At 67.0% G+C, this 55275-nt stretch carries 57 protein-coding genes and 1 riboswitch (2 of these 58 cut by a window edge); of the genes, 31 read left to right on the forward strand and 26 right to left on the reverse strand.

Annotated elements, in window-relative coordinates; genetic code table 11:
• Positions 1-709, reverse strand: partial view of a hypothetical protein gene (locus tag ACIA12_RS24115; RefSeq protein WP_396369292.1) — the 5' portion only. The gene continues 356 nt to the left of window position 1, outside the view; the window shows 709 of its 1065 coding nt (coding positions 1-709); its start codon is at positions 707-709; its stop codon lies beyond the left edge, outside the window.
• A 114-nt stretch (positions 710-823) separates the two neighbouring features.
• Between ACIA12_RS24115 and ACIA12_RS24120 the strand changes: the two genes are divergently transcribed.
• On the forward strand, positions 824-2305 hold the full coding sequence (locus ACIA12_RS24120) for a serine/threonine-protein kinase (RefSeq protein ID WP_396369293.1): 1482 nt from the start codon (positions 824-826) through the stop codon (positions 2303-2305).
• A gap of 2 nt (positions 2306-2307) precedes the next feature.
• Here ACIA12_RS24120 and ACIA12_RS24125 read toward each other — a convergent pair whose 3' ends face one another.
• Entirely contained in the window at positions 2308-2916 is a 609-nt protein-coding gene (locus ACIA12_RS24125) for a hypothetical protein (protein WP_396369294.1), read from the reverse strand.
• Between the two features lie 140 nt (positions 2917-3056).
• Positions 3057-3248: a hypothetical protein gene (locus tag ACIA12_RS24130; RefSeq protein WP_396369295.1), complete on the reverse strand. Its 192-nt coding sequence runs from the start codon at positions 3246-3248 to the stop codon at positions 3057-3059.
• Between the two features lie 82 nt (positions 3249-3330).
• Here ACIA12_RS24130 and ACIA12_RS24135 point away from each other — a divergent pair, with 82 nt between their 5' ends.
• The 4 genes from ACIA12_RS24135 to ACIA12_RS24150 are packed head-to-tail and all read left to right on the forward strand — an operon-like array spanning position 3331 to position 7502.
• Entirely contained in the window at positions 3331-4656 is a 1326-nt protein-coding gene (locus ACIA12_RS24135) for a dipeptidase (RefSeq protein ID WP_396369296.1), read from the forward strand.
• A gap of 52 nt (positions 4657-4708) precedes the next feature.
• The gene (locus tag ACIA12_RS24140) at positions 4709-5833 is read left to right on the forward strand and encodes an NAD(P) transhydrogenase subunit alpha (protein ID WP_344844291.1); all 1125 of its coding nucleotides are present in this window, start codon (positions 4709-4711) and stop codon (positions 5831-5833) included.
• On the forward strand, positions 5830-6135 hold the full coding sequence (locus tag ACIA12_RS24145) for an NAD(P) transhydrogenase subunit alpha (RefSeq protein ID WP_343970834.1): 306 nt from the start codon (positions 5830-5832) through the stop codon (positions 6133-6135). Before ACIA12_RS24140 ends, ACIA12_RS24145 begins: the two co-directional genes overlap by 4 nt.
• Positions 6132-7502, forward strand: a complete 1371-nt coding sequence (locus tag ACIA12_RS24150; protein ID WP_396369297.1) for an NAD(P)(+) transhydrogenase (Re/Si-specific) subunit beta — start codon at positions 6132-6134, stop codon at positions 7500-7502. Before ACIA12_RS24145 ends, ACIA12_RS24150 begins: the two co-directional genes overlap by 4 nt.
• Before the next feature lie 362 nt (positions 7503-7864).
• Here ACIA12_RS24150 and ACIA12_RS24155 read toward each other — a convergent pair whose 3' ends face one another.
• Positions 7865-8848 (reverse strand): LuxR C-terminal-related transcriptional regulator, encoded by a 984-nt coding sequence (locus tag ACIA12_RS24155; RefSeq protein ID WP_396369298.1) that lies wholly within the window; start codon positions 8846-8848, stop codon positions 7865-7867.
• Between the two features lie 277 nt (positions 8849-9125).
• Between ACIA12_RS24155 and purF the strand changes: the two genes are divergently transcribed.
• Complete coding sequence (gene purF, locus ACIA12_RS24160) at positions 9126-10688, forward strand: amidophosphoribosyltransferase (RefSeq protein ID WP_396369299.1); 1563 nt, start codon at positions 9126-9128, stop codon at positions 10686-10688.
• Between the two features lie 40 nt (positions 10689-10728).
• The gene (purM, locus tag ACIA12_RS24165; RefSeq protein WP_396369395.1) at positions 10729-11808 is read left to right on the forward strand and encodes a phosphoribosylformylglycinamidine cyclo-ligase; all 1080 of its coding nucleotides are present in this window, start codon (positions 10729-10731) and stop codon (positions 11806-11808) included.
• Between the two features lie 192 nt (positions 11809-12000).
• Here purM and ACIA12_RS24170 read toward each other — a convergent pair whose 3' ends face one another.
• The 3 genes from ACIA12_RS24170 to ACIA12_RS24180 form a co-directional block, all read right to left on the reverse strand.
• Positions 12001-12189, reverse strand: a complete 189-nt coding sequence (locus ACIA12_RS24170) for a DUF3073 domain-containing protein (protein WP_020389018.1) — start codon at positions 12187-12189, stop codon at positions 12001-12003.
• Positions 12190-12403: 214 nt separating this feature from the next.
• Entirely contained in the window at positions 12404-13219 is an 816-nt protein-coding gene (locus tag ACIA12_RS24175; RefSeq protein WP_396369300.1) for an ABC transporter permease, read from the reverse strand.
• Positions 13220-13251: 32 nt separating this feature from the next.
• The gene (locus tag ACIA12_RS24180) at positions 13252-14139 is read right to left on the reverse strand and encodes an ABC transporter ATP-binding protein (protein WP_396369301.1); all 888 of its coding nucleotides are present in this window, start codon (positions 14137-14139) and stop codon (positions 13252-13254) included.
• Between the two features lie 166 nt (positions 14140-14305).
• On the opposite strand from ACIA12_RS24180, the gene ACIA12_RS24185 reads away from it, so the two are divergent.
• Both ACIA12_RS24185 and ACIA12_RS24190 read left to right on the forward strand, forming a co-directional pair.
• Positions 14306-15469 carry a sensor histidine kinase gene (locus ACIA12_RS24185; RefSeq protein ID WP_396369302.1) on the forward strand — a complete coding sequence of 388 codons (1164 nt, stop codon included), beginning with the start codon at positions 14306-14308 and terminating at the stop codon, positions 15467-15469.
• Positions 15466-16122, forward strand: a complete 657-nt coding sequence (locus ACIA12_RS24190; RefSeq protein WP_396369303.1) for a response regulator — start codon at positions 15466-15468, stop codon at positions 16120-16122. The genes ACIA12_RS24185 and ACIA12_RS24190 overlap by 4 nt, the downstream gene beginning before the upstream one ends.
• 111 nt (positions 16123-16233) lie before the next feature.
• Here ACIA12_RS24190 and ACIA12_RS24195 read toward each other — a convergent pair whose 3' ends face one another.
• On the reverse strand, positions 16234-17091 hold the full coding sequence (locus tag ACIA12_RS24195; protein WP_396369304.1) for an NlpC/P60 family protein: 858 nt from the start codon (positions 17089-17091) through the stop codon (positions 16234-16236).
• A riboswitch (cyclic di-AMP (ydaO/yuaA leader) is annotated at positions 17091-17284 on the reverse strand. Its footprint overlaps the gene before it by 1 nt.
• A gap of 260 nt (positions 17285-17544) precedes the next feature.
• Positions 17545-18507 (reverse strand): threo-3-hydroxy-L-aspartate ammonia-lyase, encoded by a 963-nt coding sequence (locus ACIA12_RS24200; protein WP_396369305.1) that lies wholly within the window; start codon positions 18505-18507, stop codon positions 17545-17547.
• 87 nt (positions 18508-18594) lie between these two features.
• Between ACIA12_RS24200 and ACIA12_RS24205 the strand changes: the two genes are divergently transcribed.
• A complete protein-coding gene (locus tag ACIA12_RS24205) occupies positions 18595-18957 on the forward strand; it encodes a YciI family protein (RefSeq protein WP_396369306.1) in 363 nt (120 codons plus the stop codon).
• Positions 18958-19027: 70 nt separating this feature from the next.
• Here ACIA12_RS24205 and ACIA12_RS24210 read toward each other — a convergent pair whose 3' ends face one another.
• Both ACIA12_RS24210 and ACIA12_RS24215 read right to left on the reverse strand, forming a co-directional pair.
• Positions 19028-19210, reverse strand: a complete 183-nt coding sequence (locus ACIA12_RS24210) for a YegP family protein (protein WP_396369307.1) — start codon at positions 19208-19210, stop codon at positions 19028-19030.
• Positions 19211-19301: 91 nt separating this feature from the next.
• The gene (locus tag ACIA12_RS24215) at positions 19302-19982 is read right to left on the reverse strand and encodes a TetR/AcrR family transcriptional regulator (RefSeq protein ID WP_396369308.1); all 681 of its coding nucleotides are present in this window, start codon (positions 19980-19982) and stop codon (positions 19302-19304) included.
• A gap of 90 nt (positions 19983-20072) precedes the next feature.
• Between ACIA12_RS24215 and ACIA12_RS24220 the strand changes: the two genes are divergently transcribed.
• Positions 20073-21500, forward strand: a complete 1428-nt coding sequence (locus tag ACIA12_RS24220; RefSeq protein WP_396369309.1) for an MFS transporter — start codon at positions 20073-20075, stop codon at positions 21498-21500.
• A 47-nt stretch (positions 21501-21547) separates the two neighbouring features.
• On the opposite strand, the gene ACIA12_RS24225 is transcribed toward ACIA12_RS24220, so the two are convergent.
• Positions 21548-22291 (reverse strand): phytanoyl-CoA dioxygenase family protein, encoded by a 744-nt coding sequence (locus ACIA12_RS24225; protein WP_396369310.1) that lies wholly within the window; start codon positions 22289-22291, stop codon positions 21548-21550.
• Between the two features lie 70 nt (positions 22292-22361).
• On the opposite strand from ACIA12_RS24225, the gene ACIA12_RS24230 reads away from it, so the two are divergent.
• The gene (locus ACIA12_RS24230; RefSeq protein WP_396369311.1) at positions 22362-23207 is read left to right on the forward strand and encodes an AraC family transcriptional regulator; all 846 of its coding nucleotides are present in this window, start codon (positions 22362-22364) and stop codon (positions 23205-23207) included.
• On the opposite strand, the gene ACIA12_RS24235 is transcribed toward ACIA12_RS24230, so the two are convergent.
• A complete protein-coding gene (locus ACIA12_RS24235; RefSeq protein ID WP_396369312.1) occupies positions 23200-24045 on the reverse strand; it encodes a TolB family protein in 846 nt (281 codons plus the stop codon). The two genes, ACIA12_RS24230 and ACIA12_RS24235, sit on opposite strands and share 8 nt — an antisense overlap.
• Before the next feature lie 146 nt (positions 24046-24191).
• Here ACIA12_RS24235 and ACIA12_RS24240 point away from each other — a divergent pair, with 146 nt between their 5' ends.
• Entirely contained in the window at positions 24192-24677 is a 486-nt protein-coding gene (locus ACIA12_RS24240) for a GNAT family N-acetyltransferase (protein WP_396369313.1), read from the forward strand.
• Here the strand turns inward: ACIA12_RS24240 and ACIA12_RS24245 are convergent.
• Together ACIA12_RS24245 and ACIA12_RS24250 are read right to left on the reverse strand one after the other, a co-directional pair.
• A complete protein-coding gene (locus ACIA12_RS24245) occupies positions 24608-25840 on the reverse strand; it encodes a hypothetical protein (RefSeq protein ID WP_396369314.1) in 1233 nt (410 codons plus the stop codon). The two genes, ACIA12_RS24240 and ACIA12_RS24245, sit on opposite strands and share 70 nt — an antisense overlap.
• Positions 25837-26922, reverse strand: coding sequence for a hypothetical protein (locus ACIA12_RS24250; protein WP_396369315.1), 1086 nt, complete (start codon positions 26920-26922; stop codon positions 25837-25839). The genes ACIA12_RS24245 and ACIA12_RS24250 overlap by 4 nt, the downstream gene beginning before the upstream one ends.
• 392 nt (positions 26923-27314) lie before the next feature.
• On the opposite strand from ACIA12_RS24250, the gene ACIA12_RS24255 reads away from it, so the two are divergent.
• Complete coding sequence (locus ACIA12_RS24255; protein WP_396369316.1) at positions 27315-28121, forward strand: hypothetical protein; 807 nt, start codon at positions 27315-27317, stop codon at positions 28119-28121.
• A 125-nt stretch (positions 28122-28246) separates the two neighbouring features.
• Positions 28247-29683, forward strand: a complete 1437-nt coding sequence (locus ACIA12_RS24260; RefSeq protein ID WP_396369317.1) for a hypothetical protein — start codon at positions 28247-28249, stop codon at positions 29681-29683.
• 500 nt (positions 29684-30183) lie between these two features.
• Here ACIA12_RS24260 and ACIA12_RS24265 read toward each other — a convergent pair whose 3' ends face one another.
• Positions 30184-30795 carry an NUDIX domain-containing protein gene (locus tag ACIA12_RS24265; RefSeq protein WP_396369318.1) on the reverse strand — a complete coding sequence of 204 codons (612 nt, stop codon included), beginning with the start codon at positions 30793-30795 and terminating at the stop codon, positions 30184-30186.
• A gap of 176 nt (positions 30796-30971) precedes the next feature.
• On the opposite strand from ACIA12_RS24265, the gene ACIA12_RS24270 reads away from it, so the two are divergent.
• Positions 30972-32168 (forward strand): serine hydrolase domain-containing protein, encoded by a 1197-nt coding sequence (locus tag ACIA12_RS24270; protein WP_396369319.1) that lies wholly within the window; start codon positions 30972-30974, stop codon positions 32166-32168.
• Here the strand turns inward: ACIA12_RS24270 and ACIA12_RS24275 are convergent.
• The 3 genes from ACIA12_RS24275 to ACIA12_RS24285 all read right to left on the reverse strand — a co-directional run bounded on the left by ACIA12_RS24275 (position 32143) and on the right by ACIA12_RS24285 (position 34707).
• Positions 32143-32889, reverse strand: coding sequence for a hypothetical protein (locus tag ACIA12_RS24275; RefSeq protein WP_396369321.1), 747 nt, complete (start codon positions 32887-32889; stop codon positions 32143-32145). The genes ACIA12_RS24270 and ACIA12_RS24275 overlap by 26 nt on opposite strands.
• A complete protein-coding gene (locus tag ACIA12_RS24280) occupies positions 32886-33488 on the reverse strand; it encodes a dihydrofolate reductase family protein (protein WP_396369322.1) in 603 nt (200 codons plus the stop codon). The genes ACIA12_RS24275 and ACIA12_RS24280 overlap by 4 nt, the downstream gene beginning before the upstream one ends.
• 382 nt (positions 33489-33870) lie before the next feature.
• A complete protein-coding gene (locus tag ACIA12_RS24285) occupies positions 33871-34707 on the reverse strand; it encodes a carbon-nitrogen hydrolase family protein (protein ID WP_396369323.1) in 837 nt (278 codons plus the stop codon).
• Between the two features lie 312 nt (positions 34708-35019).
• Between ACIA12_RS24285 and ACIA12_RS24290 the strand changes: the two genes are divergently transcribed.
• Positions 35020-35607: a GNAT family N-acetyltransferase gene (locus ACIA12_RS24290; protein ID WP_396369324.1), complete on the forward strand. Its 588-nt coding sequence runs from the start codon at positions 35020-35022 to the stop codon at positions 35605-35607.
• 4 nt (positions 35608-35611) lie between these two features.
• Here ACIA12_RS24290 and ACIA12_RS24295 read toward each other — a convergent pair whose 3' ends face one another.
• The 3 genes from ACIA12_RS24295 to ACIA12_RS24305 form a co-directional block, all read right to left on the reverse strand.
• On the reverse strand, positions 35612-36091 hold the full coding sequence (locus ACIA12_RS24295; protein WP_396369325.1) for a hypothetical protein: 480 nt from the start codon (positions 36089-36091) through the stop codon (positions 35612-35614).
• Positions 36092-36179: 88 nt separating this feature from the next.
• Entirely contained in the window at positions 36180-36767 is a 588-nt protein-coding gene (locus ACIA12_RS24300; protein ID WP_396369326.1) for a DinB family protein, read from the reverse strand.
• Positions 36768-36818: 51 nt separating this feature from the next.
• Positions 36819-38492 (reverse strand): esterase-like activity of phytase family protein, encoded by a 1674-nt coding sequence (locus ACIA12_RS24305; RefSeq protein ID WP_396369327.1) that lies wholly within the window; start codon positions 38490-38492, stop codon positions 36819-36821.
• 184 nt (positions 38493-38676) lie between these two features.
• Between ACIA12_RS24305 and ACIA12_RS24310 the strand changes: the two genes are divergently transcribed.
• A complete protein-coding gene (locus ACIA12_RS24310; RefSeq protein WP_396369328.1) occupies positions 38677-40278 on the forward strand; it encodes an alpha/beta fold hydrolase in 1602 nt (533 codons plus the stop codon).
• Positions 40279-40590: 312 nt separating this feature from the next.
• Here ACIA12_RS24310 and ACIA12_RS24315 read toward each other — a convergent pair whose 3' ends face one another.
• Positions 40591-41256, reverse strand: coding sequence for a hypothetical protein (locus tag ACIA12_RS24315; protein ID WP_396369329.1), 666 nt, complete (start codon positions 41254-41256; stop codon positions 40591-40593).
• Between the two features lie 116 nt (positions 41257-41372).
• Entirely contained in the window at positions 41373-41870 is a 498-nt protein-coding gene (locus ACIA12_RS24320) for an SAM-dependent methyltransferase (protein WP_396369330.1), read from the reverse strand.
• Between the two features lie 174 nt (positions 41871-42044).
• Between ACIA12_RS24320 and ACIA12_RS24325 the strand changes: the two genes are divergently transcribed.
• The 7 genes from ACIA12_RS24325 to ACIA12_RS24355 all read left to right on the forward strand — a co-directional run bounded on the left by ACIA12_RS24325 (position 42045) and on the right by ACIA12_RS24355 (position 48843).
• Positions 42045-42863, forward strand: a complete 819-nt coding sequence (locus ACIA12_RS24325; protein ID WP_396369331.1) for a phosphotransferase family protein — start codon at positions 42045-42047, stop codon at positions 42861-42863.
• A gap of 100 nt (positions 42864-42963) precedes the next feature.
• Complete coding sequence (locus ACIA12_RS24330) at positions 42964-43938, forward strand: hypothetical protein (protein ID WP_396369332.1); 975 nt, start codon at positions 42964-42966, stop codon at positions 43936-43938.
• A 570-nt stretch (positions 43939-44508) separates the two neighbouring features.
• Positions 44509-45312: a methyltransferase domain-containing protein gene (locus ACIA12_RS24335; RefSeq protein ID WP_396369333.1), complete on the forward strand. Its 804-nt coding sequence runs from the start codon at positions 44509-44511 to the stop codon at positions 45310-45312.
• Positions 45272-45418, forward strand: coding sequence for a hypothetical protein (locus ACIA12_RS24340; RefSeq protein WP_396369334.1), 147 nt, complete (start codon positions 45272-45274; stop codon positions 45416-45418). Before ACIA12_RS24335 ends, ACIA12_RS24340 begins: the two co-directional genes overlap by 41 nt.
• A 469-nt stretch (positions 45419-45887) precedes the next feature.
• A complete protein-coding gene (locus ACIA12_RS24345) occupies positions 45888-46829 on the forward strand; it encodes a DUF4393 domain-containing protein (RefSeq protein WP_396369335.1) in 942 nt (313 codons plus the stop codon).
• Between the two features lie 132 nt (positions 46830-46961).
• Positions 46962-47315 (forward strand): hypothetical protein, encoded by a 354-nt coding sequence (locus ACIA12_RS24350; RefSeq protein WP_396369336.1) that lies wholly within the window; start codon positions 46962-46964, stop codon positions 47313-47315.
• A 607-nt stretch (positions 47316-47922) separates the two neighbouring features.
• Positions 47923-48843 carry a DUF4238 domain-containing protein gene (locus ACIA12_RS24355; RefSeq protein ID WP_396369337.1) on the forward strand — a complete coding sequence of 307 codons (921 nt, stop codon included), beginning with the start codon at positions 47923-47925 and terminating at the stop codon, positions 48841-48843.
• A 37-nt stretch (positions 48844-48880) separates the two neighbouring features.
• Here ACIA12_RS24355 and ACIA12_RS24360 read toward each other — a convergent pair whose 3' ends face one another.
• A complete protein-coding gene (locus ACIA12_RS24360) occupies positions 48881-49558 on the reverse strand; it encodes an HAD family hydrolase (RefSeq protein WP_396369338.1) in 678 nt (225 codons plus the stop codon).
• The gene (locus ACIA12_RS24365; protein WP_396369339.1) at positions 49555-50406 is read right to left on the reverse strand and encodes a GntR family transcriptional regulator; all 852 of its coding nucleotides are present in this window, start codon (positions 50404-50406) and stop codon (positions 49555-49557) included. Before ACIA12_RS24365 ends, ACIA12_RS24360 begins: the two co-directional genes overlap by 4 nt.
• 207 nt (positions 50407-50613) lie before the next feature.
• Here ACIA12_RS24365 and ACIA12_RS24370 point away from each other — a divergent pair, with 207 nt between their 5' ends.
• From ACIA12_RS24370 to ACIA12_RS24395, 6 genes are all read left to right on the forward strand, one after another.
• On the forward strand, positions 50614-50862 hold the full coding sequence (locus ACIA12_RS24370) for a DUF6284 family protein (protein ID WP_396369340.1): 249 nt from the start codon (positions 50614-50616) through the stop codon (positions 50860-50862).
• Complete coding sequence (locus ACIA12_RS24375; RefSeq protein WP_396369341.1) at positions 50859-51476, forward strand: Pycsar system effector family protein; 618 nt, start codon at positions 50859-50861, stop codon at positions 51474-51476. The genes ACIA12_RS24370 and ACIA12_RS24375 overlap by 4 nt, the downstream gene beginning before the upstream one ends.
• Complete coding sequence (locus ACIA12_RS24380; protein WP_396369342.1) at positions 51473-51712, forward strand: hypothetical protein; 240 nt, start codon at positions 51473-51475, stop codon at positions 51710-51712. Before ACIA12_RS24375 ends, ACIA12_RS24380 begins: the two co-directional genes overlap by 4 nt.
• On the forward strand, positions 51709-52551 hold the full coding sequence (locus ACIA12_RS24385; RefSeq protein WP_396369344.1) for an ABC transporter permease: 843 nt from the start codon (positions 51709-51711) through the stop codon (positions 52549-52551). Before ACIA12_RS24380 ends, ACIA12_RS24385 begins: the two co-directional genes overlap by 4 nt.
• A gap of 1 nt (position 52552) precedes the next feature.
• Positions 52553-54757 (forward strand): cell division protein FtsK, encoded by a 2205-nt coding sequence (locus tag ACIA12_RS24390; protein WP_396369345.1) that lies wholly within the window; start codon positions 52553-52555, stop codon positions 54755-54757.
• A 197-nt stretch (positions 54758-54954) separates the two neighbouring features.
• A protein-coding gene (locus tag ACIA12_RS24395) for a hypothetical protein (protein ID WP_396369347.1) crosses the window boundary here: on the forward strand, positions 54955-55275 show its 5' portion. The gene runs 39 nt beyond the window's last position; only the first 321 of its 360 coding nucleotides appear in the window; the start codon lies at positions 54955-54957; the stop codon falls past the right edge of the window.

Below are 55275 nucleotides of genomic sequence, written 5' to 3' on the forward strand. Positions count from 1 at the left end.
TGCCGCTGTCGTTCTGCGAGGCCAGTCCGGCGACCAGGGTGCCGTCGCCGGAGACCGCGATCGGGGACCGGACGGTGCTGATCCGGATGGGCGTCGGCTGGTCCACCTGCCAGCGGTAGAAGTTCCAGGGCCCGGTCAGGTCGTCGCTGGACCGGAAGTAGACGGTGTCGTTGGTCACAGCGAGGACGCGGACGTCGTGCACACGAGGTTGGGCGAGCCGCTTGACCGGCCCGGTGGCAGAGCGGCGGTAGTAGACCGTGCCGCCGACGTGCTCCTCCGGGGCGTACCGGCCGCCGGAGGCATAGGCGGCGGCCTGGCCGTCGGTGCTGGTGACGACCGAGTCGACGCCGGGGACCTGCTCGATTTGCTTGCCAGAGGCATCGAGTATGACCAGGGCCGGGTCCCGGACGGTCTTCAGTTGGACGGTCAGGACGGCATCGTGGAGGCGGCCGACCGCGTCGATCTCGAGACGCCCGGGCACGCGTACCGGCGTACCGGCGCCGCCGTAGACGGTCCGGTCACGCAGGTAGGTGGGGTGGGGAGCCGCGCCGACGGGCAGCTTGCGCGCGTCGATCGGGACGACCGCGGGCCCGGTGAACCTCACCGGCGAAGGAGTCTGCACCGGGGCGACCAGCGGCGCCGCTGCGCCGAGCTGCGACTCCGGCGTACGCCGGGACGCGACGAACCCTCCGGCCACAACCGCCGCCACCGCGACAACCGTGACCATCAACACCCGGACGTTTCGCACTCCTTAGGCCCCGTTTCGGTCTCGAACCACCGCTCCGGCGACCAAGTCGCAGGAAGGATCGAGCATAATGCGGGGATGGACCAGCCCCAGCGGATCGGCCGGTACTCCCTGGTCCGCCGGGTGGGTGCCGGGGGTTTCGCGACCGTCTGGCTGGCCAGGGACGAAGAGCTCGACGCGGACGTCGCCGTCAAGATCCTGTCCGACAACTGGATCGACGAAGACGACGTCCGGCGCCGGTTCCTGGCCGAGGGCCGGTTCCTGCGCCGGGTCGACTCGCCGCACGTGGTCGGCGTGCACGACGTCGGCGAGACCGAGGACGGCCGGCCCTATCTCGTCCTGACCTATGCCGACGGCGGATCGCTCGCCGACCGGATCAAGGCCGGGCCGATGGAGATCGCCGACGTCGTCGACGTGATCGCCCAGGTCGGCAGCGGACTCAAGCAGTTGCATGCGCGCGGCGTGCTGCATCGGGACGTGAAGCCGGCCAACGTGCTGTTCCGCCTCGACGAGGACGGCGACCGCGCGATGCTCGGCGACCTCGGCCTGGGCAAGTCGCTGGAAACCGTGTCCCAGTTGACGATGCCGGGCGGTACGCCGGCCTACGTCGCGCCCGAGCAGGTGATGGGCGACCGGCTCGACCACCGCGCCGACCTCTACTCGCTCGGCGCCGTCGCGTACGCGGCCTTCACCGGCCAGGCGCCGCACGGGGTGATCAGCCTCGGCGCGGTGATGCGGATCGAGTCCCCGCCGCCGTCGATGAGCACCTTGCGCGACGACGTGCCCGACGCGATCGACGCCGTCGTACGCCGCGCCCTCGAGCCGGACCGCGACAAGCGCTGGCCGGACCTCGACAGCTTCCTCGACGCCCTCCAAGAGGCCCATAAGACAGGCAAGATTCCCGCCGGCCTGGTTCCCGCCGAGGCCCTCCCCGGACCGACCGGCCCGGCCGGAGTCGACCAGGAAACAGCCCTGTCAGCCGCCAACGCGCCCACAGTCGGTTCAGCTCCCGCGGTAGACGCCACGACCGCGCCCGCTGCTCTGCTGGCGACACCAGCGAAGGCTACGAAGCGCTCAGCCCGCGCATGGGTGATCACTGTCGTCCTCGCCCTCATCCTGGCCGCAGGCGGCGGCTACGGCGGCTACCGCCTCGTGATGAGCCGCCCGGTCACCGTCGAGCAGGACAACATGTCGGTGAAGGTGCCGCGTTCCTGGGATCAGAAGTCGACGGAGGACAAGACCAAGCTGCTGGTCAGCCCGGACACCGCGAACTGGGTGACCAACAGCACGGTGCCGGGCGTCTATCTGGAGAAGCTGACCGGTGAACTGCCCAAGATCGGCAAGGTGCCCGTTGGCTGTACCTCAACCGGCCCTGCCGTCCCGGGCAACAACATGGTGACCTTCTACTACCAGTGCCAGGACCCTGCGACGAAGGTGACCAGCACTGTCGGCGAGCGCTACCAGACGGCCATCGCCGGGACGGTGCTACGGACCCAGGCCCGTGACACCGACAACGCAGAGGTCCAGCGCGTCCTCGACTCGGCGACCCTGATCCCGTAGCTCTACCCGACCAGGGAGGTCAGGGACGACACCGTGGCTTTGTGCATGCGGGGGATGACGTTGAGGGTGGCTGAGTCGCCGCTGTAGAGGTACGAGCCTGACTCGTAGACCAGGTACGCCGTGCCGTTGTACTCCGTGATGCCCTCGGTCATGCTCGGCGCCCGGAAGCAGCTCAGCGCGGCCGCGTCCAGGTCCTTCTGGCCCCGGCGTACGACGTACAGGTTGCTGCGGTTGTCCCGCCCGTACGACGTGCTGTAGACGAAGTGGTTGGCGGTGACCATCAGGCCCTGCGTCTTGGTCGGTACCTCCCAGGCGCCGGCCAGCGTGGTGAGCGTGCCGTCGTCGGCGATCTTGTACTCGTACATGATGCCGCGGCCGGTCTCGTTGAAGGTGCCGGAGAAGATGGAGTCGCCGTAGCTGGTCAGGAACGAGGAGCCGGCTACATCTCGCGCAGTACCGACCTGGGCGAGGTACGGCGTACCGGCCGCCTTCAGCGCGTCGCGGAGCTCAGTGAGCCGGTACTTCCGGATGGAGCTGCCTGCACCGGCCACGAAGGCCCAACCCTTGCTGGTGGTGATCCCACCGACGTGTGACTCGGCAATGGCGACCACACCGACCGTGGAGCCGGTAGCGGGGTCGATGCCGTAGATCTGCGAGTCGGCGCCCGCACGGTACGAGGCGACCAGCAGCAGGTTCTTGCCGGAGCCGTCCCAGTTGTACCAAGTCCCAGCCCCCTGCGGGGTATGCGTGCTCAGGTTGGGGATGCTCGCGTGTTGCTGAACCGGGCGTCGTACTTGTTGGAGGCCGACGGCCCGTCGTAGAAGGTGCTGCCACCGGTGGTCGCGGTGTCGCAGGAGATCGCGGCACTGGCCGGCGCGCTGAAGGCGGTCAGCGCAGTGGCGGTCGTGATGAAGGCGGTCAGAATGGCGAAGCGACGCGTCATGATGTCCTCTGGGGTTTGGGCGATAACCTTCGAGATGTTCTCGGTAGACGGTAAGTGATTGACCCGCAGTACGGTAGGGCGCATGACCGACCTGCGTGCGGCGATCGACCGCGTTCTGCCCTCTGTTCGTGCCGACCTCGAGGACCTCATCCGGATTCCCTCGGTCAGCGCGGACCCGGCCCGTGCGGCCGATGTCCAGCGATCGGCGGAAGCGACCGCTGCTCTGTTCGAGGCCGAGGGCTTCGAGATCCAGATCGTCCGGGCAGGCTCCGGCGCGCCCGCGGTGATCGCGAAGAAGCCGGCGCCGGAGGGCAAGCCGACCGTACTGCTCTACGCGCACCACGACGTCCAGCCGACCGGCAACGTCGAGGAGTGGACGTCGGAGCCGTTCGAGCCGACCGAGCGGGACGGCCGGCTCTTCGCGCGCGGCGCCGCCGACGACAAGGCCGGGATCGCGGCGCACCTGGCCGCCGTACGGGCCTTCGGCAACGACCTGCCGGTGGGCGTGACTGTCTTCGTCGAGGGCGAGGAGGAGATCGGTTCGCCGACCCTGCTGCAGCTGCTCGACGAGTACGCCGACGAGCTCACCGCCGACGCGATCGTGATCGCCGACTCGGGAAACTGGGCGATCGGCCAGCCCGCCCTGACCGTCTCGCTGCGCGGCCTGGTCGACTGCTTCGTCGAGGTCCGGACGCTGAAGCACGCCGTCCACTCGGGACTGTTCGGCGGCGCCGTACCGGATGCGCTGTCGGCCCTGTGCCGGCTGCTCGCCACCTTGCACACCGACAACGGCGACGTCGCCGTCGACGGACTGCACGCGACACGCGCGGCGGAGCTGGACTATCCCGAGGACCGCTTCCGGTCCGAGTCGAGCGTGCTGGACTCGGTGAAGCTGATCGGCTCGGGCACCCTGGTCGACCGGCTGTGGACCCGTCCGGCGATCGCAGTACTGGCCATCGACGCGCCGCGGGTGGCCGACGCGAGCAACACTCTCGTACCGGTCGCGCGGGCCAAGGTCAGCCTGCGGGTCGCTCCCGGTGACGACGCGGTGAAGGCGATGGAAGCCCTGCGCAACCACCTCGAGCAGAACGCGCCGTGGGGTGCCCAGGTCACTGTGACAGAAGGCGATCTCGGCCAGCCGTGCTCGATCAACGCGCGCGGTACGGCGTACGACGCGGCCCGTTCCGCCTTCGCCACGGCGTGGGGTGTCGAGCCCGTCGACACCGGGATGGGTGGGTCGATCCCGTTCATCGCGGAGTTCCAGCAGGCCTTCCCGAACGCGGCCGTCCTGGTCACCGGCGTGGAGGATCCGGACACCCGGGCCCACGGCATCGACGAAGGCCTGCACCTGGAGGAGTTCACCAAGGTCTGTCTGGCCGAGGCACAGCTTCTTCAGAACTTGGCCTGATTGGCGGGACCGGGCTTTCCGGGCACCGTGTGTTTGGCATAGGTTTCGGCGAGTGAAGATCGCAGTAGTGCGAGAGACCAGACCGGCCGAGCGCCGGGTGGCCCTGGTGCCGGAGCAAATCGTCAAACTCGTCCAGCTCGGCTACGAGGTCGCGGTCGAACCCGCGGCCGGCGAGCGCGCCCTGTACTCCGACGACGCCTATCGCGACGCCGGGGCGGAGGTGGCCTGGGGAGCCGACCATGCGGCGACGGTGGTGGTGTCGGTGCAGCCGCTCGAACGCGAGCGACTGCAGCGGCTGCACGCCGGTACGGCGCTGATGTCGTTCCTGCCGACGAACCCGCCGGACGTGATCCGGGCCGCGACCCGGGCCAAGCTGACCGCGTTCGCGATGGAGATGATCCCGCGGATCTCCCGGGCGCAGTCGATGGACGCGCTCTCCTCGCAGGCGCTGGTGGCCGGCTACCGCGCGGCCATCGTCGCGGCGGAACGCCTGCCCCGGTTCTTCCCGCTGAACATGACAGCAGCCGGTACGGTGCCGCCGGCCCAGGTTCTCGTCCTGGGCGCCGGTGTCGCCGGGCTGCAGGCGATCGCGACCGCTAAGCGCCTCGGTGCGGTCGTCAAGGCGTACGACGTCCGGACTGCCGCGGCCGAGGAGATCGCCTCGATGGGCGCGCAGCCGATCGAGCTCGAGCTCGGCACGCTGGACGGGCCGGGCGGCTATGCCCGCGAGATGACCGAGGAGCGCGCGCAGTTGCAGCGTGACCTGCTCGCGCCGTACATCGCGGGCGCCGACGCGCTGATCACGACCGCCGCGGTACCGGGGCGGACCGCTCCGATGCTGGTGTCGCGGTCGATGGTCGAGCAGATGAAGCCCGGCTCGGTCGTGGTCGACCTGGCCTCGGAGTCCGGCGGCAACGTCGAGGGCTCGGTGGCCGGTACCGAACTGATGATCGGCAACGCGCTGGTCTGGGGCGGCGCGAACGTGCCCAGCCAGATGGCCGGACCGGCCAGCCGGCTCTACGGCCAGAACATCGCCAACCTGATCGCGCTGATGACCCGGGACGCGGAGTTCAACCCGGACTTCGACGACGAGATCGTCGCCGGCTGCTGCCTCACCCACGACGGCACGGTCCTGCACGAGCCGACCCGCGAGCTTCTGGAAGGACCGACGGCATGACCGAGACCATCGCTCTGTTGACCATCTTCGTGCTCGCGGCGTTCGTCGGCGTCGAGGTGATCAGCAAGGTCTCCTCGACCCTGCACACCCCGCTGATGTCCGGCGCGAACGCGATCCACGGCGTCATCCTGGTCGGCGCCATCATCGTCACCGGCCAGGCCGACTCCACCCTGGTGGTGATCGTCGGGCTGCTGGCCGTCGTACTGGCCACGGTGAACATGGTCGGCGGGTTCGTCGTCACCGACCGGATGCTGGAGATGTTCCGCGGTCCGGCGGCGCGCAAGAAGGAGCTGCAGAAGTGATCGACACCTGGGCCCAGATCGGGTACCTGATCTCGGCGGTCTGCTTCATCGTCGCGCTGAAGGCTCTCTCGTCGCCGAAGTCGGCGCGCCGCGGCAACCTGCTCGGCGCCGCGGGCGCGGTGCTCGCGGTGATCATCACCTTCGTCGCGTACAAGCCGGACCACCTGGCCGCGATCCTGGTCGCGCTGGTGATCGGCACGATCGCCGGTGTGGTCGGCTCGCGCCGGGTACAGATGACACACATGCCCCAGCTGGTGGCGCTGTTCAACGGCGTCGGCGGTGGCGCGGCCGCGCTCGTCGCGCTGATGGAACTGGGTGAGGTCCGGGACGGCGAGACGATCGCCGCGATCGCGACCGCCTTCACCATCGTGGTCGGGGCGATCAGCTTCTCCGGTTCGGTGGTGACGTTCGCCAAGCTGCAGGAGCTGATGACGAGCCGGCCGGTGACCTTCCCGGGTCTGCCGGTGCTGTTCGTGGCCGGCACCCTCGGCGGGGTCGCGCTGTCGGTCTGGCTGGTCACGGATCCGCGGGTCTGGGTCGGCGTGCTGCTCTGCCTGGTCGGGCTGGCGCTCGGCGTGATGCTGGTACTGCCGGTGGGCGGTGCCGACGTGCCGATCGTCATCTCGCTGCTGAACGCCTTCACCGGCCTGACCGTGGCTGCGGGTGGATACGTGCTCGGCAACGCGCTGCTGCTGATCGCGGGAACGCTGGTCGGTGCGGCCGGTACGTTGCTGACCAAGCTGATGGCCGACGCGATGGGTCGCTCGGTCTTCAACATCCTGTTCGGCGCGGTCAAGGGCGGCTCGACGCTGGGTGGTGGCGTCGCGTCCGAACGGCCGGTCATCTCCGGTACGGCGACGGACGTGGCGATCCTGCTCGGGTACGCGCAACGTGTCGTCATCGTGCCCGGGTATGGGCTGGCCGTGGCCCAGGCCCAGCACACCCTGCGCGATCTGGTCGAGGAGTTGCAGGGCCGCGGGGTCAAGGTCGACTACGCCATCCACCCGGTGGCCGGCCGGATGCCCGGCCACATGAACGTGCTGCTCGCCGAGGCCCAGGTCCCGTACGAGCAGCTGCGCGAGATGGACGAGATCAACGGCGACTTCAAGTCCACGGACGTCGTCCTGGTCGTCGGCGCCAACGACGTCGTCAACCCGGCCGCCCGCAACACCCCCAGCGCCCCCATCTACGGCATGCCCATCCTCAACGCCGACGAGGCCCAGCGAGTCATCTTCCTGAAGCGCTCGATGCGCCCAGGCTTCGCCGGCATCGAGAACGAGCTCCTGTACGACCCCAAGACCACCCTCCTCTTCGGCGACGCCCGGGAATCCCTCACCAAACTCCTGGCCGCCGTCAAGAACATCTGACCCACGCCTAATTCCGCCGAACGTATGGTGTATTCAAATGCTTCGGTCAATCCTCGATTGGTCTAGCCCAAAACTCACCGAACCGAGCCCCACCGAGCCATCCGAAAGCCGCCCCGAAGCCCCGGCCTGCTCCCCAAGCTTCGCCGCCCGCCGCCGGGCGGTCCGCAGGACGGTCACCAGCGTCCACACCGCCTGATCGTCGGCAGTTTCAGGACGCCGCCATCGAACAACAGCATTTCCAGCCGCCGTCCGCAGGCGAATCATCCGGAAATCCGAACCCGCCTTTTAGAAGGCGGTTGGATGAATTGTCTCCGGCGGCTGGTGGAATAGCGTTCCATTCGGCGCCGGCGACTCGAACAATGTCAGACCCAGCCGCGTTTGGCGGCGGCTACTCCCAGTTCGAAGCGGGAAGTGGCGTCGAGGCGTTCGGAGAGATTCGCGGTGATGCGGCGGGCGGTACGCAGCGAGATGCCGAGGAGGCGGGCCACCTGCTCGTCCTTGGCGCCGCCGGCCAGCAGGCGTAGTACCTCGGCCTCGTGCGGGGTGAGCGGGTTGTTGTCGTCGCGGTCTTCGGGGGAGAAGATCTCGTCGGCCCGGGCCCAGTAGGCGTCGAAGAGCGCGAGGGCGACCGCGACCACGGCAGGACTGCGGTGGATGACCGCACCGGCTGCCGGGTTGTCCGGGTCCATCGCCATGATGGCGATCTCCTGGTCGAAGATGAGCAGCCGCATCGGCAGGGTCGGAGTCACCCGCACCTCGCCGCCGAGGCGGTGCAGGGTGGCGGCGTAGTCCATCCCCGGCTTGGAGACCGTCATGCTCTGCAGGTAGATGCTGCGCATCTTCAGGCCACGCTCGAGCAGCGGCATGTCCGGCGAGTCCGAGATCGGCTGGATCTCGTCGTCCAGGTGGGCCGGAATCATTCCCCAGAGGGTCTCCCGTGCCTTCAGGCCGAGCTCCTCGATCCGCTGGGACGCGTTCGCGCGGCCTTTGAGCACCTCGACGTCCCCGCTGCTGCGGGCGGTGAGGAGTTCGTTGTACTGCTCGGCGATCACCTCGGCCGACGACTCGGCCTGGTTGAGCTCGTTGAGCATCCGGTTCAGCTCGCCCCGGCGGCGCTCCGCCAGGCTGGACAGCCCGACCCGGGGATGGACCGCGTGCTCGGCCTTCGGATCGGCCCAGGTGGGGACCAGGAGCTCGAGCTTGCGGAGCAGCTCCATGGTGTTCAGCACCTGCGCCAGCGGCTGGTTCGCCAGCACCGCGATCTGCTCCGGTGTGCTGTCCGGATGGCTTAACAGGGCGTGGTAGACCGCGAAGGTGGCATCATCCACACCCAGCGGTTCCAACACAGCTGTTCACTCCTTCAGCGCCTGTTCGGAACCGACCATATACAGAATGCGTCGACAATGAGCGCTTGTTTGGTTGACGCACATTATTTCGAGGGGACGAGCTGTGATCAAGAAGTGTCTTACTGTAGTCGCTTCCGGCCTGCTACTCGCGGCGGTCGCCGGTATTTCGGGTGGGCTGAGCGGTAGCTCACAACCGCAGCCGGTCGAGGCGGGCGCCAGCCCCGCGTGCCCGTCGGCCAATGCTTGCTGGTGATCCAGGTCCCGTACACTGGGCCGCGTGGCTCGTGGCGATGGTCGGCTCACTCATGATCTTGACCCGCAGGACCTAGGACCGCAGGACGCTTGTGGCGTCTTCGGGGTCTGGGCTCCGGGGGAAGAGGTTGCCAAACTCACCTATTTCGGGCTCTACGCTCTGCAGCACCGGGGGCAGGAGTCGGCTGGCATCGCGGTCAGCAACGGCAGTCAGATCCTGGTCTACAAGGACATGGGGCTGGTCAGCCAGGCCTTCGACGAGGCGACTCTCGCCTCGCTGAAGGGATATATAGCAGTCGGGCACTGCCGGTACTCGACGACCGGATCGAGCGTCTGGGCGAACGCCCAGCCGACGTTCCGGTCGACCGCGACCGGCTCGATCGCGCTCGGGCACAACGGCAACCTCACCAACACCGGTGAGCTGGCCGCGACGCTCGGCGGCCGCGACGACCTCGACCTGGGCCTGGACCTGGACGTCGAGCACGCCAAGGCCAACGCCAAGCACGGCGCCTCCTCGGACACCGACATCCTGACCTCGATGCTGGCCGGCTACCCGGACCTGACCATCGAGCAGGCGGCCGCCAAGGTGCTGCCGAAGGTCAAGGGCGCCTACAGCCTGATCTTCATGGACGAGTCCACCCTGTACGCCGCCCGCGACCCGCAGGGCATCCGCCCGCTGGTGCTGGGCCGGCTGGAGCGGGGCTGGGTGATCGCCAGCGAGACCGCGGCGCTCGACATCGTCGGCGCGAGCTTCATCCGCGAGGTCGAGCCGGGCGAGATCGTCGCGATCGACGAGGACGGCCTGCGCTCCACCCGGTTCGCCGAGCCGGAGCCGAAGGGCTGCCTGTTCGAGTTCGTCTACCTGGCCCGCCCGGACACCCAGATCTCCGGCCAGCGGATCCACACCACCCGGGTCGAGGTCGGCCGTCAGCTGGCCCGTGAGCACCCGGTCGAGGCCGATCTGGTGATCGCCACCCCGGAGTCCGGTACGCCGGGCGCCATCGGGTACGCCGAGGAGTCGGGCATCCCCTACGGCTCCGGGCTGGTCAAGAACGCCTACGTCGGCCGGACCTTCATCCAGCCGAGCCAGACCATTCGCCAGCTGGGCATCCGGCTGAAGCTGAACCCGCTGCGCGAGGTGATCGAGGGCAAGCGCCTCGTCGTCGTCGACGACTCGATCGTCCGCGGCAACACCCAGCGCGCGGTGATCAAGATGCTGCGCGAGTCCGGCGCCAAGGAGATCCACGTCCGGATCTCGTCGCCGCCGGTGAAGTGGCCGTGTTTCTACGGCATCGACTTCGCCAGCCGGGCCGAGCTGATCGCCAACGGGCTGAACACCGAGGAGATCTGCCGTTCGATCGGCGCCGACTCACTCGGCTACGTCAGCCTCGACGGCTTGATCGAGGCCACCTCGGTGCCGAAGGACAAGCTCTGCCGGGCCTGCTTCGACGGGATCTACCCGGTCGCGCTGCCGGAGCCGGAGCACCTCGGCAAGCACCTGCTCGAAGTACCGGTGAGCACCGACATCGACGGCCTGGCCACGGTGTCCGGTGGCGCGGGCGCCGCCGACGCGCTGTCCCGGCCCTGACCACCAGGCCCGCAAGCCCCCTGAGAAAGTGAGAACCACAGTGAGCGAGGGCGCGAGCTACGCGGCCGCCGGCGTCGACATCGAGGCCGGTGACCGGGCTGTCGAGCTGATGAAGGAATGGGTGGCCAAGGCGACCCGGCCGGAGGTGGTCGGCGGGCTCGGCGGCTTCGCCGGGCTGTTCGACGCGAGTGCGCTGACGGCGTACCGGCGGCCGTTGCTGGCGACCTCGACCGACGGCGTCGGCACCAAGGTCGCGATCGCGCAGAAGATGGACCGGCACGACACGATCGGGTTCGACCTGGTCGGCATGGTCGTCGACGACCTGGTCGTCTGCGGCGCCGAGCCGCTGTTCATGACCGACTACATCTGCACCGGCAAGGTGGTCCCGGAGACGATCGCGCAGATCGTCAAGGGCATCGCCGAGGCCTGCGTCGAAGCCGGTACTGCGCTCGTCGGCGGCGAGACCGCCGAGCACCCGGGACTGCTGGAGGCCGACGAGTACGACGTCGCCGGCGCCGCGACCGGAGTGGTCGAGGCCGACGAGGTGATCGGCGCCGACCGGGTCCGGGCGGGTGACGTGGTGGTCGCGATGGCGTCCTCCGGCTTGCACTCGAACGGTTACAGCCTGGTCCGGCACGTGTTCTTCGACCGGGCCGGCTGGCAGCTCGACCGGGAGGTGCCCGAGCTGGGCGGCACGCTCGGTGACACCCTGCTGATCCCGACGCGGGTGTACGCGAAGCACTGCCTCGAGCTGATCCAGGAGCTCAACGCTGGTGACGAGAAGCCGTTGCACGCGATGTCGCACATCACCGGCGGTGGCTTCGCGGCGAACCTGGCGCGGGTCATCCCCGACGACCTCGCGGTACGAATCGACCGGTCGAGCTGGAGCCCGGCACCGATCTTCGGCCTGGTCGGCCAGCTCGGCGGCGTCCCGCAGCTCGAGCTGGAGAAGACGCTGAACATGGGTGTCGGCATGGTTGCGGTACTGGGCGCTGCCGCGGCGGACCGCGCGATCGCGGCACTGGCCGAGCGCGACATCGACGCCTGGGTGTGCGGCGAGGTCAGCTCGGCCACCGACGCGAAGACAGGCGTCGAGCTGCAGGGTGACTACACGAACTGAGGTACATGCCGGGACGCTTCACCGGTGCCCACAAAGCTTTCTGGGCACCGGAGAAACGCCCCGGACCTCAACGTGTCGAAAGGGCAGGCTCGAAGGACCTGTCCTGCCGTGTGGTGGAACTACGTCGGCCAAGCACAGTCGACCTGTCCGAGCGCCCTGAGGCGCTGGACAGGTCAGAGTGCTGCTGCGGCTTTACCGACGGGGGTGGTAGTCGTCGGCGTCATCGCCGACGTCTGTGTCGTTGTTGCCGTTCGCAGAGGTACCACCCTCGTCCCCGCCGGACAGCTCTTTCTTGAGCTGGTCCAAGTCGGTGTCCCAGGTGCGGTACTTCAGGTCGCGTGCGACCTTCGTCTGCTTGGCCTTTGCACGGCCGCGCCCCATAGCGTCGACCCCCTCGCACAAGTCAACCGGGTACGCAGCGTGGCGCCCACGGATCAGTCGTCAGTAATCGTGGTTACAGGTTACCCGGAGCCGGTGTCCGACACACGCACCGCCCCCTGACTGGACCCCCGAAGAGGTCCGATCACGGGCCGGGAGGCCTGTCCGGTCCCCTCAAACCGGCCAGGCCTCCCGCGTTTCGGACCCCTGAGAGGGGTTACTTCACCTCGCGACGTGAGCTTGCCCACAGTCCGACGATGGTCGGCAGCACCACCCAGACCGCGATCGCGGTGAGCGTCTCGGGCAGCATCCCGTTCAGGTCGCGCTCGGCGATCCGGCCGAAGGCGCCGAACACATCCAGCCAGTTCGCGTTGTCCTTGAACAGGGCAGGCCCGGCCAGGCCCCAGGCGGTCGGGGCGACGAAGAAGACCAGGATGGCGACGGCGGTCTGCGCGATCACCGCGCCGAAGGCGGCACCCATCACGACGTTGAGCGCGGTCGACAGGTAGGCCCCGGCCAGCGCGCCGCCGATTCCGGCGTACGACGCTCCGCCGCCGTCGATGGCGCCGCCGATCGCGGTGGCGGCCAGCGCCATCACCGCGGTGACGCTCAGCAGGACGACGCTCAGCACGATCGCCGAGGCGAACTTGGCGAACTGGACCCGGATCCGGCGCGGCGACAGCGTGAAGGTGGTCAGCGCGGTCCGCTGGGTCCACTCACTCGTCATCGCCATCACGCCGATCACCGGCAGGATCAGCAGCACGCCGGTCGACGCCGCGGCCAGGTAGCCGTCGAAGCGCTGTACGCCGTCGTCCAGGTGCGTGAGCTGCCAGGTCAGCGCGGCGACCGCCAGGGCCAGGATGCCCAGGATCAGGTACCGGCCGCTGCGGGTGTTGACGGACTTGCGCAGCTCGATCGTGACGAGCTTGAGGAAGGACTGGCCGCGCGCGGGCGGCAGAGAGGTGGCGACGGCAGCCCGGTGCTTGCCCGGAACGGCCGAGACAGCCGGTGAGGTGATTTCGGTGACAGCCATGATGTTTGTACTCCTAGAAAGTGTGTGGCGGGTCAGGCAGCAGCTGCGGCGGGCGTGGTGAGCTGGAAGAACAGCTCTTCCAGGCCGGCGCCGTCGCTCTCGCGCAGTTCGATCAGGACCTGGCCGGCGGCGGCCGCGGCGCGGCCGACCTGCTCGGCGGTGGCGTCGACGCGCAGCGCGCCGTCGTACAGGGGCTCGAGGTTGAGGCCGGCCGCGGTCAGTGCCTCGTTCAGGCCGATCGGGTCGAGGCCGCGGACGAGCGTGCCGCTACCGGCGAGCAGCTCCTCCAGCGAGCCGTTCGCGACGATCTTGCCGCCGCCGATGACGACCAGCCGATCGACTGTCGCCTGCACCTCGCCCAGCAGGTGGCTGGACAGGATCACCGTGCCGCCGCGGGACGCGAAGTCCTGCAGCAGTCCACGCATCCAGCGGATGCCCTCAGGGTCCATACCGTTGGCCGGCTCGTCCAGGATGAGCGCGGCCGGGTCGCCCAGCAGCGCTGCCGCGATGCCGAGCCGCTGCCGCATCCCCAGCGAGTACTGGCCGACGCGACGCTTCGCGGCCGAGGAGAGCCCGACTGCCTCCAGCATCTCGTCCGCCCGGCTGTTCGGTACGCCGAGCAGCGACGCGTTGAGCAGCAGCGTCTCGCGACCGGTCCGGCCCGGGTGCTGGGCCGCCGCGTCGAGCATGACCCCGACGACGCGCCCGGGGTTCGGCAGGTCGGAGTACTTCTTGCCGGCGATCGTCGCGCGGCCCGAGCTGGGCGGGGTGAGTCCCGTCAGCATGCGCAGGGTGGTCGACTTGCCGGCGCCGTTCGGGCCGAGGAAGCCGGTGATGCTGCCCGGCTCGACCGTGAAGGAGACGTCGCTGACCGCCGCGTGGTGGCCGTAGCGCTTGCTGAGGTTCTCGACTGTGATCATGCCCCTTACTCAACCGGTCACGACCCCCTCGCCACATCGACCGACCGTCTGGAGTCACCCCCTACTTAAGTCGCCGGGAACGCGACCGGCCCCCACCCGATGGGGGACACCAGGCATCAACGGAAGAGGGACGTAAGTCCTGACGTGCCGCGACTACGCTGACTCAATGCAACGGTTGCGGCGCTGGTATGCCTGGTTCGTCCGGCGCGCCCCGCGCATCCGCGACCTGATGTACATCGGCTTCAGCCTGCTCACGATCGTCGCGCAGGCCGCCTCGGGCAAGCCTGGCTGGCACACAGGCGACTGGATGGTGCTCGGCGTCGGCATCGTCGCGTCGCTGGCCCTGTGGTGGCGCCGGAAGTACCCGGTCGTCGTCACGGTCATCGCCGTCGTAGCGCTCGGCTCGGTCGGCATCTTCATGCCGGTCGGGCTCGCCCTGCTCACGCTGGCGATCCGCCGGCGAGACCTGGCAATGGGAGTGCTGACCTTCGCGGCGTACGTCGCGTACGTGCTCCAGAATCGGCCGCCCGATGGCGATCTCTGGGTTCCCATCTTCAGCGGCCCCTTCCTGATCGGCGCCTGGGTGGCGGTCGGCGCCTACATCGGTGCCCGGCGGGACCTGATGGCGTCGCTGCGGGATCGCGCCGAGCGCGCCGAGGCGGAGCGGGAGCTGAGAGCCGAGCAGGCCCGGCTGGGCGAGCGGGCCCGGATCGCGCAGGAGATGCACGACGTACTGGCCCACAAGGTCTCCCTGATCGCGCTGCACGCCGGCGGGCTCGAGGTGAACCCAGCCGTCGGTGCGGACAAGGTCGAGAGCTCGGCCGGGCTGATCCGCGAGACCGCCCGGCAGGCGATGGAGGACCTGCGCGAGGTTCTGGGTGTACTGCGGACCGACCTGAGTCAGGCCGGCGCCGACCTTGCTCCGGTACCACGTGCCGCCGATCTGGAGCGGTTGGTGGAGGCGTCGCGCGCGGCCGGCGTCCAGGTGACGAGCTCGCTGATGCTGCCGGACGACGTACCGGCTCTGGTCGGGCGGACGGTTTATCGGGTCGTCCAGGAGGCGCTGACCAATGTGCACAAGCATGCGCGCGGGGTCCATACCGAGGTACTGGTCGAAGGCGCGCCCGGGACCGGGGTCAATGTCCGGGTGACCAACGTCCGGCCGGTGGCGGCTGATTCACTGTTGCCCGGCTCCGGCGCGGGGCTCGTCGGGCTGCGCGAGCGCGTGACGCTGTCCGGTGGGCGTCTCGACGCCGGACCTACTCAGGACGGCGGGTGGCGAGTGGAAGCTTGGCTGCCCTGGTCCGATGGCAAAGAGGGAGAGCGATGACGCGGCTGTTGATCGTGGACGACGAGGCGCTGGTGCGGGCCGGGCTGAAGATGATCCTGGAGTCGGCCGACGATCTCGAGGTGGTCGCGGAGGCTGATGACGGCGCCGACGCGGCCGCGATGGTCCGCCAGCACCGGCCGGACGTCGTCTTGATGGACATCCGGATGCCGCGGCTGGACGGGCTCGCCGCGACCCGGGAGGTCCAGGCGTTGCCGGATCCGCCGAAGGTCGTCGTACTGACCACGTTCGACCTGGACGACTACGTGTTCCGGGCGCTGCAGGCCGGGGCGAGTGGGTTCCTGCTCAAGGACACCCCGCCGCGGGAGCTGGTCCAGGCGGTTCGGGTGGTGGCGGCCGGCGACGCGATGCTCTCGCCGGCCGTGACGAAGCGGCTGATCGGGCACTTCGCGGCCGATCCCCGGACGGACCGGCAGCGGACCGCGCGGGAACGGCTGACGGCGCTCACCGATCGGGAGCGCGAAGTACTGGCGGCGGTCGCGCGCGGGCTGTCCAACGCGGACATCGGCCGGCAGCTGTTCATGAGCGAGGCGACCGTGAAGGCGCACGTCTCCCGGGTGCTGGTGAAGCTGGACGCCACCAACCGGGTCCAGGTCGCGATCCTGGCGCACGACGCGGGTCTGCTCGATCTGTAGACATGGACAACCGGCCGGGCGTCGTCGGGAGGGGTGGGGGGTGACGACGCCACGACCGGTTGTCAGGTCAGCGGCCGGTGGGGGGAGTCAGACCGCTGACGGGTTGGATCCTCAGACGCGGCCGAAGGCCACGCTGCTGGTCCAGATCTTCGCCTTGCCGATCGGCTTACCCGGCTTGGAGGCGTGCCACAGCATGTTCGACCCGGCGTAGATGCCGACGTGGTACACGCCGCCACCACCGCTGCGGAAGAACACCAGGTCGCCCGGCTTCGCGGCCGTCCGGCTGATGTGCTTCGTCGCGCTGTACTGCTGACGCGACGTACGGGGCAGCTTCTTGCCGGCCTTCTTGTACACGTAGCCGGTGTAGCCGGAGCAGTCGAAGCCACGGGTCGTCGTGCCGCCGTAGCGGTACGGGGTGCCCTTGAGCTTCGCGGCCTCACGCAGCACCTTGGCGCGGAAGGTCGTGGTGGTCGTCGTACCGACCTTGCCGTAGAGCACGCCGTGGTTGGCGGCCCAGGTCAGCCGGCCCCAGGTGGGCTTGTTCATGTAGCCGGTCGCGCTGAGGCCCCAGGAGCGCTGGAACTTCTTCAGCGCGCCGACGGTGCCGTTGCCGAACCAGCCGTCCTGACGCAGGCGCAGCGTCTTCTGAACGTACTTGACGGTTTTGCCCGAGTCGCGGAAGCGAATCAGGGGGCGACTGGCGATGCTCGCGTTGCCGCGGATCTGGCCGGCGGTGAGCTTCGCGGTGGTTGCTGCCGAGGCGGTCTGCGGAGCGGTGACCACGCTGATCGCGGCTCCACCACCGACGGCGAGGCCGACCGAGAGGACGGCCGCCGCGGCGCGAGGGGCGGCCGCGGACTTGCTGGACTTGCGGTGCTTCGCCAACCCGCGGCCGGTGGGCCGGGTACTGGCATCGCTGGACTGACTGACGGCGCCATGAAGCGCTGTCCGTCGGGCAGTGACGGGCATGGTTGTCTCCCGACGCCTGTGAAGTTAGCTGTCGGGTTCGGGCTGAGAGTCAATAGCCCGGTCCGCTCCCGCGGACTTCACCCCAGGGACCCGACCACTCACGGTCGGGACCCAACTTCCTGGGTCCCCCACTCCTGCCATGTGGTGTTCGAGGGGAGCGGGTGTGCCTGGCAGGACTCGGCGTTGACACACTCGCAGTTCGGCGCATTTGTCGAACCGCCGACGACTGTATAACAGAACGATCACGACGCAAACCCTCAGATCCACAGAGACCCTCCGGAAAGGGCCTGAACGGCTCTCTGACGGCTCAACGATCCAGGGTGAACACCAGGTGTCCTGAGCGCGTCTGAGCGTGTCTCAGGCGGCCGCACAGCGAATTGCTGTGACCCCGGTCACATCCGGAAGTCGCTTTCTGTGACAACGGGCACAGTGCGTACTCAGGCTCCCCTTGGCTCAGCGCTTTCCGAGCAGCTCCAACCACCGCTCCAGGCCCACGTTCCCGCCGGAAATCACCACTCCGACGCGCTCGGGCAGGTTCTGGATCCGGCCGGCCAGCAAAGCCGCCAGCGCGCAGGCGCCACTCGGCTCGACGACCACCTTCAGCCGCTCGAAGACGAACGTCATCGCGGCCCGGATCTCGTCGTCGCTGACGAGCTCGACGCCGTCCACCAGCCGCTGGACGACCGGGAAGGTCAGTTCGCCCGGCGTGGAGATGGCCTGTCCGTCGGCGATCGTCCGCGGTACTTCGATCTCGACCCGCTCGCCCGCTGCCAGCGACCGGGCGGTGTCGTCACCCGCCGCCGGCTCGACACCGATCACCCGGATGCCCGGCGACAACTCGGTCGCTGCCGTCGCGCACCCCGCGATCAGGCCGCCGCCCCCGATCGGTACCAGCAGGGCGCCGAGTGGGCCGACCTCCTCGATCAACTCCAGCGCGACTGTGCCCTGGCCGGCCATCACGTCGTAGTGGTCGTACGGCGGAATCAGGGTCAGCCCGCGCTCCTCGGACAACTGCCTGGCCAGGGCTGCCCGGTCCTGCCCGTACCTGTCATACGTCACCACCTCGGCGCCGTACCCGCGGGTGGCCGCGACCTTGGTGGGCGGCGCATCCTTCGGCATCAGGATGACGGCCGTCGTCCCGGCCAGGCGCGCGGCCAGTGCGACGGCCTGCGCGTGGTTGCCCGACGAGTACGCCGCGACGCCGCTGGCGAGCTGCTCCGGCGAGAGCCGGCTGATCGCGTTGAACGCGCCACGGAACTTGAACGCCCCGATCCGCTGGAAGTTCTCCGCCTTGAGGAACACCTCCGCGCCCACCCGCTCGTTCAGCGTGCGCGAGGTCAGTACCGGCGTCCGGTGCGCGAACCCCTTGATCCGTCCGGCCGCCGCCTGCACGTCCGTGAAAGTCAGCTCAGTCATGACCAGAAGCTATGTCAAAGTGGCGGAGCCCGCTCCGTACTGATCACGAGAGGTTCCCAGCGGGGAGCCGATGGCAAAGGAGAGATCGTGAAATATCTCGTTGTGCTGAACATCAACCCGGACGTGCTGAACGCGCTGAGCGAGGCCGAGCAGCAGGCGATCTTCAGCGGGCACGAGAAGTTCCTGCAGGTCGTCCAGGAGTCCGGCGAGTTCCACAGCACGGTCGCGCTGGCCGAGCCGGCCAAGACGTCGGTGGTCAAGGTGCGCGACGGGGTGCCGGCCGTGACGGACGGCCCGTTCCTGGAGGCGAAGGAGTTCCTCGCCGGGTACTACCTGCTCGACTGCGCCACGCCGGAACGCGCCCAGGAGCTGGCCGCGATGATTCCGGACGCCGCGATCGAGGGGCTCGGCGTCGAGGTGCGTGAGGTCGTCCACGAGCTGGGGCTCTGACTCGTCCCCGGAACGACACAACGGCAGGAGCTCCGCTTCGGGGAGTTCCTGCCGTTGTGTTCGTGCGCGTTCAGGCGGTCTGGTCGTCCACGTTCGCGTCGCCGGCGTTCTTCTTCACGGACTCGATCCCGTTCAGGGCGCCGTCCTTGGTCTTGTAGCTCTCGCTGACGGCGATCACCTCGCCGTTGCCGGCCTTGAGGCGGAACCGGAACCCGCCCGACTTGTCTTCGTACAGCTCGAACTTGCCCGCCATGAGAAACCCTCCGTGTAATGGTCTGACTCCGTTTCGGAGCGTAGACCCCGCGACTGACTTGTGGCGGGAGGCCGGAAGGTGTGTGTCGGGCTCAGCCGTGCAGATCCGCCCGCACGCCGCGGATCCCGGCGACGACGAGGTCGACGCCGAGGTTGTAGTACTCGTCGTGTGAGGTCGGGCAGATCAAGGTGTCCGCCGCCGCGGTGATCAGCGGATAGCGGTGCGGGGAGAGAGCGGCGAGTGAGGCGCGCTTGGCACGCAGGCCGTCTTCGCGGGCGACCGGGTCGGTGTCCTCGGTCGCGCCGGGCTCCGCCGTCACCAGCGTGATCAGCGAGCAGACCGACTGCCGCCCCACCTCCGCCGCGTAGTCGGTGGAGAAGCCGCCCTGGACCAGCAGCTCCATCGTCCGCTCGGCGAGCGCGAGCCCGTCCAGCGAGACGAGGATCCGGTACAACGTCAGGCCCGCCGCCTTGGGATGCGGCCGGAGCGCCTTCACCAGGGCGGCCAGTACCGCGCGCAGTTGGATGTCCCACGGCTCCTCGGTCGGCTCGGGCAGCGCGATGTCGGCCAGGATCCGGTCGCCGACCGCCGCGAGCAGGTCGTCCTTGTCGCTGAAGTGCCGGTAGAGCGCCATCGGCGTCACGTCGTGCAGCTGGGCGAGCCGGCGGATGGTGAGCGCGTCCAGCCCTTCGGCGTCGGCGATCTCCAGCGCGCTGGTCGCGAGGGTGTGCGGGTCTAGCCGCTTGGCGGTCGGGCTGCTGGTCGGGGGCACGTTGACAAGTTTACAACGTAGACCTACGGTTTACGAAGTACGCATACAACGTATACATACAACGTAGACACTCTCCCTGTGAGGTAAGCAATGCGACGCAGTCCCTGGTCGACGCTGGCGGTCCTGGCGCTGGCGCAGTTCATCGTGGTGCTCGACGTGACGATCGTGAACGTCGCGCTGCCCGACATCCAGGCGGACCTGAAGTTCTCCGCCGACTCACTGCAATGGGTGATCAACGCCTACACGCTGCTGTTCGGCGGCTTCCTGCTGCTCGGCGGCCGGATGGCGGACATCCTCGGCCCGCGTCGGGTCTTCGTCGGCGGCCTGGTGCTCTTCGGCGCCGCCTCGCTGGTGGCAGGGCTGTCCAACTCGCCCGAGTTCCTGATCGGCGCCCGCGCCGTCCAGGGTCTGGGCGGCGCGTTGCTGTCACCGGCGGCGCTCGCGATCCTGACCGTCACCTTCGCGCACGGCCGGGATCGGAACATCGCGATGGGCGTCTGGGGTGGGCTGGCCGGCCTCGGCGGCACGCTCGGCGTGGTGGCCGGAGGCCTGCTGGTCGACTCGCTGAGCTGGCAGTGGGTGTTCTTCGTGAACGTGCCGATCGTGGTCGGCCTGGTCGCGCTGATCCCGGTCTACATCCGCGACACCCGGCACAACGAGAACGGCAACCGCGCCTTCGACACGGCCGGCGCAGTGCTGGGTACCGCGGGTCTGCTTGCTGTCGTCTACGCCGTCGTGCGGTCCGAGCCGAAGGGCTGGGGTTCGGCTGAGGTCGTCACCTTCCTCATCGCTGGCGTCGTGCTGCTGGCCGCCTTCGTGATGGTCGAGCGCCGGTCGAAGGCGCCGCTGGTTCCGCTGCGGCTGTTCCGGTCGCGGGCGCTGAGCGTTTCGAGCGGCGCGCTGGCGCTCAACGGCGCGGGCTTCCTGTCGATGTTCTTCCTGACCGCCATCTACCTGCAGCAGGTTCGTGGCGACTCCGCGCTCGAGGCCGGTCTGCACTTCCTGCCGATGGGTGGCGCGGCGATCGTCGGCGCGGTGCTCGCCTCGCAGCTCGTCCAGAAGGTCGGCACCAGGACTGTGCAGCTGGGTGGCGCGGTGCTCAGTCTGGCCGGGCTGCTGCTGCTCTCGCAGGCCGGCGCTACCGACAGCTACGCCGGGCATCTGCTGCCCGGCTTCATCATCTTCGGCTTCGGCATCCTCGGGGTCGGCGTACCGGGACAGATCACGGCGGTCTCCGAGGTCGAGCACCACGAGGCCGGCGCCGCGTCGGGCGTGGTGAGCGCGATGTACCAGGTCGGTGGCGCCCTGGGCCTGGCGATCGTGACGACGCTGTCCATCACCCGTACCACGGATGCGCTGGCCAGCGGAGTCGCGCAGCAGCAGGCGCTCGTCGAAGGATTCCAGCGTGGCCTGTTGGTGGCCGCCGGGTTCGCGGTCGCCAATGTCCTGCTGACGTTGGCATCGCCGCAACTGCAGCCCACCGCGGAGCAACTGACCGAGGCAGCAGCCGCCGCCTGAGTGTCGTTGCCTTTGGCCCCCATCTTGTGGATGGGGGCCAAGGGCATTCAGTACGGTCGGGGAAACATGTCACCGTCCAGAGCGCTCCCCGGTGCGAGGTTCAAGGGATCGGTCACCGGGTGGGGCGCGCCGTTGTATCGGGTGCCCTCGTCCATGTAGATGGTCACGTGGGCCAGGCGTGCCAGGTCGGTGCGGTTGGGGAGCGCCATGTGGCCGGTGTAGCTGTTGTGGAACGTGCAGTCGCCGGCTCGCAAGGGGACGGTGACGCGAGGGATCCAGCGCAGTGCGGGAGCCACCTGGAAGAGGTCGTCCTCGTCGTGCAGGTTCTGGGGTTGCAGCGTGGTGTGGTGATGACTGCCGGGGAGGAAGGTCATACAGCCCCGCTCGGGCGGTACGTCCACCAAGGCGATCCACGCCGACAGGGAGTGGCTTTCGTTCGCATGCGGCCAGTAGGGCCTGTCCTGATGGAACTCGGTCGCCGCATTGTTGTGCAGCTCCTTCACCAGCAGCTGGTCATGCCACACCCGCACCGGTACGCCGGCCAGCCGCTCCGCCACCCGAGCCACCCCTGGATGCAGCGTGAGCTCCCGTCCGATCTCGTCGTACTGCCACACGTTCACCAGTTGCGCGAACACCCCGCCCTTCTCCAGACTCTCGCTCCGATGCTTGGCCAGGTACGCGGTCGCCGCCTCCCGGAAGCGCTCGACCTCTTCCGGGCCGAGGATTCCCGGAACTCGGACGAACCCGTTCTGCCGGTACTCCGCAACAACCTCATCGCTCAGCTCACTCATGACTCCAGCCTGGCCAGCCGGTACCCGCGACGCCTAGGCGGATCCCGGCCAACGCTCGTACGATCCCGACATGCCCGAGACTCTCCACGAGCACGCGCTGTTCGCCGGCAACTCGGTCCTGGGCGCAGTACACACGTTGAGCGACGCAGTACCGGCCCATACTCACGACTTCGTCGAGCTGGCCGTCATCGGCCCAGGGGAGGGCCGGCATCTCACCAGTAGTGGCGAACGCCCACTCCAGCACGGCGATGTCATCGTGCTCCGCCCTGGCGCTTGGCACGCCTTCACTGGTTGCACTGACCTCACAGTGGCGAACTGCTGCGTCTCCACCCGGGCACTGCACGCCGAATTGGCGGGGCTGCGCGAGTTCCCGGAGTACCGGCGTCTGCTCTGGACAGAGCCGTCTGCGCCCGGCTCGTACGGCGTACATGTCGCTACTGTCGACTCAGTGGCGGCCACTGACGCGATCACCGCAATCGCTGCCCTGGAAGCACATCTGAGGACTGGTACTGCTGCGTGGGGCCGGTTGCTGGGCCACCTGGCCACTGTGCTCGGCATCCTCGCCGACGCACGCACGCCAACGGCAACATTTAAACGCCATCCAGCAGTGGCAACCTGCCTCGCCCTGCTCGAAGCCGACCCGGCTAATGCCTGGCGCTTGGACGACCTGGCCGCTGCCGTCACGCTCGACGCCGCGTACCTCGGCCGGATCTTCCGCAAGTCGACCGGCCTCTCACCGCTCGACTACCTGGCCCGCCTCCGAGCAGAACGCGCAGCAGCCCTGCTCGCCAACTCGGACCTCCCGATCGCCCGCATCGGTGCAGAGGTCGGCTGGCCCGATCCAACCTATTTCGCCCGCCGCTTCCGCACCCTGTCCGGCTTGACGCCAACGGAGTACCGGCAGCGGTCTAGCTGATCGGGTAGGCGACGTAGGCGAAGTACTGGCCGTCCGGTGACCAGCTCGGGACATTCATCGTGCCCTGGCCGCCGAACACCGTTGCCACCTCGCGGATCCGTCCGGTTGTCTCGAGCAACCGCACCCGGACGTCCTCGACGTCGGCGGGATGACCTTCGGTGCCCGGCGGGAAACTCACGTACGCGACCAGCGAACCGTCCGGCGACGGATGCGGGAACCAGTTCACCCGCTCGTCGAAGGTCAACTGCTCGACGACCTCACCCTTGATCCGGAACAACTGCGCCTGTCCGGCCCGCTCGGAGTTGAAGTAGATCCACTCCCCATCAGGCCCGTACTCCGCGCCGTCGTCGGCGAACTCGTCGTCGGTGATCTGCAGATCGGCCCCACCGGCCGCCGGAACCGTGTACACGTTGGTGATCCGCCGCCCGTCCCGGTTCTCCAACCCGATGTAGGCCAGCCGCTCACCATCCGGCGAAATCCCGTGCAGGTAGTGGTGAACGCCATGCTCGTTGCTCACCCGCCGGCCGACTCCGCCGGTGAGCGGTACGGCGTACAGGTGCCCGTCCTCCGCCGATACATAGACCGTCGTTGCATCCGGGCTGACGACATGATCGTTGTTGATCTCCGGTACGCCGCCGAGCTCGATCGGCTCGAGCTCGCCACCACCGGCCGGTACCGCGAACAACCCGCCGTCCCCGTTGACGATCAGCCGATCGCCGGCCCAGTTGGGCGCCTCGAACAACAACGTCGAGGACCTGAACACCAGCCTCGACTCAAATGTCACGACATCCACGACGTAAAGCTCGGCCAGCTGATCAGCACGAAGTTTTCTGGGCACGTTGCCACCCTAGGCCCTGTTAGGGAAACGTCAGATTTGCGTCACGGCTGTTTGACACTCCGCGATCGCGGACACACTCACTGCGGTGCTGTCACAGTTTTGTCATGCGCTGTCGACAGTGCGGAGACGCACGGAGGGGGTCGGCCTTGGAGTTCCAGGTGCTCGCCGCGGACGACTGGCAGCTGTTGCGGGACGTCCGGCTGCAAGCCCTCAAGGACTCGCCCGGGGCCTACATCTCCAACTACGAGACCGAGGCCTCCTGGACCGAGGCGTCCTGGCGGCGTTCCTTCGCCGACGCCCTCTGGGTGGTCCTGCGCAACAGCCGCCGGATCATCGGCCTGGCCCGTTCGTTACGGGTCGACGGCCGTCCACCCGACGAACGCCACCTCGAAGCCGTCTGGGTCGAGCCACGCCACCGGCGTACCGGCGTGATGCGAGCACTCCTGGTCTACCTGACCGAGCTCGAACCGGACGTCCACGACTGGCTCCTGTGGGTCCTCGACCACAACGCCGAGGCCCTGGAGGCCTACGAACGCCTAGGCTTCGAACCCACCGGCGAACGTCAGCAGCTCACCGACGCCTCGGGCAGAACAGAGGTCAGATTCCGGCGGAGCGCGCTGTCCATCCCGTAGCCGTCCTGGCGCCCGTAGCCACAGGAGATCCAGTTCGTCAGCCCGAGCTCGTCGAGCGCGTCGCGCTCGGTGAGAGCGGTCCCGTCGGCGCTCAGTGCGGACTTCCAGCGGACCTCGTCCTCGCGCCAGGCGGCGATGAAGTCGACACAGGTGCCGGGGGAGATCCGGTGCAGCTGCCCCTCGGCGGCATCGAGCGAGTTCAGTGCCTCCGCGATCCGCCAGGTGTCGACGCCAGGGCCCTTGTTCATCAGGGTGTTCAGCCGCTGTCTGGTCTCTTCGATGACGAACCAGCGGCCCTCCTTGACGTGCTCCCAGAACCGCGGACTCGCCGCAACGCGCAGTTGGTCGTTGAAGGTCCAGCCGTGCCGGCTCTCGAACGCGGTGTACATGCCCTCGGCGAGCAGATCGCCGAACTCCTCGCGCTCGGCACGGGCCGGGTCGGCGAACGGTTCGTACTCGTCCTGGCGGACCTCGCCGACCTTGGGCAGCGATCGTTCGGCCGCGGGCCTGGAGAAGAAGAACCAGTCCTCGTTGTAGACGTCGGGGAAGAAGGACATCTCAGGATGCTGGGTGTTGACTCCCAGCACCGCGCCGCTGACGAAGACGTCCTGCCGGAACCCGGCCAGCCGCCGGGCGTGGCAGACCACCGAGTTGTCCGGGAAGTACCGGCTGGCCATCGACGCGACCGGGTGCCGGTCGAGCTGGGCGGCCAGCCGGTCCACCTGCTGCGCCTTGAACGGGAAGATGTCGTCGTCGACGAAGAGGATCTTCTTCCAGCCGCGCATCCGGGCCAGCCGCAGCCCGATGTTCCGCTTGGCACTGAGATCACTCGACCGGCCGGCGCTGGCCTGGTGGAAGTCCGGTGCCGAGGTCAGCGGATGCCAGGACTGCGGGTAGCCGGCCGGTACGTCGATGATCAGGCCGCGGGCGCCGAAGGTGTTCCGCACCCGCTTGGCGACACCTTCGATCTGCGCCTGATGGCTGCACAGGACGACCAGCGGCACCGACAGCGCCGTGGCGAGCGTGATCAGATGCTGTGGCAGCGAGGCGCGTGCGGCGGGAACCACGATCGCGTCGAGACCGCTGCGGGTGAGCGGCTCTGAGGCCCTCGACACGTCGCTGAGCAACGACGCGTGCGACTGCCGGTGTTTGAACTGGCTCATTCCCTCTTCACCTTGTGGTCTGGCTCCCACTGGTAGAGCCGGTTCTCGGAGATTTCCAGGTCGGGCGAGATCGCTTCGCCGTTGACCACCGGCACCTTCAGCAACATCGCGAACAGGCCGTCCGGGAAGTGCTGGGACAGGTAGGCCTCGTTGCGCTCGCGGACGGCGATGTCGGTCAGCGTCCGGACCGCTCCCAGCACGCCGCGGCTGTGGATGCCGTTGCAGATGGTGATCGTGCGATTGCTGTTGAACGGATTGCGCAACCGGGTCAGCAAAGCGACGTCCTCGACCAGTTCCGGTCCGTCGTCGCCGTCCTCGAACACCGGCCGGAACTCCTGACCGCCGGCGCCGCTGGCCTTGAAGATCTCGCCGGTCTTCAGGTCGGAGACCTCGAACTGGGAGATCGGCATCTCCCGCAGCGTCTTCAGCAGCCGCCGCGTCACGTGGTTCCAGCCGATGCCGCCGAGCAGCACGAGGTGGCCGGACATGTCGTCGGCCTTGACCTCCGACGGCAGCCGGTGGGTGATCTGCAGCTCGGGGTTCGAGGCGCGCAGGTGCCCCCACAACTCCATCAAGGCGTCGAGGTCGGCGTAGCGGTACATCCGGGTGTAGTTGGGGTCCTTCTCCTTGGCCAACTCCGGGCGCTCCTCGGTCGGCGCCTCCGGGCAGATGATCGTGATCGGCCCGTGGTCGAAGTCCCAGGTGTAGGACCCGCCGCTCGACGAGCCGGCGGAGGTGCCCTGGAGGCGCGCCGCAGCCTCACGCAGCCCGAGCAGTTCCTCGTGGAGTTCCTCGAACCGCTCCTTCTCGTCCGCCGTCAGCTCGCGCTCGGACACCATCTTCGGCGTACCGTCGGCGTTGGTCCGGTCCGTGCAGAAGAACAACGCGTAGGAGCGCAGCCGCTCGGCGGGCGGCAACTTCGGATTCGTCACCGACTCCCACGAGCTGATCGTGGCGATGGCCACCCGGTTGTCGTGGCTGAGCGCCTTGGCCAGCTGGGACTGGGTCAGCCCGGCGTCATGGGAGTCGCGCAGGCCTCTGAGCCGCCTGGCGAGCCGTACGGCCTCCGCAGAAGGGGCCACTCTCACTCCTGTATGTCCACGCCCGCGGACGTCCTGCGGGCCAGTTGAAACGCGATGCTACACCCATCTACACCTGAAAATACTCGTAGCACTTCCTACTACCTGAAGCCGTGTGTTGCCTTGGCCGGCTGGTCTGGTGGTGAGTTGCCGGGAAAGCGACCGTTTGAAGCAGAACTCCCACCGCGGGTAATGCAACGTAAACATTATGTAAGCAACTCGCCTGATATGGACAGGGCCCCGGTGTAGTTCTACCTTAAGTACAGAGGTTCAGCGTGTCACCACCGAAGCTACTCCGCTAGATAAGTAGAGCGGAGTAGCCAGGGCCACCGATCGCCTGAGGCGAGAGGGTCGGCAGCCCATCCGGCGGGTCGTTTGACGAGAGCAGGTGCGCCATGAGTTCCGCAACCGGCGTGACCGATCCGATTCTCGCGCTCGAGATCGGCGAGTGGCGGACAGCTCAGCGTCTGCTGCGCGACGACCGCCGGTACGACGCGATGCTCGGCGCCGAGTTGCGGACGATCGCCCGGGCGATGGCCTACCGGGCGGCCGGCGAGCATGGCGCGGCCTGGTCCACGCTGGTCGTCACGGCGGCGAACTTCCGTCGCCGGTTCCCCAAGCTCCCCGTTCTGCGGCCCAACGGAATCGATGCCATCCAGCTCGCGCTGCCACCCGAACCCGAGCCGGGCAGCGCCGGCCGGCCGGCGTACGACACGATCCGGCTGATCTGCCGCGAGCAAGGAGAGCTGCGGCAGCTCCGCCGGCAGGCCGGTGAAAGCGCGAGCGGTCTGACCGAGGACCGGCGGATCCTGGTGCTCGCGTTCATCGAGGCTGTCTGCTGGGTGGAGCTCGACCTCGACACCTGGGCGCCGAAGAGCCCGCCGGACGACGAGATCGCAGTACAGGAGCGGCGGATCGCCGAGCTTGCCGACCGCCGGCGCGACGCCTTTCTGCGCAGCGCCTCCAACCTGCGACGGCTGGCCCGTCCGACGGCCGGCGACATGACCAAGTCGGTCTGGGACCGCGCCGATCAGTACTCCGGTCTGCGGTACCTGGCGCTCGGCGAGCTGGCCGGCCGGCCGCGGCCGCCATGGTCGGAGCCGGCCCTGCTGGGCCGGCTGCCGGTCCGGACCTGGGCGCGGAACGCCTGGCAGATGGCGCGAAGGCCGCAGTCCGACGGCCTTTACGGAACAACTGGTTGAGTCTTAACCTTTGACAACGGCCACGTTCCTTCGCGGTGGCAGACTTCGGGCCTTCATCCTCTTCAGGAGCATCCGGCCGGCGACGGTGTACCGCCTCGGTTGGCGCGTGAAAGTGAGGTCGACCTATGTTCGCCTTCGTGACCGCGCCGGAGTGCACGGTGCAGGACGCCTCGCCCGAGATCCAGGTGAGCGCGCCGGATCCCGGCGATCTGTGCTGGCCGACCGATCTCGGGACCGGTATCACCGTCGAGGTCGATCTGGCCCGCCCGCGGCGATGGCACTCGATCTCCATCGCCGAGTGGGAGCGGGCCGATCCCGCCTTGCTGGCTGCTCTGATCGGGCGGGACGCGAGCTGGCGGCTGGCCCGGATGCGCGCCGAGCTGCTCTCGTCGGACCGGCTTTCCCGCGAGGACGAGGTGACCGTCACCCTGGCGCCGACCAGCCCCTGGCTGCGGGTCGCCGTGATCGACGCGCTCGATCGATGGCTGCATCTCGACCTCGACCAGACGCTGGTGAACGCCGAGCGCGCGGTCGCCCGAGGTCGCGCGGCGACGACCTTCAGACCGGGGCCGCTGCGGGATCGCTTCCTCGGTGAGGCTTTGACGGCCGCGCGGTTCGCAGCAAGTGGACTGACCAGCAAGTTGTCCTCGCTCGCCGACTCGGCGGCGCCGTTGCCGATGGAGCTGTACTCCGGCCTGCGGCGGCTCACCAACGGCTACGCGGCGCTCCGCCGGGAAGGCGCCGACGGGCCGGACAAGGAGCTCGCCCGGGTGGCGAGGGCCTGGGCCGGACTCAAGGACAGGGTGCCGATCGCCAAGCGCGGTGCGAGCGACCACGCCTGTAGCGCGGCACAGTACGGCCTGCGGGACGAGGCTGCGACGAGCGGGACGGTCTTCACCAGCACGGTGGATCCACGCCAGCTGCCGGCCCGGGTCGTCGGCGATGGCGCATCGGTCACGGAGATCCGGATGGAGACGGTCTACGAGGACCGGGAGCCGGCGGTTCTCGTCACGGTTCCCGCGTTCTGTTCGCCTTTGCCGTCGGCCGTGGTGACGGATCGGCTCCTGGTGCGACTTGTGGATCGGAGCTCGGGCAAGGTCCATCAGCCTGCTCTGCTGAACCTGGTGACCGGTGACGAGGCCGACCAGTTGGGCGCTGATGCGCCGGTGTTCGCTCGCGTAGTACCGCTGCGTGGCGCGGCTCCGGAGAACGTCCGGGCCGATGTCTTCGTGGCGGACAGCGATCGGGCGCCGGTCAGCGCCGACACCGATGACGACCTGTTGCGTTCGCTGCGGTCGGTGTCGGTGTTGTCCGAGTGGCGATCGATGGCGGCCGAGGCACGGCTCAGCGGGGATCAGTTGGCACGCAAGCGCCGGCTGACGCAGTTGGTCGACGACCTGGCTTCGGCTGGCTCCGGGCAACCGCTGTTCCTCGGGGGGCCGACCCTTTCGGAGCTCGTCGCGCTGACCGAGTCGGCTGCTGCCGGTCCCGAATGGTCAACCACGCAAGGCCCCGCGGACCTCCTCGTCGCGGAACTCGCCGCGGCACACGCGAATCACTGACCAGTCGCCGACCATTCGCTGACCGGGCGATGCCGTCGGGGCATCGTTGTGCAGTGAAGCAGTAAAGATTGACGTGCAATAGGGGGTCAGGGGCAGCGTCTCTCACGAGGAAGGCGTCTGCTCCCTCGACCGAGGAGCGCGCCATGGCCCAACTTGACCTCCTGCCACCGCGACCGATCGTCGCCGTCGACCAGCTGACGCATGAGGCCTTGTCGGACTTCGTCTACGCGAGGCCTCCGCGCGACCGGCGCCGGGTCGCGCTGGCCCGGCGTACGACGGTGGCTTTGTGGTTGCTGCTGGCGGTCGGCATCTTCTGTTGCGTCGAGCTGCTCGCGATCATGGACAGTACTTCGGGATGCGGCGGAGCAGCTTGTTCGGCCGCCACGTTCGGCGGGCATCCCTTGGTCACACTTGTGCTCGCTGCGGTGGGTACCAGCGGGCTGCTCGTGGCGGCCGCCGTCACCCGTGGCTTCACTCGCGTGAGTGGAAACGCCTTCTGGCTAACGGTTCCCGCCGGGTTGACGCTCGCTTCCGTGGCCGGCCTGCTCGCTGTCTTGGTCGCGACGGCGCTGATCCTGATCGTCGCGATCCTCGCGGTGACCGTCTGCTGCGCCTTCTTCGCCGATCACAGCTGACCTGGCCAGCTTCAGCCACCGGGAGACCGGGGCGCCGGCCGGGAGGTCGCTGAGATCGACGGCCACCCATCGAGCCTCGATCAGCTCGGCATTCAGCCGGAACCCGGCCGCGGCCGGCGTCGCTGCGACGATCGTGAGATTGTCGAGCTTTCCTTCGAGCTCGGTCGTCAGGGTTCGCAGTACGGTCGGCGGCTGCTGGATCGTCAGCGCGAGCTCCTCGGCGACTTCGCGGACCGCTGCTTGTGCGGCAGTCTCTCGCTTCGGGTTGTAGCCACCGCCGGGCAGCCCCCAGCGGTCCTGATCCACATACGAATGCCGCACCGCCAAGCACTTTCCGGGATCCTCGGGATGAATCAGCAAAGCCTTGACCCCGTACGTGGTCGGCCGCCGCAGCCGCCACCAGAGCCGCAGCGCGCGATGCCCCCATTGCATCAGGCTGGGGCGAAGCACGGGTTTGGTCGCGGGTCGCGTGGTCACGCCGGTCAGCGTAGTTCCCGAAACATCACGATTCTCGCGCCACACGATCATCGCGCTCGGCGGCCATCGACCCTTGAGAGTCCCTCATCGGTCTGCCGGGGGCGGAGTGGGTGTTCCCCGGATGTGTCCGACGGTCTCCCCGGCGCAGGGTGGTTGCTTGACTGAGGGAGGTCGAGATGAAGCGGACGCTTCGGGTGTTGACGGCTGGGGTGGCGGTCTTGGCGGTGAGTGTGGCGCCGGCTGTCGCCAGTGCAACGGTTGGTGCTGGTGCTGGTGCTGGTGCTGGTGCCGGTGCGGGTGCGGGTGCGGGTGCGGCTGCCGGTGCGGCGGCTAGGGGTGGGGCTGTCGGGGTGGATCGGGGTGGGTTGCAGCGGGGGCTGGATGGGGTGGTGGCTGGTACGGCGGTGGGGGCGTTGGCGGAGGTACGGGATGACGAGGGGGTGTGGCGGGGGGCCAGTGGGGTTGCAGTGATGGGGACTTCGCGGGCGGTACCGGTTGATGGGCTGTTCCGGGTGGGGAGTATCACCAAGACGTTCGTCGCCACCGTGCTGCTGCAGCTGGTCGACGAGGGACGGTTGCGGCTGGATGACTCGGTCGAGCGGTGGTTGCCCGGGGTCGTACCCAACGGGCGGAACATCACCTTGCGGCAGTTGCTCAACCACACCAGCGGTTTGTACGACTACGTCCGGACTCTCGCGATGCCACCTTCGCCGGAGTTCTTCGCCGGCCGTTGGCGGACGTGGACCGCTTCCGAGCAGATCAGCCAGGCACTGGCCCACCCGCCGACGTCGGAGGTGCCGGGTTCGGAGTACGCGTACTCGAATACGGGTTATCTCCTGCTCGGGGAGGTCATCCAGAAGGTGACGGGACGGACGTACGGGCAGGAGATCGGACGTCGGGTGATCCGGCCGCTGGGGTTGCGCGGGACCGTAGTACCGGGGACGTCGCCGTGGATTCCTGGGCCGCATCCGTACGGCTATCTGCCGACGGACCTGAGCCTGACGCGCTACATCGACTACACGGAACTGAACCCGACCCTGTTCGGCGCGGGCGGCGACATGATCTCGACAACCAAGGACCTCAACCGCTTCTTCGCCGCCTTGCTGGGCGGTCGCCTGCTCCCGAAGCACCTGCTGAAGGAGATGAGGACTGCCGGTACACCCACCCGCGACTACGGCCTGGGCCTGTCCTGGAAAACCACTACCTGCGGCATCCGCGTCTACGGCAACGATGGCGATGCCCTTGCCTACAACGCCTGGTCTTTCTCCACCACCGATGGCCGGCACCAGGTCACGATCGCCCTCACTCCGAATTTCCGTGGCGACCCTGACACTGTGGTCAACACCTTTATAAACAAGGCAATCTGCGGCTGAACAGACTTCCGTGATTGTCGATCTGGAGGTTCGAGCCGGTGGCGGCCAGCAGCGACCAGAGCAGTAGCTGGTTTGCCTCCAGGACCAATTGGCCGGTGCGGCGTTCGAGTTCTTCGATCGTTGAGGCGGCGCGGAAGCCGTTGCCGGCGAAGAAGATGGCCTCGGTCGAGGTGTCTACATGGGTGCTGACGTACTCGATCACCTGCTCGGGCAGCACCTGTGCCGGGTCCTTGGGGAGCGAGGTCGCGGTCAGGGTGACGGCGTCGAGTTCCTGATCGTGGAAGTACTCGGCGCCGAGCTCCGTCATCTCGTCCTCGAACCACGGTGGATGGATCAGCGCGACCCGGCGTACGCCGAACGCCTTCAAAGCCTGCGATGCGGCGAGCCCGCTCGTCACAACCGGTACGCCGGCCAGCTCCCGGAGACGTCTGGCCAACTCGACCTCGGCCGCGGACCCGATCGCATAACCGGAGGTGGTCGACGCATAGGCGATGACATCGACCGACGCCTCCACAAGCGCCTCGAGTGCCGGCCGCAGGGCTGAAGGAGTCGCCAGCGTACGAAGATCAGCAGCCGCCGAGGGAGGCGCCGGCCTGGTGGAGTCCTCGAGCTGCGACACGCGAGCGACCACCACGTCGAGACGTGCCGACGCCATCTCGGGGATCTCGACTTCAGGGCCCGGCGCGGCGTGCGGCGTCAGCACCCCGACCGTGAGCCTCACGGCGATACTGGGAAGACGAGGTGGGTGACCCGATCGCCCTGAACGCACGTCGTCGGGTTGCCGAGCACGGCCTCGCCTGAAGCGAGCTGGCCGAAGAAAGGCCGGTTGCCCTCGCCCATCACCACCGGCACCAGGTCGACGGCCACTTCGTCGAGCAACCCCAGGTCCAGGCATTGCCGAGCGATGGTCCCACCCGCCACGGCGACCACCTTGTCACCGGCCAGCTCCTGCGCTCGTACGATCGCCGCCTCCACCCCGTCGGTCACGAAGTCGAACGGCGCGTCGGGGTGAGCCTCGACCCACTCCGTCGGCACCCGGTGCGTCACCACCACGACAGGCACATCCAACGTATGCCGCCCCCGCCACCCCTCAGCCACGTCGAACAACGTCCGCCCGCAAACCAGCGCGCCGAGCGACGACGTCCACTGCCGCAGGTGTTCCGCGCTCTGCGGGGTGAGGTGAATGGCGAAGTCGCCGGCCGGAGTCGGCATCTCCACCTCGCCGTTCTGCAGCCAGTCGAACAACCGCCCGATGCTGTTGTCCTGCTTGGCGACATACCCATCCAACGACATGTTCGCCTGCGCCACTACCTTGCCCATGCTGCCTCCTCCTCAGATCTGCCGCTCTCACTGTCCCGGCATCGACGGTCACCCACCGCCCTCACTCTGTCCGACAGCCGCAACCCAGTCGTCACCAGATCTGATGGTCTTGAGTCCCGGCGGCATATCCCTCAACCACCGCACACCCGCCCCCACGCCACCACCTTGAGCACCGACCAGTCGCCCCTACGCCGATTGCGCGGCTGCCCCGTGCTCAAAGTCAACGATCGGATCCGGGGCAGTCGACTTTGAGCACCCCGCAGTCGCCGGAACGACGTCCTGGCGACTACTCGGTGCTCAAAGTCGACGCCGGTCGGCCGGTCGGTTGGGGTGGGGGCGATGCGCCCCACCCGCAGTGCGCGTGCGGGTGGGGCGGCTAGGCCTAGGAGTTGATGCGGTCCCGGGTTTTGCGGCGGAAGTCGCGGCCTACTTGGATGACCTCGGCTCGGTGCAGGTCGGTGACCGCGATTCCCGGCGTACTGTCCGCAGGGCCCTGGACTGTCCAGTTGCCGGCTGGGTCGGAGATGCCCGAGTTGATGCCCGCGCCCGGGTTGGCGGGGACAGCGAGGCTGACCCAGTAGGTGTTGCTGACGGCGTGCCCGCGAGCCTGGACTCCGATGTGCTCGTTGTGGTCGACGCCTGTGCTCGCGTACGAGACCAGTACGCCGTCAACCTCGAGCCGGTCGTACTCCGTGAACAGTTCGGCGAACAGTACGTCCAGCCCGCAAGCGAGTCCGAACCGGTACCCGTCGACCTCGAAGGTGACCGGCTTGTCCCCAGGCGTGTACATCCAGGTGGCCTTCGTCGTCGACAGCATGCGTTCGTCGTACCGGCTGACGATCTTGCCCTGGTCGGATACGACGTACATGCTGCTGTACGGACGCGCCGGCTCGGGCAACCGGTGTACCGACGGCAGGACCGTCCAGATCCCCAACTCACCCGCCAGCTTGGCGATGCTGTCGAGCTCGGACTGGAGCACGGCCCACTCGGCCTTGCTCCAGTCGGACGGGCCGATCTCGTCGGGGCCTTCGGACATGATCACCTTGTCCGGGAAGCAGAGCGCTCCCTCGGTGAAGTGCACCAGGCGAGCCCCGTTGTGGGCCGCCTCCTTCATCAGGCCGCGTACTTCGGCAGCGCTCGCACGCAGCCCGTCGGCGTCGGTGGGGTCGATCCGGACCGTCGACTGGGCGACGGCGATCCGCAGGGTGGTTTCCGGCATCTTTTCTCCTGGTGGAGTCGGACGGAAGTGCCGGAGGGCAGCCGTGTAGGACTCGCCCGTTTTGGCGGCGCGGGCTCGAACCCGTCGCTTGAAGTTCCTGTGCGCTGTCATCTGGCCTTCCACGCACTCGCACGCGATCCCCCAGCGATCCCGCCCGAGGCGACAGACCAGGACGAGCGGCCCGAGACCAGAGATCCCTTTGCCTTCTCAGCGGACCAGGCTGGGGCCGGTCAACGAAGGTGAGGCGCGGACCGCGCCGACCCACATCCTCGCCGACAGCCGGGCCCCGGGTCAACTGTCCTATGCTGCAACATGGCGAAGATCGCGGTGCAGCTGGACAAGCTCACGACCCGGGCGCTGACGCCCGAGACCTGGCCCGCGTTCGCGGATCTTGCCGAGCGGCACAACGGGGTGTGGGGCGGGTGCTGGTGCACCTTCTTCCACACGATGGAGAGCGAGAAGACGCACGACGCCGAGGACAACCGGGCGCTCAAACAACGCCTTGTCGCGGAGGGGCGGGCCCATGCGGCGCTGGTCTTCGACGGCGCGGAGGCGGTGGGCTGGTGCGAGTACGGGCCGCCGGCGGAGCTGCCGAACATCAACCACCGCAAGGAATACGACGCGAAACTCGTCACGCCACCCGACTACCGGTTGACGTGTTTCTTCGTCGATCGCAGATACCGCAAGCAGGGTGTTGCGGCGGTGGCACTGCGTGGCGCGTTGGAGTTGATCGCCCAAGCCGGCGGCGGAGTCGTCGAGGCGTATCCGCAGGACACCGGCGGCAAGCAGATCACCGCGTCGTTCCTCTACAGCGCGACCCGCAGCATGTTCGCGGACGCCGGGTTCACCTACGTTCGCCCTAAAGGCAAGAACCACTGCGTCATGACGAGAACGATCTAGGCGCTCAGTTCAGCTGGGACGAGCCTGGGCCGGGCTGCGGCTGGCCGGGGTACGGCTGGGTGGGCTCACCGGCGTACGGCTGCGTCTGGTCGTACGGCGACGGCTGTGCGTACGGCTGGGGCTGCGCCGGAGTGTTGGGGTAGGGCTGTTGTGGGGGAACGCCCTGGTACTGCTGGGCGTGGGCGCCCTGGTACGGCTGCGGGGGCGTCTGCTTGGCCATCACCGAGCGGACGAAGTTGACCACCAGCAGCGCAGGCAGGATGAAGGCCTGGAAGAACATCATGTAGCTGCCACCGTCGAAGATGAACCCCAGGTAGATCCCGTACCCGAGGAAGGCGACTCCGGCCAGCACACCCAGCGCGCGCGACCCCGCCGACTGCTCGCCCTTGTTGATCGCCCCGAGCACGACCATCACGATGCCGCTGAGACACAGCAACACGACGTACCACGAAAAGACCGGATCGAGCCCGAAATCAAGATTCACAACAATCCCCACCCTAGTGAAAACCCCACCTCAACGGCCGAACGCTACGTGACGCCGCCCGCCCGCCACCACTCAATTGCAGCTTTTGTCATTCCGCCCCGGCGCCGGCCGCCCTGGCGACCCGTTCGATCTCCAGCCGCCGGCTTTCCCAGAAGGCCGCGTCGGGCTGCGAGTTCGCGCGCCGGGGGATCGTACCGATCGAGCCGTCGAGTTGCTCGCGCAGGATGTCGGCGTGGCCGGCATGACGGCTGGTCTCGCTGAGCATGTGGACCAGGATGTCGAACAGCGTGACGGTCGGCGTCGGCCACCACGGCACCTCGCCGGGAGCATCGATGGCAAGGGCAACGATCGTCGCGTCCGAGTGCTCCCAGACGCGCCGGTACCGCCCGATGATCTCCTCGCGCGTCTCGTCCTCGGTCGCCCACATGTCGGTACCGCGCGCCTCCAGGTCGTCCCACGGGGGCAGCACCTCCGGGAACGGACGGCCGAAGACCTCCCCGAAGTACCGGGACTCGTAGAGCGCCAGGTGCTTGACCAGGCCGAGCAGGTTCGTCCCGGTCGTTGTCAGCGGGCGGCGTACGTCGTACTCCGGCAACCCGTCGAGCTTCCAGACCACCGCCGCCCGGAGGTCGCGCAGCTCACCGTGCAGGAACTCCTTCGCGTGTTCATCGATCATGCGCAAAGGCTGCCATGCCGGGCCTGCGTCGACAGGCCCGGCATGGCGAGGTCAGCGGACGTGGATCGTGACCGTGGCGGTCTTCAGGACGGCTGGGAGCTTGGTGGTGTCGACCTTGAGGATCTCGGCGTTGTCGGCCTTGCCGGTGGGCGGCAGCACCTTCTGGTGGACCGTCCACTTGCCATCCGGGTCAACCACGATCGAGTCGATGCCGAAGTCGTCGTCGTTGGACAGGTACAGCGTCCGGCCGCCGTCCGTCGTCGCGACGCCCTCGACCTTGTCGTGCCCGAAGAACTTGCCGGTCGGGTCGAGTTGGCTCACCAGCGTGCCGACGGCGACGTACGGCTGCTTCAGAGCAACCTGTACGCCGGCACCGGTCAGCGCCGCGAGCGCAGCATTCGTCCCAGCCTGTCCGACGAACGCCTCAGGTGACTTCCCGAGGATCGTCAGCCCGCTGACATCCGTGGCGCCGTTGATGTCGACCGCGTTGAGGCTCTTCAGCGCGAACGGCTCGAAGTTCCCATCCCGCTCGTCGACGAGGAACTTGGTGTTCGTCAGCGCCGTGATCTCGCTGCTCGCGCCACCGGTCGACTTCGGATCGTCGAGCAGGTACAGGTACTGCTTGGTCTTGTACGTCCGCAGGTCGATCGTCACGATCCGACTCGGCGAGACGTTGCCCGGCTTGATCGTGCCCAGGTCCGGCTGCTGCAGCGCGGACTGCATCACGCCCACGAGCGTCGACCCGTCCGGCGTGACCGTCAGCCCCTCCATCCCCTTGTTCTTGGCGCGAAACGCGAGCTCCGCCGGCAGGTACCCGATGATCTTGTGGAACGCGTTGTCCGGGCTGTTCCGGTACGGCGTGAGCCGCCCCAACTCGTAGCCGTCGGCATCGAAGTGCGTGACGTAAGGCCCGTATTCGTCCGAAACCCAGAACGTCCCGTCCGGCAACGCGACCAGGCCCTCCGAGTCATACCCATACGGATCCCTGGCGACCGGTACCGGCGTACCGCCGTTCGCGTTGGTGGCGGCGACGTCATCGATCACCTCGCTGGTGTCATGCGGCGGCCGCCCGCTGTACTTCACCCCGCCAAGGCTTTTCGGCCCCTTCAGGGTGACCACACTCTGCAGCCGTGCCTTGCCGTCGACCAGCTTGAACCTGCCGATCTGCGGCGTGAAGTCGAGCAGCATCTCGGACTTGTTGCCGTCCGGCGCATCCGCGTTGGGTCCGCGGTCGGTCAGCCCGTAGAACGAGCCGGCCTTCCCCGGTACTGCGGTGAGCGCCGACCCATAACCCGCCCCGGAGATCTCCGTCGTCGTCCCACCCGGCCCCGCCACCTCCGCCAGCGGCGGCAACGGCTCCCCGTTCGACTGCGTGCTCTTGAACAACTGGACAGCGTCAGAAGCCGTGTAGGTAAAGGTGTCCACACCCTTGAACCCAGCCTTGGGCACATACGCGAACGTCCCGTCCGCGTCCACCGAAACCGTGCCGTTGGCCGGATCGGTATGCCGCACGACCGCCGTTGCACCGTGGTCGTTCCGCAGCACGTTGCCGTTCACCCGGCCATGCCCGGAGAACCCGTCGCCGACCACCCGGAAGTCATGCGACGGATTGGCCGGCCAGCCAGCGGCCTGGGTCGCGACGGTGCCGGTGCCGACCACGGCAGCGGCGGCACCGATCGCGACGGCGATCCGGGTGCGCCGACGGAGAAAGAGTCGTGAAGTCATACCCCTGAACTTGTCCGGCACCGATGAATTTCGGGCCGACCTTCGATGAACTCTCAGCTGCCGCCTTACGACGCGGTCGCCCCATCCACTAAAAGCAGTCGCGTTGTCACTGTCTGTGCTTGAATTGCCAACACCCTTGCCACTGTCAGTGGTGCGGGTTCAGGATGCGTCGGGGAGGAAACATATGAGAATCCGTCGTTTGGTTGTTGCAGCCACCATTTCGTCCGCACTGGTCGCCGGGGTGGTATCGATCCCCGCCGCGACCGCGGTACCGTCGTCGCCCCCTGCCTCGGCAGGCTATACGCCGCCACCCATCGCGTGGGGCGCATGCACCGTTCCACGCCTGGTGAATGCCGGCGCGCAATGTGGCTTCGTCACCGTACCGCTCGACTACGACCGTCCGAACGGCACGAAGATCCAGCTCGCGGTGTCCCGGGTGAAGCACAAGACGCCCGACGCGCAGGCGCAGGGCCCGATGCTGGTCAACCCGGGTGGTCCGGGCGGCTCCGGCCTGATCTACGCGATCTTCGGCGACTTCGTTCCGGCCGGCGCCGGTGACGCGTACGACTGGATCGGCTTCGACCCCCGCGGCGTCGGCGCGAGCAAGCCCGCGCTGAGCTGCATCCCGGACGTTGCCGGCTACAACCGTCCGTACTACGTGCCGATCACGCCGAAGATCACGCAGACCTGGATCAACCGCTCCAAGGCCTACGCGAAGGCCTGTGACGCCAACCAGCACGCTCTGCTCGGCCACCTCAAGACCATCGACTCGGCGCGCGACATGGAGAGCATCCGCAAGGCGCTCGGCGCACCGCAGATCAACTTCTACGGGTTCTCCTACGGGACGTACCTCGGCCAGGTCTACGGAACGCTCTACCCGTCGCATCTGCGCCGCGCCATCTTCGACGGCGTCGTCGACGCGCGCAAGGTCTGGTACCAGGCGAACCTCGACCAGGACATCGCCTTCAACAAGAGCATCAAGGTGTTCTTCGCGTACGTCGCCGCGCACGACTCGACCTGGCACCTCGGCAAGACCGAGGCCGCCGTCGAGCGCCGCTACTACTCCGAACTGCACAAGCTGATCGGCCACCCGGCCGACGGCAAGATCGGCCCCGACGAGTGGAACGACATCTTCACCCAGGCCGGGTACTACGTGTACGGCTGGGTAGACGTCGCCGACGCCTTCGCAGCCTGGGTCCACGACCGTAACGCCGCACCGCTGGTCGAGCTCTACGGCGGCCCGCCCTTCGACGACAACGGCTACGCCATCTACCTCGGCGTCCAGTGCACCGACACCCAGTGGCCGACCAACGCCAAGAAGGTATGGATCGACAACTGGCGCACCTACGCCCAGGCGCCGTTCCTGACCTGGGGCAACGCCTGGTTCAACGCCCCCTGCGCCTACTGGCCCGCCAAGGCCGGCCGCCCCGTCAAGATCGACGGCAGCAAGGTCAAGAGCCTCCTGCTGATCAACGAAACCCTCGACGCGGCCACCCCGTACTCCGGAGCCCTGCAAACCCGCAAGATCTTCCCCCACTCCTCCCTCATCGAAGGCGTAGGCGGAACCACCCACGCAGGCTCCCTCTCCGGCGTAACCTGCACCGACGACCGAATCGTCGCCTACCTACAAACCGGAGCCCTGCCACCCCGCAAGCCCGGCAACCACTCCGACCTCCAGTGCGACCCGGTCCCAGCCCCCGAACCAGCAGCAGCCCTGGCCCCCACAGCCAAGTCCGCCGCCAACTCAAAGGCCGCCCTTAGGGCATCCCTACCGACCTACCGCTGACGAACGGACGGCGAAGGACGCCCACGCGCCCTTCGCCGTCCGCTCCTTCGTCGCTCCCAGCTCCGGGACGCTCCCACCCACCCCTATTTCCGCTCCTGCGTCGCGCGATGCCGCTCCTGCGTCGCGGTCGTCGCCCGGTGCGTGATGTCCTTAGGGCCGAACCCGTAGCCGTCCGCTCGGCCGGCGAAGCGACTGACCTCAACGAGTCCTCACGGCGTGAGGACGCCGAGCTGGTCCGCCACCTCGATCACTTCACCGAGCAACTCGAGCCATTCGTTGCCCAAGGCGCTGGCCTTCCGGAGCTGGAGTGCCCTAGCTCGGGATGGGCGGCGCCGGTGATCTCCGTCGCGCTGCGCGTAGCACTCCGATGACTGCGCCGATGAGCCACAGCGCGAACACCACGGATGCCATCCCGCCGCTCCAGAAGCCGGTCAGACACAGTACGGCGACGGCATAGGACACCCAGACGGCCCACGACGGCAGGGCGCCTGCCTGCTGGGCGATTCGCGTCGTCACGGCGACCAGCACACCGCAGCCGATCAGCCCGGTGAGCGCGAGGACTTGCCCCGACATACCGAGCGCGCGGACCGTGTCCGGGTCGGCGGTGAACTCGTCCGACCAGGCCGCGAACGCGCTCCCCACATCGAGTGACACACCGGTGATGATCAGCCCGCCGAACATCGCAGCAGCCGGCACGATCGCATGCGCGAGCGGGTCGCCACCGGACAGTCGATCCAGCACCCACCGCAGACCGGTCGCGAACCAGAGCAGCATCGCGACCCCCGCGGCCAGCACAGGCGGCGCGAATCCCGCGGCGGCCTGCCGCGCATCGTCGTTGAGCCTCTCGAGGATGGCCGCATCCGACATACCGGGCTCGTCGACGCCGACCAGATAGCCCAGCACCACCCCCGCGACGAGCAACACAATCGAAGCCGCGCCCGCCCATCCAGCGCGTCGAAGAGCTCGTGACTCACCCATGCCGCCTCCCACGACCCAGCGCCACCCCAAGTCTGCGCGCCCCCCGAACCACCAGCAAGGGGCTGATGTCAGGGCTTCAACAACTCGGCGGCAGTGATGCCGACCTCGAAAAGGATCTAGAGATCGGCGTGCCCTTCCGGCGGCGCGAAGTACTTGGCAAGCATCTCCGTCGGCCAACTGGGCTGGCGGATCGGGCCCCGAGGACCGAAGTCGGCAAACCAGGGCTTGATGTCGAGGACCGGCGTGCCATCAACCGCATCCAGCTCTTCGACATGCAGGTCCAGACCATCGACCTCGAGAAGCCGGCACCGAGACACTCCCAACCAGTTAGGCCGCCGCATGTTGCGATGGGCAAAGATCCCCGCCACCGGCCAGTCCGGGTTGTTGCGGGCCGAGCGTGCGTCGAGAGGAGGGTCCGATTGGTCAGTCACGTGAAAGTGAAAGACCACCTCCAAATGAGAAAACTCCTCAAGCCCCTTCGTCGACTCGGCATCAAGCCGCGGATCATCGATGCGAATGATCGCCCGAGTACCACCCCAGTAATCGTCGGTAGGCTCAACCCGCCCACCAACAACATGAGCAACAGGCTGCAGCGTAATCGACTGCTCAGTCATGGATTCCCTTGCAAGTAAGGCGCCGTCAGCAATCGACCGCGCTGAGGTGAACACCACGATGCCTCTAGGCAACGTGGCTCCCATTCAGACTAGATACCGCGAGCTTCTTGGCTACCGCGGCCTCGCCGAAAATAGGGGGACCGAACAGGATCACAAAGGTAGCCTCACCAGATCATGGAGATCCCTGACGTCACCCGCGCGATCGCCGCCGTGACTTCCCTCGCCACATCGCTCAACCTGCCCACCACCGACGCAACCGTTCTCCACAACTCCAACAAACTGGCCGTGCGGCTAACACCATGCGACGTCCTGGCAAGGGTCGCTCATGTAGGCCAAGAGGTTGCCAAACTCGAAGTAGAGCTCGCTCAACGCCTCATCGAGACCGGAAGCCCAGTAGGCGCCCTCGAGCCCCGAGTAGACCCCCTTGTGTACACCTGCGACGGCTTCGCAATAACCCTGTGGACCTACTACGAGCCCGCAACCCCTCCCGTCACACCAGCCGACTACGCCAAGGCGCTGCAACATCTACACGCAGGCATGCGCAAGCTCGACGTAGCGACCCCACACTTCACAGATCGAATCGCCGGGGCCCAAAAAATCGTCGCCACCCCGGACCTCTCACCCGACCTCCCCGCCGCAGACCGCATATTCCTCAGCGACAAACTGACCACCCTGCGCCGAGCCATCGAGAACCGCAGCGGCCCCGAGCAGCTACTACACGGCGAACCACACCCAGGCAACCTACTCAGCACCAAGCACGGCCCACTTTTCATCGACTTCGAAACCACCTGCCGCGGCCCGATCGAGTTCGACCTGGCCCACGCCCCCGAAGAGGTCTGCAACTACTACCCAGACCTCAACCAAGCCCTGCTAGCCGACTGCCGACAACTCGTCCTCGCCATGGTCGCCGCCTGGCGCTGGGACCACACCGACCAGTTCCCAAACGGCAGACAATCCGGCCAAGAACTCCTCCGCTCACTACGAGAGGCCTAACCCCGGAGCCTTCGCCGCAGCAAGGTTCCAATTGTTGGCGCCGTAGGTTGGGGACAGGCTTGTGCTAGTGCAATGGCAGTGCGTGGGGCATCATCTCCCCATGGTCGACGATGCTGTGCCGGAAGATCTGAAGGACGCCGTAGGGCAGCTCCGAGAAGCTATCCAGAAGCTTGGCAACGATGAAGGTTCCGAAGCGTTTGGAAATCCTACCTACGACAAGTACGGGCGAACCCGCCTGATGGGTGCGGCCAATCGCCTGATCGCGGCACTTCAGGTCGGACTCAGCGGCGATGTCCTGCTAGCGGAGAGATTCGACAAAGGTATTATTCGCGCCTTCGCCAGAGTCGTTGGTGACCTGGCTTTCGGTGACATCTGGAGTGAATCCAAGGCATTCGAAGTTGCGTACGAAATCGAACTGGCAATCAATCAACAAACATCGAAACTCATACGGCCTGATTCGGTATACCGGGAAAACCCAAGTCGATATAAAGAACTCCTTCGTATCGACCATGAAGCCGAATCGGCAGCTACCGGGATCAAGCAGGAGCAGCACCTGCTCAGTCAGGTCGCGCGAGTAGACGAGATCGTCAATGATGTCGAACAGGCCGCTGGCGTTGTCGCCGATAGTGAACTGGCTAAAGCGTTCAGCGATCACGAGCGGGCCGAGGCTGAATCTGCAAACCGTTTCAGAATCGGCGCGATAGCCATCCTGATGGGAATTGTCGCCTTCTCGACCTATACGGCGATAGAAATTCCAGCAACTCTAGGATCATCTCTTGCGCATGTAGGTATCGCCTTCTCGGGCTTAGCTGCGTTCGCCTACCTGTCCCGTGAGTCCGCCCAACATCGCAAGGTCGCGAGATGGTCGGCGATGATGGCGGTGCAACTCAAAACCCTGAGCGCCTTTTCTGCCGGCCTTAGCGAAGGTCAGCGAGAAAACCTTCGATCTCAGTTCGGCCAAAGAGTGTTCTCGGAGATGCCAACTTCCGGCGTCGACACGCCGTCCAACGGCGCTGACTTCAGTCCGACCATCCAGGCGGTGGTGGATATTTTGAAGTCCGCCCGCGCAAATTGAGATCGTTGACCGAGCCAACTGTCAGTCCCCGCGCGAGCTTCCTGCTGCCTTGACCTGCGCGTGGGAACGCCGCGTGTCAGGCCACGCGCGGCTTCTCAGGGGTTCAGATCAGCCTTCCAGGGGCTGTTGGCTCAACAACCCGGCGGCCATGGCGGATGCACGAGTCAAGCCGCATCAACTCGCTGTTGCGGCGCGATGTGGCCTGCAGGCGCCGGCGAATCACCAACGAGCCGAAGATGGTCGGCGACTTCGCGCGGTCGGCCGGCGGCCGGATTGTCACCGGCCATCGCCGCCACCGCTCATCTGTTCCAGGAGTTGGTCGAGGGTGTCGACATCCGCCTGACCATCGTCGCGGGGGAGTTCTTGTCGGGGTGCCTGACGACGTGCGACGGGGAGTGCTTGACCTGCTCCGCGAACTGCGGCTTGCCTTCGCTGCCTTGACTTCAGGGTTGTTCCTGGGCGTGGCTGGATCTTTCTCGAGGCCAATCCCAATGGACAATGGGCCTTCATTCCTGAGCTGCGGGATCGGATCGCTCAGGCGATCGCCGACTTTCTGGAGAGCAGTTGCCGATGAGCGAGCCGACTGCGAGCTTCGATCGCCAGGCAGCACAAGACCTGGACAAGATGGTCAGTGAACTCGTTGCGAGTGGCAACATCACTAATCCGCGTTGGCAGGAGGCCTTTAGGGCAGTGCCGCGCCATCTGTTCGTGCCGCGGTTCTATCGCAGCGATCAGAACGGCAACTCGATCGTCGACTCAGCATCCAGAGACGAGTGGCTTGCGGCTGTTTACTCCGATGTTCATCTGGTCACGACCGAGGATGTCAGGTCGTCGTCGACAGCGCCCAGTTTGATGGCGAGCATGCTCGAAGCGCTTGAGTTGACGGGCGACGAGCGGGTTCTCGAGGTCGGCACCGGGACCGGTTACAACGCGGCGCTCCTTTCGGAGAGGCTGGGAGCCGGCCAGGTGGTGAGCGTCGACATCGATCCAGATTTGATCGCACAGGCACGGGAGCGGCTTGAGGTGGCGGGCTACAGGCCGCTCGTTGCGGTCGCAGATGGAGTGAACGGTTACCCGGACGGCGGGCCTTATGACGCAGTTATCGCGACCTGTCGGCTCGACTACGTTCCACCCGCTTGGCTTCAGCAGCTTCGGCCCGGGGGAGTCATCGTGACTCCGATGGGCGCCGGTGTTGCTGTACTTCGGAATGCCGCAACCGGTTATGGCGGCGGGCCATTTCCTGCCGAACTCGGCCTACTTCATGCCCTTGCGTCACCAGCCGGAGCCGAGCGCTATCGGCGAGCTGATCCAGGTTGCCCTGAACGGGTCGGGGGTGAGCCGGCCCTACCGCTTCGAGACGTCGATCTATCGTGACGACGAGGCGCGGTTCTGGCTGGATCTGACCAATCCTGGCGTCCGTGCGATGGCCGTCGACGGCATCTCGGTGGTCGTCGCTCAGATGGCTCCTAGGCCCGCCTGACCGACGGCAGGGTGGTTCAAGGCGGTCCTGGCATGGTGTGGGACGACGTTGAGGCGGCGCATGGTGATTGGCTGGCCGCTGGACGGGCGTCTCGTGAGCAGTACCGCTTGACGATTACCGGGGCGGACCAAGACGTCTTCCTTGCTGGCGGTTGTGGCCTTCGGCACAGGCTGGGATCGCCGGGCGTCTGACCGGGCCGGGCGGCAGTGGTCATGCGCGACAGCGCCAATGTGCGGCTGCGAGGCGCGCGTGGGAAAGAAGATCCCTCCCCGGTAGGCCGGAGAGGGTGGTGTGGTCAGGGGCGGTCTCGAACCGCCGACCTTCCGCTTTTCCGTTCGACAGCGGCCCTCAGGTCCAGTGAAGACGTCGTAGGACAGCAGCGGTGACGGCGGTGCGCTGTCGATGGCTGGCGCTAGCCGTTGCGGTCTCCGCCCGGCAAACCCTGAGACGTGGGCACTACCCTGAGACGATGACTGGCGGCGAGATCGTGCCTGCTGCGAAGATCGCGGCGGCCGTAGCGAAGAAAGCCCTTAGCGACGCCGACGACCAGGCGATGCTTCAGGAGTTGGCGGCAGAATCCCCGAGGATGAGGGCAGCTGCGGAGAGTTACGCGCGCAGGACCGCAGTCAAGCAGGCTGTCCTACTGAGGCTCTACCAGCCGCTGGCAAGGTTCCTGGGCGTCTCGCGGACCTACTTCGACACCGACTTCCACTCGGATATGGCCGAAAAGCTGGCCTGCATACCGGACGAACACCTATCTACGCCCTCTGCGTCCGTCGCGATCCCGGCCATGGAGGGGCTGAGGTACTCCGTGGATGAGCCAGCGCTGAAGGAGATGTACCTCAACCTCCTAGCGACTGCCACGGACGCACGGACTCAGGAGACCGCCCATCCTTCGTTCGCCGAGATCATCAGACAACTCTCACCGCGTGAAGCCCCTATGCTGCTCGATTGTCTCCGACAGGTGCACACGCTTGTCCGGCTCAGGCGCAAGTCTGAGGATGGTAGAGGCGAGACGCCGGCCGCCAACCACCTCATGTATTTCACCAACGCTGAAACGTGGGAGCAGGTCGAGGAGCCCTCGCTGCCAGTGTGGATCGACAACTGGGCTCGGTTGGGGCTGGTGGATGCGAGCTACACCAGAAGCTTGACGGACAAGTCCAGGTACGACTGGGTGGAGACGAGCCCCCAGTACATGCGCCTCGCTGAGCTCGACCCTCGCGGAGGCGAGTCTCTTAGAATCGCGCAGGGCTTGCTTGGTCCGAGCGACTTCGGCGCACAGTTCCGCTCCGCTGTTTCGTTCGATGGAGTGCCGATGACAGGTGCTCCTGGCGTGAGGCCAGAGCGATCCGATCAAGCGTCGCCAACCTCGCCTACTGCGGCCGCAGAGCTTCCGATTATTGCGGGCTAGCAACGTGGCCCATGCCCGGGGTCGTGCGCTGGCTGCCGATGGCGCTGGCTGTTGCTGGACCGATTGCTGGACCTAGGCCACGTGTCACGTGCCACTTTGGGTCGCCTTAGCCAGCGCTCCACTCACCGCGAATTGAACGGAACTGGTGCGAGTCGGCCCTACCGTTTCGACACCTCGATCTATCGCGACGACGAGGCGCGATTCTGGCTCGACCTGACCAACCCCGATGTTCGCGCGATGACCGTGGACGGTGTGTCGATTGTCTTCCGCTCGGACGGAGCCTGGGCTCACCTCATTGAGGACCTGGTGGTCCAAGGCGGTCCCGGCAGTGTCTGGGACGACGTCGAGGCTGCACATGACGATTGGCTCGCTGCGGGTCGGCCGTCACGCGAGCAATACCGGTTGAGGATCACGGACGCTGGGCAGGATGTCTTCCTCGCTGGTCGTCCTGGCCCGATGCACCGGTTGAGACCTTTGCCCGGCTGAGATCGTCGGGGCGTTCGGCGCTGGGCCCACGACGGACTCGAGTTGCTGGGGGCGACGACTGAGTACACGACGGCGACGATGGTGGTCGAGGCGTGCGACAGCACGCAGAGCACGCGGCGGCAGCCGCACGGCCGGCGAAGCCGGAACATCGGCGTCAGCCGCAAAAGGTCGGCGATAGCCGGTAATCCCGGCGGCAGCCGGCAAGGTGCCGGCGGAGCCGGAGGGTGGGCGGGAGCGGGCGTAGCTGGCGCCTGGAGGAGCGTAGCGACGGAAGGTGGCTGCGGAGGTCGCGTGGGAAGAAAAACCCTCTCCGGAGGACGGAGAGGGATGGTGTCCAAGGTGTGGTCAGGGGCGGTCTCGAACCGCCGACCTTCCGCTTTTCAGTTCGACAGCGGTAACCGGGGCATACTGCTGAACAGTCGGAGGCTAGGTCTGCCAACCGGGATCTGGTGGTCGCTGGTGCTGGCTGTTGCGGTACCTGTTGCGGTAGTCCCTGCGCTCATCCGCAGCCGTTAGATTAGAAGCGCAGACGGCGCGGGGACTGTGGTGTGACGGTTGGCTTGCGTGAATCCTCCGGGAAGGCCGATGGCAGTAGTAAGGTTGTTGGGTGGTTGATCCGTTTTCTGAGATGCACCATCTCGTGTCGAAGGCCTATCAGTGGAACTTTGCCACCGAAGATCGCCGAGTTGCCGTCATTGATGCCCGCACGGGCAAGATCATTGATCGAAGGAGAGCAGTCAAGCACAACTTCGCCCGCGCGGGTTATAGTGCCGTGGTCGATCGTGATGGCGTAGCGGATTCGCGACTGGAGCGGGAATTCTCCAAGATAGAGACCCCAATCCTTCATCAAATCAGACAGGTTACAGCTGGTGGTCGGGGGCGTGAGCAGCGTGCGGCCGTAATCAACCTGTTTGCGCTCCATCTCGTTCGCAGTGAAGCATTCGAGGCGAAACACGGTCGGATTGTCGAGGATCTTCGGCGCGAGTGGCTGCCAGATCTTGCGTCTAACCAGGAGCTTCGCGAGCAATATGCCGCTGAACTTGGCGTAGACTCAACTGACGAAGATATCATCGAGCTTGGCGAACGAATCCTCACGGAGAATGTTCGCAGTAATCGAATGCACGTTGACGGTATGGTGAGAATGCACAATAAAATCGCCGACCAACTCGCGAAATTCCATGTGCAGGTGATTACGTCTGAGCGGTTGGGGATGGGGTTTGCGCTCGGCGATATTCCGGTGGTTCATGCCAATACCAAGCAAGGGCGCTATGGGTTCCGAGATGATCTTGCTATTGGTGACGCGGATCTAATAATCGGTCCTCTTACGCGCACAACTGCGGCGGCATTGACGGTGCGGCCGGTGGATTCGGCCAAGTTGGCCGTCAAAAAAAGGATGCAGGAGATAAATGCAGTGTTCGCGCGAGCGGCGCTAAATGAGGTTGCCTGTCATCCCGATGATGTGGCTGATGTGCGCCGAGTGTGTGAACAGCAGGACCGATTCTCGACCAAGTGGCTTGCTGGCGGCTGAGGCGATATGTGGCCCAGGGGTCGGAACTCCAAAGTCTTCAGCGGATAGCTGTCAGGAGGTCGTGCATGGTTGTCAGCACGGCGTCGCAACCGGCGTCTTGGAATGCCTCGACCTTGCCCGGTTTGTTCGCGTAGCCAATGGTCGAAACGCCAGCTGCGCGACCGGCCTCAATATCCGTGGTCTGATCACCTATGAAGACACATGAGGATGGGGCTACGTGGAGCGCCCCGAGCGCTCGTTCGATGAGATGAGGGTCGGGCTTCATTAGTGTTGGATCGGATGGATTCCGTCCCTCTACGTGGGAAACCTCCTCGGTGAGTCCGACTTTGGTTAGGTACTCAGTGACAGCCTCCGCGTAGTTGTTGCTTACCACGGCGACCAGTCGCCCGGTCGCGACGCATGCTGCGATAGATTCTGCCGCGCCGGGTGTTGGGCGGGCCGTTTCGATAGCTTTCAGTTCGGCCTTCTGGAGGGCTACTTCCAGTTGCTGAGCTAGGTCCGGGTCACCCGCTGCTGCGAGGAGCAGCTCGTGCGGGCTTGTGGCCTGCGCCAAGGCAGGGACCAGCTCGCCGCGAAGCTGGCGCGTCAGATCTAGGAGCTCGCGCGTGATCTGCGGGGCTGGATAGCCGTCAAAGACTGAGCAGATGGGGCCGTCGAAGTCGAAGAGCACGACTCGGGCAAGGCTGAGGATCTTGGTCAGGGGATCAGTAGTCACAGCTCGCGGACCTGCCCTAGCGTCTGCCAGATGCTGTCGAACCAGCGGCGTGCCTGGTCGACGTACTGCGAACCGGTAGCCCGGTCGTCGTCGCTGATCGAGTGGTGGAAGAGGACGGTGTCCTTGCCGACGGCATCGAAGGTCGAGACCGGTTTGCCGTCGATCTCGACGTCTCGCTCTACGACTGGGTAGAAGCCGAAGAACACCTCTTCTTCGTTCAGGGCATAGAGCTTGAACATCATCGGTAGACCGATGACGCGCAGTTCAGCGGCGACCTTGGAGACCAAGCCCAGCTCGCCTAGCTCGCGGATCGACTCAAGGATCTCTCCGGCTGACCGGTTCGCGATCTTCTCAACGCGTGCTCGGACGGCCGGATCGTCACCGGGATCCTTGCCCGCGCGCGACGGCACGGCCATGGGCTGGGAGAGGTCCGGCAGGAGCATCCGGATCGTGATCGACTGAGGGGTAAGGCGGCCGCGTCTGATGCGGTCGATGGGCTCTTCGAGAGCGCCTAGGAGTGTCTCGCCGGTTAGGCCGGCAAAGTCGATCGTGACTGTGTCGCGCTCGAAAGCCTTCTCGATGTGGGGGCGGAGGCCGACGGCCTGGTCGGCCTGCTCGCGTACATACACGCCGCTGCCGACTCGGGACACGATCAGACCCTCGTCCCGCAGTACCCGTAGGGACTGCTGGATGGTCATGCGGGCTACGCCGTACTGAGTCGATAGGTCGTTCTGGGACGGGAGTTTCTCCCCCGCCTTGAACTTGTGCGTGAGGATCGCCGCGCGCAGCGCGTTAGCGACCTGCTTGTACGGCGGGCGCGGGTCAGTCGGGTCTAGCTGCTGCTCCATGACCCTGATCCTACTACCTGACTAGGCAGGCTAGGTGAGCTGTGCCGAAAAGCTTGACCTGACTAGCCAGGCTATGTAGGTTAGCCACATGACGACCTGGCTAGGCAGGTTGGTCAGGTTGAAGCAAGTTTGAGAGCGACGCCCCGGTGGCTGGAACCACCGAGGCGTCTGGGTCGCACTAGTCCATTGCGTAGAGGAGCACAACCCGTGAACATCATCCCCCTTCTGGCCGTCGAGGACGACGAGCCGACCCCGGCCGATCTGGCCGGTATCGAGCGTGAATGGCCGCTGCTGGCAGCCGAACTGGAGTTGCTGGACGCCGAGATCTCGTTCATCAACGCGGGCCGGAACGCGTCGGAGCTGGATCGGCGCCGGATCCGCCGTGCGGAGCACCGGGTCTTGGAAGCCGCCCGTGATTTGGCCGACCGTGAGCCGGAGTCGGAGGACGTGGCGTGACTGGCATCGATCACACACAGGAAGCCGTCCTGAACCTGAAGGACGCCGACGACGCACTGAGCGCCGCGAGCGAGCTGTACCGCCTCCGCCGCGCCCAGGTCCACGCGACTCTTGCCCTCGCGCCCGTCAGTGACGGCGAGCTGGCGAAGGCTCAGAAGGTTTACGACTCGGTTGCCGGGTCGATCGGTAAGGCCGACGCGAAGGCCGGTTTTGTCGCCACCTTGAACACGGCGGTTCTGGCGGGTGTTGTGGCGCTGGTTCACCTGAACCGGCTCGGTAATGCGGGGCGGGTGCTGGTGGCGCTGGGTGTGGCGCTGATGGTCGCTGCGCTGCTGTGCGCGGTCGCGGTGGTGCTGCCGATCCTGCGGGCTCGCCACACCAAGCACGGCAGCGGCAATGTCTTGTACTTCGGCACCGTCCGGCACTACACCCCGGACGAGCTGGCCGACCGGCTGGCCGGTGAGGACACCGCCCGCGAGATGTGCGCTCAGGCCGTTGTCCTGAGCCGGTTGAGCTGGATCAAGCACCGGCTCTTGCAGGTGGCCATGCTTGCCACGATCGCCGGGGCCACCGTCACCGGCCTGACCCTTCTGCTGACCGGAGGCGTGCGATGAGCCGCCATCGGCCGATGACGTTTCGCGCGGTGCTGTCGGTGCGGTTGGGCGTCGATGAAGACCGCCTCTATGACGAGCTGGAGTCCCGACTCGGAGAGCTGCTGGCCATCGTGTCCGGCGATGTACCGGGCACCGATTCGGCCGCTGTCGCGGTCGCTCACGCGGACCTGTGGGTCCTCACCGGATTCGTTGACGACGCCCGCCGCGCGCTTGCAGGTAAGGAGATTCACGCATGAGCACCCCGCTGCGCACGACCTACCCGGTACCGGTGGAAGACCTGATCCCGGCGGCTCGCAAGCTCGCTGACGAGGCAGGCGCGGTGCCGTCGCAGAACCGGCTGATGAAGCATTTCCGGATCGGCAAGGAGAAGGCCAAGGCGGTCCGCTTGGCGCTGATCGGGGAGGACGCTGCGGTCACCGGGACGCACCTGCACACCGTGCCGGACCCGGTCGAGTCCGCACCTGAGACCGAGGCTGATCCGACCGTCGAGGAGATGCCCCGCGCGGTGGCCGGAGGGGCATCTCCGCAGGTCACAGCGCCTGTAGACCCGGTGGCCGTTGCCGACTCACCCCAATCTGAAGGGGTTCCCGCGGCTGCCCTTCCGGTGACTGCGAGCGAGCCCAGTGAGGCGGCTCGGTCGGTGCGGTCGTGGCCGGTGCTGCTGTTGGCGCTGCCCGCGTTCGTCGCGGTCTGGTCGGGCTGGGTTGGACTCGGCACTCTGACCGGGTTTGGTGTCGTTCACCCGCTGCCCGGTATCGCGGACGGGTTCACGATCAACTCCGCCATCACGCTCCCGATCGGTGTCGAGACGTACGCCGCGTTCGCGCTGCGGGTCTGGCTGTCAGGTCAGGTCCCGGCATCGGCTCGCCGGTTCGCGAAGTGGTCGGCGCTGTCCGCGCTGGTGCTCGGTGCGCTCGGTCAGGTCGCCTATCACCTGCTAGAGGCAGCCGGGGTCACTCGCGCGCCGTGGCAGATCACCACCGTTGTCGCCTGTCTGCCCGTCGCCGTGCTCGGCATGGGTGCCGCGCTGGCCCACCTGATCCACGCCCGTCCCGCCCAGAGCGAGGGGAACTGACATGAGCGAGCTTCCGAACGAGACCGTGCCTGACCCGATCGACCTGGACGCTCACCGCGCCCGCCGCGATGATGCCTCGCAGACGCCGGACGACAATGCCGGCAAAACCGTGCCGCTGTCGGCTGGTGAGGTCGAGCGGATGGATACCGCCTATGAAGTCGCCCTAGACGAAGACGCTGAGACCGGCGCGAGCAAGGTGCTGGTTCCGGTGGATGCGCCTGGTCAGGCGGTTCCGGTGACAGCGGGCGAGCGGCTGCCGATCATCCCGGTTCATCTGCTTCCGCAGAACCTCCGCGCCACCATCCGCCGCGCGGTCGCCCGGTCGGGCCACGTCGCCGCGTTCCACGCGGTCCGGTCGCCTTGGTACGGCTGCAAGCTCGCATGGTTCGCCGGGCGCGGCTTCACTCGCGTGGTCAGCAACCAACTGCGCTGGTGGTGGGTGCCGAACTCGTTTGCCCTTGAGCAGAAGGCTGCTGACGGAAACGAGCTGAAGGAGTGGGAGAAGATCCACCGCGAGCTGAAGAGAACGAGGCTTTGGCGTGGTGGCGTTCTGGCGGCCCAGAACATCGGGCTAGCCGTTAGTGCGCCGATTGCCCTGAACGCGGCTCCTACGGCCGCTGTGGCGCTTGCTGGTGCTGGTCTGGTCGCGGCTGCTGCGCACTACGGCCGCCCGGCCGGTCAGACACTAGTCGGTACTGCAGTGGTCGCGCCGCGCTTCCGGAAGCTGAACTCGGACATCGTGCTGCGGGCCTACTACGCGGCAGGACTCGGCAAGCCCGACCGCACTGACCAGGAGGTGCGGTTCGGGTCGCAGATGTCTCGCGATGCCCGCAACACCGGGTCACAGGTGCTGGTGGATCTCCCGTACGGCAAGGGCTGGACCGACGTGGCGAACTGCCGGGAGAAGATCGCTTCGGGTCTGGATGTCCATGTAAATCAGGTGTTTCTGACGCCGGATAAGACCAGCTCGCGACGGCACACGTTGTTTGTGGCCGACCGTGATCCGCTCGCGGTGCCGGTGGGCCGGACGTCGCTGCTGGACTGCAAGCGTCGCTCGATTTGGAAGGCGTTCGTGATCGGGCGCGATGAGCGGGACTCGCCGGTCAAGCTGTCGCTGATGTGGAACTCGCTGCTGGTCGGTGCCCAGCCCCGTAAGGGCAAGACGTACTTCGCCCGCCTGCTGGCTCTGTATGCGGCGCTGGATCCGAATGTGCGGTTGATCGTTGTTGATGGCAAGAACTCGCCGGACTGGCTGGCGTTCAAGAAGGTTGCCCACCGCATCGTGTTCGGTACCCATCCCAACCCGAACACCGATGACCCGATCGAGACGTTCCGGGCGATCCTGGACGAGATCCTTGCCCACATCGACCGGGTGAACTCGATCCTGACCACGCTGCCGGTGGAGCTGTGCCCCGAAGGCAAACTCACCGAGGAACTCCACAACGATCCCCGTTATCCCGACCTGCATGTCCTGGTGTTGGTGATGGAGGAGTTTCAGGTGTACTTCGAGACCGAGGACCAGGCGGTCAACAAGGAGATCGCCGCCAAGCTGTCCCGCATTCAGGCGGTCGGCCCGTCGGCTGGTGTGATCATCGAGTCCAGCTCGCAGAAGCCGTCCGGGGTCGGCGCGGGCGACGTGGCCCGGCTCTTCAACCGGTACAGGGATAACCACACCCTGCGATTCGCCCTGAAGTGCGGCAACCGGGTCGTTTCGGAAGCGATCTTGGGCGGCGACGCCTACCAGGAAGGCTTCGACGCCGCCACCCTGCCGGTGGGTGATGAGTACCGGGGCGTTGGCTACCTGTACGGCGCTTCCGACGCGACACCCACGGTGCGGACCGAGCTGGCCGACGCCACGGACGCGGACAAGATCCTGACCGCCGCGAGGGTGCTGCGGGAACGGCTCGGGCTGCTGTCCGGCATGGCCGCAGGCGAGGAGATGCGCCGCGCCAGCCGTGACGTCCTGGCCGACATTCTCACGGTGATGGGTGCCGACAGTGCCGCGCACTGGGACACGATCGCTGGTCGGTTGGCCGAGCAGATGCCCGAGCAGTACGACGGCACAACTCCCGACGCCATCAGCGCCCAGGCGCGCGGCCTGAACGTGTCCAGCGTCAACGTCAAGCGGGACGGTGCGACCCGCAAGGGCGCTCGCGGCGACGACATCCGGGCCGCGATCGCTCGCCGCGACGGCACCGGCAGCTAGTACGCCGGCAACGCGGAGAGTAACCAACTCAACAGGGGCAGCGGGACACCAGAAGTAGCGGCCTGGCCGCTACCGGTAGCGGCAACGCTACCCGTCCCGCTACCCCGCAACCCAGACCTGACCTGGCCGTTTGTTTCCGCGTAGCGGGTAGCGGCCACGGCTCCTCACGCCCAAAAACAGCTCTCTGGAGGCATTCCATGCCCACCACCCCCGCTACCGCTATCCCCGAGGCCGCTACCCACGGTAGCTACCTGGGTAGCGCCACGCTCGACCTCACCGCTACCGCCCACAGCCTCGCCCAGGCCGCCACCGTGGCACTCATCGTGACCGGCGTCGCCGCGTTCTACCTGCTCACCTGTGCTGTCTGGCCGTTCGGGAAGTGCCGCCACTGCAAGGGCGTCGGCAAGTTCAAATCGCCGTTCGGCAACGCCTTCCGGCACTGCGGCCGGTGCGACGGCTCCGGGCTACGGGTCCGGTTCGGTCGGAAGGTCATCGGCTACTACCGGCGTACCCGCAGC

This window comes from Kribbella sp. NPDC051620, assembly GCF_044453825.1.
Taxonomy (GTDB): domain Bacteria; phylum Actinomycetota; class Actinomycetes; order Propionibacteriales; family Kribbellaceae; genus Kribbella.

Bases quoted from the DNA above. Each gene is read 5' to 3' on its own strand.
- ACIA12_RS24120 (WP_396369293.1), top strand. From the start codon at position 824: ATGGACCAGCCCCAGCGGATCGGCCGGTACTCCCTGGTCCGCCGGGTG.
- ACIA12_RS24130 (WP_396369295.1), bottom strand. From the start codon at position 3,248: ATGACGCGTCGCTTCGCCATTCTGACCGCCTTCATCACGACCGCCACT.
- ACIA12_RS24135 (WP_396369296.1), top strand. From the start codon at position 3,331: ATGACCGACCTGCGTGCGGCGATCGACCGCGTTCTGCCCTCTGTTCGT.
- ACIA12_RS24145 (WP_343970834.1), top strand. From the start codon at position 5,830: ATGACCGAGACCATCGCTCTGTTGACCATCTTCGTGCTCGCGGCGTTC.
- ACIA12_RS24170 (WP_020389018.1), bottom strand. From the start codon at position 12,189: ATGGGGCGCGGCCGTGCAAAGGCCAAGCAGACGAAGGTCGCACGCGAC.
- ACIA12_RS24175 (WP_396369300.1), bottom strand. From the start codon at position 13,219: ATGGCTGTCACCGAAATCACCTCACCGGCTGTCTCGGCCGTTCCGGGC.
- ACIA12_RS24180 (WP_396369301.1), bottom strand. From the start codon at position 14,139: ATGATCACAGTCGAGAACCTCAGCAAGCGCTACGGCCACCACGCGGCG.
- ACIA12_RS24185 (WP_396369302.1), top strand. From the start codon at position 14,306: ATGCAACGGTTGCGGCGCTGGTATGCCTGGTTCGTCCGGCGCGCCCCG.
- ACIA12_RS24190 (WP_396369303.1), top strand. From the start codon at position 15,466: ATGACGCGGCTGTTGATCGTGGACGACGAGGCGCTGGTGCGGGCCGGG.
- ACIA12_RS24195 (WP_396369304.1), bottom strand. From the start codon at position 17,091: ATGCCCGTCACTGCCCGACGGACAGCGCTTCATGGCGCCGTCAGTCAG.
- ACIA12_RS24200 (WP_396369305.1), bottom strand. From the start codon at position 18,507: ATGACTGAGCTGACTTTCACGGACGTGCAGGCGGCGGCCGGACGGATC.
- ACIA12_RS24210 (WP_396369307.1), bottom strand. From the start codon at position 19,210: ATGGCGGGCAAGTTCGAGCTGTACGAAGACAAGTCGGGCGGGTTCCGG.
- ACIA12_RS24220 (WP_396369309.1), top strand. From the start codon at position 20,073: ATGCGACGCAGTCCCTGGTCGACGCTGGCGGTCCTGGCGCTGGCGCAG.
- ACIA12_RS24225 (WP_396369310.1), bottom strand. From the start codon at position 22,291: ATGAGTGAGCTGAGCGATGAGGTTGTTGCGGAGTACCGGCAGAACGGG.
- ACIA12_RS24230 (WP_396369311.1), top strand. From the start codon at position 22,362: ATGCCCGAGACTCTCCACGAGCACGCGCTGTTCGCCGGCAACTCGGTC.
- ACIA12_RS24245 (WP_396369314.1), bottom strand. From the start codon at position 25,840: ATGAGCCAGTTCAAACACCGGCAGTCGCACGCGTCGTTGCTCAGCGAC.
- ACIA12_RS24255 (WP_396369316.1), top strand. From the start codon at position 27,315: ATGAGTTCCGCAACCGGCGTGACCGATCCGATTCTCGCGCTCGAGATC.
- ACIA12_RS24260 (WP_396369317.1), top strand. From the start codon at position 28,247: ATGTTCGCCTTCGTGACCGCGCCGGAGTGCACGGTGCAGGACGCCTCG.
- ACIA12_RS24270 (WP_396369319.1), top strand. From the start codon at position 30,972: ATGAAGCGGACGCTTCGGGTGTTGACGGCTGGGGTGGCGGTCTTGGCG.
- ACIA12_RS24280 (WP_396369322.1), bottom strand. From the start codon at position 33,488: ATGGGCAAGGTAGTGGCGCAGGCGAACATGTCGTTGGATGGGTATGTC.
- ACIA12_RS24285 (WP_396369323.1), bottom strand. From the start codon at position 34,707: ATGCCGGAAACCACCCTGCGGATCGCCGTCGCCCAGTCGACGGTCCGG.
- ACIA12_RS24290 (WP_396369324.1), top strand. From the start codon at position 35,020: ATGGCGAAGATCGCGGTGCAGCTGGACAAGCTCACGACCCGGGCGCTG.
- ACIA12_RS24300 (WP_396369326.1), bottom strand. From the start codon at position 36,767: ATGATCGATGAACACGCGAAGGAGTTCCTGCACGGTGAGCTGCGCGAC.
- ACIA12_RS24305 (WP_396369327.1), bottom strand. From the start codon at position 38,492: ATGACTTCACGACTCTTTCTCCGTCGGCGCACCCGGATCGCCGTCGCG.
- ACIA12_RS24310 (WP_396369328.1), top strand. From the start codon at position 38,677: ATGAGAATCCGTCGTTTGGTTGTTGCAGCCACCATTTCGTCCGCACTG.
- ACIA12_RS24315 (WP_396369329.1), bottom strand. From the start codon at position 41,256: ATGGGTGAGTCACGAGCTCTTCGACGCGCTGGATGGGCGGGCGCGGCT.
- ACIA12_RS24320 (WP_396369330.1), bottom strand. From the start codon at position 41,870: ATGACTGAGCAGTCGATTACGCTGCAGCCTGTTGCTCATGTTGTTGGT.
- ACIA12_RS24325 (WP_396369331.1), top strand. From the start codon at position 42,045: ATGGAGATCCCTGACGTCACCCGCGCGATCGCCGCCGTGACTTCCCTC.
- ACIA12_RS24330 (WP_396369332.1), top strand. From the start codon at position 42,964: ATGGTCGACGATGCTGTGCCGGAAGATCTGAAGGACGCCGTAGGGCAG.
- ACIA12_RS24335 (WP_396369333.1), top strand. From the start codon at position 44,509: ATGAGCGAGCCGACTGCGAGCTTCGATCGCCAGGCAGCACAAGACCTG.
- ACIA12_RS24345 (WP_396369335.1), top strand. From the start codon at position 45,888: ATGACTGGCGGCGAGATCGTGCCTGCTGCGAAGATCGCGGCGGCCGTA.
- ACIA12_RS24365 (WP_396369339.1), bottom strand. From the start codon at position 50,406: ATGGAGCAGCAGCTAGACCCGACTGACCCGCGCCCGCCGTACAAGCAG.
- ACIA12_RS24380 (WP_396369342.1), top strand. From the start codon at position 51,473: ATGAGCCGCCATCGGCCGATGACGTTTCGCGCGGTGCTGTCGGTGCGG.
- ACIA12_RS24385 (WP_396369344.1), top strand. From the start codon at position 51,709: ATGAGCACCCCGCTGCGCACGACCTACCCGGTACCGGTGGAAGACCTG.
- ACIA12_RS24390 (WP_396369345.1), top strand. From the start codon at position 52,553: ATGAGCGAGCTTCCGAACGAGACCGTGCCTGACCCGATCGACCTGGAC.